This is a genomic window from Micromonospora sp. LOL_013, assembly GCF_048060315.1.
Lineage (GTDB): Bacteria > Actinomycetota > Actinomycetes > Mycobacteriales > Micromonosporaceae > Micromonospora_E.
Genome location: NZ_JBHMIQ010000035.1, coordinates 1 through 54351, shown reverse-complemented (window position 1 = coordinate 54351; position 54351 = coordinate 1). Strand labels below are relative to the sequence as shown.

At 71.5% G+C, this 54351-nt stretch carries 61 protein-coding genes, 2 pseudogenes and 1 riboswitch (1 of these 64 only partly in view); of the genes and pseudogenes, 39 read left to right on the top strand and 24 right to left on the bottom strand.

Annotated elements, in window-relative coordinates; translation table 11 throughout:
* Together ACFHWS_RS21935 and ACFHWS_RS21930 are read right to left on the bottom strand one after the other, a co-directional pair.
* Positions 1–158: the 5' portion of a metallophosphoesterase family protein gene (locus ACFHWS_RS21935; protein ID WP_416568928.1), read on the bottom strand. The gene continues 532 nt to the left of window position 1, outside the view; 158 of the gene's 690 nt are visible here — the first part of the coding sequence; it begins with the start codon at positions 156–158; its stop codon lies beyond the left edge, outside the window.
* A gap of 29 nt (positions 159–187) precedes the next feature.
* Positions 188–478, bottom strand: coding sequence for a hypothetical protein (locus ACFHWS_RS21930; RefSeq protein WP_416553559.1), 291 nt, complete (start codon positions 476–478; stop codon positions 188–190).
* A 272-nt stretch (positions 479–750) separates the two neighbouring features.
* Between ACFHWS_RS21930 and ACFHWS_RS21925 the strand changes: the two genes are divergently transcribed.
* Positions 751–1434: a dTMP kinase gene (locus tag ACFHWS_RS21925; RefSeq protein ID WP_416553561.1), complete on the top strand. Its 684-nt coding sequence runs from the start codon at positions 751–753 to the stop codon at positions 1432–1434.
* Between the two features lie 442 nt (positions 1435–1876).
* Positions 1877–2869, top strand: coding sequence for a sigma-70 family RNA polymerase sigma factor (locus tag ACFHWS_RS21920; RefSeq protein WP_416553775.1), 993 nt, complete (start codon positions 1877–1879; stop codon positions 2867–2869).
* A 120-nt stretch (positions 2870–2989) separates the two neighbouring features.
* Here the strand turns inward: ACFHWS_RS21920 and ACFHWS_RS21915 are convergent, their stop codons facing one another.
* Entirely contained in the window at positions 2990–3949 is a 960-nt protein-coding gene (locus tag ACFHWS_RS21915) for an NlpC/P60 family protein (protein ID WP_416553563.1), read from the bottom strand.
* A 10-nt stretch (positions 3950–3959) separates the two neighbouring features.
* A riboswitch (cyclic di-AMP (ydaO/yuaA leader) is annotated at positions 3960–4091 on the bottom strand.
* A 473-nt stretch (positions 4092–4564) separates the two neighbouring features.
* On the opposite strand from ACFHWS_RS21915, the gene ACFHWS_RS21910 reads away from it, so the two are divergent.
* Positions 4565–5101, top strand: a complete 537-nt coding sequence (locus ACFHWS_RS21910) for a DUF6232 family protein (protein WP_416553565.1) — start codon at positions 4565–4567, stop codon at positions 5099–5101.
* A 47-nt stretch (positions 5102–5148) separates the two neighbouring features.
* Here the strand turns inward: ACFHWS_RS21910 and ACFHWS_RS21905 are convergent, their stop codons facing one another.
* Entirely contained in the window at positions 5149–6030 is an 882-nt protein-coding gene (locus ACFHWS_RS21905) for a helix-turn-helix domain-containing protein (protein WP_416553567.1), read from the bottom strand.
* A 248-nt stretch (positions 6031–6278) separates the two neighbouring features.
* On the opposite strand from ACFHWS_RS21905, the gene ACFHWS_RS21900 reads away from it, so the two are divergent.
* Positions 6279–6494 carry a DUF397 domain-containing protein gene (locus tag ACFHWS_RS21900; RefSeq protein WP_416553569.1) on the top strand — a complete coding sequence of 72 codons (216 nt, stop codon included), beginning with the start codon at positions 6279–6281 and terminating at the stop codon, positions 6492–6494.
* Between the two features lie 126 nt (positions 6495–6620).
* On the opposite strand, the gene ACFHWS_RS21895 is transcribed toward ACFHWS_RS21900, so the two are convergent.
* On the bottom strand, positions 6621–6950 hold the full coding sequence (locus ACFHWS_RS21895) for a DUF3817 domain-containing protein (protein ID WP_416553571.1): 330 nt from the start codon (positions 6948–6950) through the stop codon (positions 6621–6623).
* A gap of 25 nt (positions 6951–6975) precedes the next feature.
* A complete protein-coding gene (locus ACFHWS_RS21890) occupies positions 6976–7410 on the bottom strand; it encodes a hypothetical protein (protein ID WP_416553573.1) in 435 nt (144 codons plus the stop codon).
* Between the two features lie 151 nt (positions 7411–7561).
* Here ACFHWS_RS21890 and ACFHWS_RS21885 point away from each other — a divergent pair, with 151 nt between their 5' ends.
* Together ACFHWS_RS21885 and ACFHWS_RS21880 are read left to right on the top strand one after the other, a co-directional pair.
* The gene (locus ACFHWS_RS21885) at positions 7562–7918 is read left to right on the top strand and encodes a DUF6158 family protein (protein WP_416568920.1); all 357 of its coding nucleotides are present in this window, start codon (positions 7562–7564) and stop codon (positions 7916–7918) included.
* 3 nt (positions 7919–7921) lie between these two features.
* On the top strand, positions 7922–8251 hold the full coding sequence (locus ACFHWS_RS21880) for a hypothetical protein (protein ID WP_416553577.1): 330 nt from the start codon (positions 7922–7924) through the stop codon (positions 8249–8251).
* A gap of 51 nt (positions 8252–8302) precedes the next feature.
* On the opposite strand, the gene ACFHWS_RS21875 is transcribed toward ACFHWS_RS21880, so the two are convergent.
* Positions 8303–8506 (bottom strand): hypothetical protein, encoded by a 204-nt coding sequence (locus ACFHWS_RS21875; RefSeq protein ID WP_123600344.1) that lies wholly within the window; start codon positions 8504–8506, stop codon positions 8303–8305.
* 6 nt (positions 8507–8512) lie between these two features.
* Positions 8513–8725, bottom strand: coding sequence for a hypothetical protein (locus ACFHWS_RS21870; RefSeq protein ID WP_278167595.1), 213 nt, complete (start codon positions 8723–8725; stop codon positions 8513–8515).
* 140 nt (positions 8726–8865) lie between these two features.
* Here ACFHWS_RS21870 and ACFHWS_RS21865 point away from each other — a divergent pair, with 140 nt between their 5' ends.
* Positions 8866–9156: a GlsB/YeaQ/YmgE family stress response membrane protein gene (locus tag ACFHWS_RS21865; RefSeq protein WP_123600346.1), complete on the top strand. Its 291-nt coding sequence runs from the start codon at positions 8866–8868 to the stop codon at positions 9154–9156.
* A gap of 106 nt (positions 9157–9262) precedes the next feature.
* Here ACFHWS_RS21865 and ACFHWS_RS21860 read toward each other — a convergent pair whose 3' ends face one another.
* On the bottom strand, positions 9263–10348 hold the full coding sequence (locus tag ACFHWS_RS21860; RefSeq protein ID WP_416568919.1) for a 3-deoxy-7-phosphoheptulonate synthase: 1086 nt from the start codon (positions 10346–10348) through the stop codon (positions 9263–9265).
* Positions 10349–10681: 333 nt separating this feature from the next.
* Between ACFHWS_RS21860 and ACFHWS_RS21855 the strand changes: the two are divergent.
* Positions 10682–11030 (top strand): annotated as a pseudogene (locus ACFHWS_RS21855) (translocation protein TolB); the annotation flags it as partial.
* Between the two features lie 38 nt (positions 11031–11068).
* Here the strand turns inward: ACFHWS_RS21855 and ACFHWS_RS21850 are convergent.
* Positions 11069–11332: a hypothetical protein gene (locus ACFHWS_RS21850; RefSeq protein WP_416553581.1), complete on the bottom strand. Its 264-nt coding sequence runs from the start codon at positions 11330–11332 to the stop codon at positions 11069–11071.
* Between the two features lie 65 nt (positions 11333–11397).
* Here ACFHWS_RS21850 and ACFHWS_RS21845 point away from each other — a divergent pair, with 65 nt between their 5' ends.
* The 5 genes from ACFHWS_RS21845 to ACFHWS_RS21825 all read left to right on the top strand — a co-directional run bounded on the left by ACFHWS_RS21845 (position 11398) and on the right by ACFHWS_RS21825 (position 16958).
* Complete coding sequence (locus tag ACFHWS_RS21845) at positions 11398–12690, top strand: M16 family metallopeptidase (protein WP_416553583.1); 1293 nt, start codon at positions 11398–11400, stop codon at positions 12688–12690.
* Positions 12687–14030 carry a M16 family metallopeptidase gene (locus ACFHWS_RS21840; RefSeq protein WP_416553585.1) on the top strand — a complete coding sequence of 448 codons (1344 nt, stop codon included), beginning with the start codon at positions 12687–12689 and terminating at the stop codon, positions 14028–14030. Before ACFHWS_RS21845 ends, ACFHWS_RS21840 begins: the two co-directional genes overlap by 4 nt.
* A gap of 718 nt (positions 14031–14748) precedes the next feature.
* On the top strand, positions 14749–15060 hold the full coding sequence (locus tag ACFHWS_RS21835; RefSeq protein WP_416553589.1) for a TraR/DksA family transcriptional regulator: 312 nt from the start codon (positions 14749–14751) through the stop codon (positions 15058–15060).
* Between the two features lie 120 nt (positions 15061–15180).
* Positions 15181–15807 (top strand): GNAT family N-acetyltransferase, encoded by a 627-nt coding sequence (locus ACFHWS_RS21830; RefSeq protein WP_416553591.1) that lies wholly within the window; start codon positions 15181–15183, stop codon positions 15805–15807.
* A gap of 125 nt (positions 15808–15932) precedes the next feature.
* A complete protein-coding gene (locus ACFHWS_RS21825) occupies positions 15933–16958 on the top strand; it encodes an aspartate-semialdehyde dehydrogenase (protein ID WP_416553593.1) in 1026 nt (341 codons plus the stop codon).
* 76 nt (positions 16959–17034) lie between these two features.
* On the opposite strand, the gene ACFHWS_RS21820 is transcribed toward ACFHWS_RS21825, so the two are convergent.
* Complete coding sequence (locus ACFHWS_RS21820; protein WP_416553595.1) at positions 17035–18171, bottom strand: PP2C family protein-serine/threonine phosphatase; 1137 nt, start codon at positions 18169–18171, stop codon at positions 17035–17037.
* Between the two features lie 161 nt (positions 18172–18332).
* Between ACFHWS_RS21820 and ACFHWS_RS21815 the strand changes: the two genes are divergently transcribed.
* Together ACFHWS_RS21815 and ACFHWS_RS21810 are read left to right on the top strand one after the other, a co-directional pair.
* Positions 18333–18749, top strand: a complete 417-nt coding sequence (locus ACFHWS_RS21815; RefSeq protein WP_416553597.1) for a CBS domain-containing protein — start codon at positions 18333–18335, stop codon at positions 18747–18749.
* 156 nt (positions 18750–18905) lie between these two features.
* Positions 18906–20213 carry an NAD(P)/FAD-dependent oxidoreductase gene (locus ACFHWS_RS21810; RefSeq protein WP_416553599.1) on the top strand — a complete coding sequence of 436 codons (1308 nt, stop codon included), beginning with the start codon at positions 18906–18908 and terminating at the stop codon, positions 20211–20213.
* A gap of 15 nt (positions 20214–20228) precedes the next feature.
* Here the strand turns inward: ACFHWS_RS21810 and ACFHWS_RS21805 are convergent, their stop codons facing one another.
* From ACFHWS_RS21805 to ACFHWS_RS21795, 3 genes are read right to left on the bottom strand one after another with little or no spacing between them, the layout of a single operon-like run.
* Positions 20229–20912: an ABC transporter permease gene (locus tag ACFHWS_RS21805; protein WP_416568918.1), complete on the bottom strand. Its 684-nt coding sequence runs from the start codon at positions 20910–20912 to the stop codon at positions 20229–20231.
* Entirely contained in the window at positions 20909–21733 is an 825-nt protein-coding gene (locus ACFHWS_RS21800; protein ID WP_416553603.1) for an ATP-binding cassette domain-containing protein, read from the bottom strand. Before ACFHWS_RS21800 ends, ACFHWS_RS21805 begins: the two co-directional genes overlap by 4 nt.
* Positions 21730–22068 carry a PadR family transcriptional regulator gene (locus ACFHWS_RS21795; protein ID WP_278167623.1) on the bottom strand — a complete coding sequence of 113 codons (339 nt, stop codon included), beginning with the start codon at positions 22066–22068 and terminating at the stop codon, positions 21730–21732. The genes ACFHWS_RS21800 and ACFHWS_RS21795 overlap by 4 nt, the downstream gene beginning before the upstream one ends.
* 51 nt (positions 22069–22119) lie before the next feature.
* On the opposite strand from ACFHWS_RS21795, the gene ACFHWS_RS21790 reads away from it, so the two are divergent.
* A complete protein-coding gene (locus tag ACFHWS_RS21790; RefSeq protein ID WP_416553605.1) occupies positions 22120–22827 on the top strand; it encodes an NADPH-dependent F420 reductase in 708 nt (235 codons plus the stop codon).
* A gap of 112 nt (positions 22828–22939) precedes the next feature.
* On the top strand, positions 22940–24409 hold the full coding sequence (gene ahcY / locus ACFHWS_RS21785) for an adenosylhomocysteinase (protein ID WP_416568917.1): 1470 nt from the start codon (positions 22940–22942) through the stop codon (positions 24407–24409).
* 13 nt (positions 24410–24422) lie between these two features.
* On the opposite strand, the gene ACFHWS_RS21780 is transcribed toward ahcY, so the two are convergent.
* Positions 24423–25874, bottom strand: coding sequence for a glycoside hydrolase family 3 N-terminal domain-containing protein (locus ACFHWS_RS21780; RefSeq protein WP_416553609.1), 1452 nt, complete (start codon positions 25872–25874; stop codon positions 24423–24425).
* Positions 25875–26053: 179 nt separating this feature from the next.
* Here ACFHWS_RS21780 and ACFHWS_RS21775 point away from each other — a divergent pair, with 179 nt between their 5' ends.
* The 4 genes from ACFHWS_RS21775 (at position 26054) to ACFHWS_RS21760 (ending at position 29493) form a co-directional block, all read left to right on the top strand.
* Positions 26054–27229, top strand: coding sequence for an ROK family transcriptional regulator (locus ACFHWS_RS21775; RefSeq protein WP_416568916.1), 1176 nt, complete (start codon positions 26054–26056; stop codon positions 27227–27229).
* A 73-nt stretch (positions 27230–27302) separates the two neighbouring features.
* Positions 27303–28112 carry an ABC transporter ATP-binding protein gene (locus ACFHWS_RS21770; RefSeq protein ID WP_416553613.1) on the top strand — a complete coding sequence of 270 codons (810 nt, stop codon included), beginning with the start codon at positions 27303–27305 and terminating at the stop codon, positions 28110–28112.
* 12 nt (positions 28113–28124) lie between these two features.
* On the top strand, positions 28125–29015 hold the full coding sequence (locus tag ACFHWS_RS21765; protein ID WP_416553615.1) for a ribokinase: 891 nt from the start codon (positions 28125–28127) through the stop codon (positions 29013–29015).
* A 70-nt stretch (positions 29016–29085) separates the two neighbouring features.
* Entirely contained in the window at positions 29086–29493 is a 408-nt protein-coding gene (locus ACFHWS_RS21760) for a YccF domain-containing protein (protein ID WP_278167634.1), read from the top strand.
* Between the two features lie 68 nt (positions 29494–29561).
* On the opposite strand, the gene ACFHWS_RS21755 is transcribed toward ACFHWS_RS21760, so the two are convergent.
* Together ACFHWS_RS21755 and map are read right to left on the bottom strand one after the other, a co-directional pair.
* Complete coding sequence (locus ACFHWS_RS21755) at positions 29562–29993, bottom strand: DNA-binding protein (protein WP_416568915.1); 432 nt, start codon at positions 29991–29993, stop codon at positions 29562–29564.
* Positions 29994–30072: 79 nt separating this feature from the next.
* Positions 30073–30846, bottom strand: a complete 774-nt coding sequence (gene map / locus ACFHWS_RS21750; protein ID WP_416553619.1) for a type I methionyl aminopeptidase — start codon at positions 30844–30846, stop codon at positions 30073–30075.
* Positions 30847–30923: 77 nt separating this feature from the next.
* On the opposite strand from map, the gene ACFHWS_RS21745 reads away from it, so the two are divergent.
* Entirely contained in the window at positions 30924–31190 is a 267-nt protein-coding gene (locus tag ACFHWS_RS21745) for a helix-turn-helix domain-containing protein (RefSeq protein WP_416553621.1), read from the top strand.
* Between the two features lie 14 nt (positions 31191–31204).
* Here ACFHWS_RS21745 and ACFHWS_RS21740 read toward each other — a convergent pair whose 3' ends face one another.
* Together ACFHWS_RS21740 and ACFHWS_RS21735 are read right to left on the bottom strand one after the other, a co-directional pair.
* Positions 31205–31972, bottom strand: coding sequence for a hypothetical protein (locus tag ACFHWS_RS21740; RefSeq protein WP_416553623.1), 768 nt, complete (start codon positions 31970–31972; stop codon positions 31205–31207).
* Between the two features lie 4 nt (positions 31973–31976).
* Entirely contained in the window at positions 31977–32576 is a 600-nt protein-coding gene (locus tag ACFHWS_RS21735) for a DUF6232 family protein (protein WP_416553625.1), read from the bottom strand.
* 94 nt (positions 32577–32670) lie between these two features.
* On the opposite strand from ACFHWS_RS21735, the gene ACFHWS_RS21730 reads away from it, so the two are divergent.
* From ACFHWS_RS21730 to ACFHWS_RS21715, 4 genes are all read left to right on the top strand, one after another.
* A complete protein-coding gene (locus ACFHWS_RS21730; RefSeq protein WP_416553627.1) occupies positions 32671–33444 on the top strand; it encodes an enoyl-CoA hydratase-related protein in 774 nt (257 codons plus the stop codon).
* A 144-nt stretch (positions 33445–33588) separates the two neighbouring features.
* The gene (locus tag ACFHWS_RS21725; protein ID WP_416568914.1) at positions 33589–35187 is read left to right on the top strand and encodes an acetolactate synthase; all 1599 of its coding nucleotides are present in this window, start codon (positions 33589–33591) and stop codon (positions 35185–35187) included.
* Positions 35188–35325: 138 nt separating this feature from the next.
* Positions 35326–36384, top strand: a complete 1059-nt coding sequence (locus ACFHWS_RS21720) for an ATP-binding cassette domain-containing protein (RefSeq protein WP_416553631.1) — start codon at positions 35326–35328, stop codon at positions 36382–36384.
* Entirely contained in the window at positions 36381–37196 is an 816-nt protein-coding gene (locus tag ACFHWS_RS21715; RefSeq protein WP_416553633.1) for an ABC transporter permease, read from the top strand. Before ACFHWS_RS21720 ends, ACFHWS_RS21715 begins: the two co-directional genes overlap by 4 nt.
* A gap of 39 nt (positions 37197–37235) precedes the next feature.
* Here the strand turns inward: ACFHWS_RS21715 and ACFHWS_RS21710 are convergent, their stop codons facing one another.
* The 3 genes from ACFHWS_RS21710 to ACFHWS_RS21700 are packed head-to-tail and all read right to left on the bottom strand — an operon-like array spanning position 37236 to position 38415.
* The gene (locus ACFHWS_RS21710; protein ID WP_123600376.1) at positions 37236–37661 is read right to left on the bottom strand and encodes a PLD nuclease N-terminal domain-containing protein; all 426 of its coding nucleotides are present in this window, start codon (positions 37659–37661) and stop codon (positions 37236–37238) included.
* 36 nt (positions 37662–37697) lie between these two features.
* The gene (locus ACFHWS_RS21705) at positions 37698–38033 is read right to left on the bottom strand and encodes a DUF202 domain-containing protein (protein WP_416553637.1); all 336 of its coding nucleotides are present in this window, start codon (positions 38031–38033) and stop codon (positions 37698–37700) included.
* Complete coding sequence (locus tag ACFHWS_RS21700; protein WP_416553639.1) at positions 38026–38415, bottom strand: YidH family protein; 390 nt, start codon at positions 38413–38415, stop codon at positions 38026–38028. Before ACFHWS_RS21700 ends, ACFHWS_RS21705 begins: the two co-directional genes overlap by 8 nt.
* 33 nt (positions 38416–38448) lie before the next feature.
* Between ACFHWS_RS21700 and ACFHWS_RS21695 the strand changes: the two genes are divergently transcribed.
* From ACFHWS_RS21695 to gatB, 12 genes are all read left to right on the top strand, one after another.
* Positions 38449–38853 carry a hypothetical protein gene (locus ACFHWS_RS21695; protein ID WP_278167647.1) on the top strand — a complete coding sequence of 135 codons (405 nt, stop codon included), beginning with the start codon at positions 38449–38451 and terminating at the stop codon, positions 38851–38853.
* A gap of 221 nt (positions 38854–39074) precedes the next feature.
* On the top strand, positions 39075–39854 hold the full coding sequence (locus tag ACFHWS_RS21690) for an electron transfer flavoprotein subunit beta/FixA family protein (RefSeq protein ID WP_416553641.1): 780 nt from the start codon (positions 39075–39077) through the stop codon (positions 39852–39854).
* Positions 39855–39868: 14 nt separating this feature from the next.
* Positions 39869–40831 carry an electron transfer flavoprotein subunit alpha/FixB family protein gene (locus tag ACFHWS_RS21685; RefSeq protein ID WP_416553643.1) on the top strand — a complete coding sequence of 321 codons (963 nt, stop codon included), beginning with the start codon at positions 39869–39871 and terminating at the stop codon, positions 40829–40831.
* A 104-nt stretch (positions 40832–40935) separates the two neighbouring features.
* Positions 40936–42132: a cysteine desulfurase family protein gene (locus tag ACFHWS_RS21680; RefSeq protein WP_416568913.1), complete on the top strand. Its 1197-nt coding sequence runs from the start codon at positions 40936–40938 to the stop codon at positions 42130–42132.
* A 62-nt stretch (positions 42133–42194) separates the two neighbouring features.
* Positions 42195–43268: a tRNA 2-thiouridine(34) synthase MnmA gene (mnmA, locus tag ACFHWS_RS21675; protein ID WP_416568912.1), complete on the top strand. Its 1074-nt coding sequence runs from the start codon at positions 42195–42197 to the stop codon at positions 43266–43268.
* Between the two features lie 59 nt (positions 43269–43327).
* Positions 43328–44365, top strand: a complete 1038-nt coding sequence (locus ACFHWS_RS21670) for a methionine synthase (RefSeq protein ID WP_416568927.1) — start codon at positions 43328–43330, stop codon at positions 44363–44365.
* Positions 44366–44454: 89 nt separating this feature from the next.
* Entirely contained in the window at positions 44455–44616 is a 162-nt protein-coding gene (locus tag ACFHWS_RS21665; RefSeq protein WP_416553649.1) for a hypothetical protein, read from the top strand.
* A 132-nt stretch (positions 44617–44748) separates the two neighbouring features.
* The gene (gene ligA, locus ACFHWS_RS21660) at positions 44749–46935 is read left to right on the top strand and encodes an NAD-dependent DNA ligase LigA (RefSeq protein ID WP_416568911.1); all 2187 of its coding nucleotides are present in this window, start codon (positions 44749–44751) and stop codon (positions 46933–46935) included.
* Between the two features lie 238 nt (positions 46936–47173).
* Complete coding sequence (locus tag ACFHWS_RS21655; protein WP_416553653.1) at positions 47174–49369, top strand: putative bifunctional diguanylate cyclase/phosphodiesterase; 2196 nt, start codon at positions 47174–47176, stop codon at positions 49367–49369.
* A gap of 81 nt (positions 49370–49450) precedes the next feature.
* On the top strand, positions 49451–49750 hold the full coding sequence (gatC, locus tag ACFHWS_RS21650; RefSeq protein ID WP_123600383.1) for an Asp-tRNA(Asn)/Glu-tRNA(Gln) amidotransferase subunit GatC: 300 nt from the start codon (positions 49451–49453) through the stop codon (positions 49748–49750).
* A gap of 3 nt (positions 49751–49753) precedes the next feature.
* Positions 49754–51232: an Asp-tRNA(Asn)/Glu-tRNA(Gln) amidotransferase subunit GatA gene (gene gatA, locus ACFHWS_RS21645; protein WP_416553655.1), complete on the top strand. Its 1479-nt coding sequence runs from the start codon at positions 49754–49756 to the stop codon at positions 51230–51232.
* Positions 51233–51274: 42 nt separating this feature from the next.
* Positions 51275–52780 (top strand): Asp-tRNA(Asn)/Glu-tRNA(Gln) amidotransferase subunit GatB, encoded by a 1506-nt coding sequence (gene gatB, locus ACFHWS_RS21640; protein WP_416553657.1) that lies wholly within the window; start codon positions 51275–51277, stop codon positions 52778–52780.
* 66 nt (positions 52781–52846) lie between these two features.
* On the opposite strand, the gene ACFHWS_RS21635 is transcribed toward gatB, so the two are convergent.
* The gene (locus tag ACFHWS_RS21635) at positions 52847–53041 is read right to left on the bottom strand and encodes a DUF397 domain-containing protein (RefSeq protein WP_416553659.1); all 195 of its coding nucleotides are present in this window, start codon (positions 53039–53041) and stop codon (positions 52847–52849) included.
* Positions 53032–53711: pseudogene (locus ACFHWS_RS21630) on the bottom strand (Scr1 family TA system antitoxin-like transcriptional regulator). The gene ACFHWS_RS21635 and the pseudogene ACFHWS_RS21630 overlap by 10 nt, the downstream one beginning before the upstream one ends.
* Positions 53712–53893: 182 nt before the next feature.
* On the opposite strand from ACFHWS_RS21630, the gene ACFHWS_RS21625 reads away from it, so the two are divergent.
* Positions 53894–54205 carry a hypothetical protein gene (locus tag ACFHWS_RS21625; protein WP_416568910.1) on the top strand — a complete coding sequence of 104 codons (312 nt, stop codon included), beginning with the start codon at positions 53894–53896 and terminating at the stop codon, positions 54203–54205.
* The last annotated feature ends 146 nt before the right edge of the window (positions 54206–54351 follow it).

Sequence of the window (54351 nt, the reverse complement as noted above, 5' to 3'; positions counted from 1 at the left end):
ACCACCGGGACCGCCAGACCGCCGAACTCGTCGGCCACGCACCGCGCCTCCGACTCCGTGCCGTGCCGGGTCAGGTCGCCGGCCAGCAGCAGGACGTCGGCCCGGTCACCGAGCTGCGCCAACGCTGGGCGGAACCGGCCCAGCACGTCCCTGTCCATGTGCACGTCTCCGACGGCCGCGACGCGGATCACGACAGCTCCTCCGCCTCGGTCGGCACGGTGGTGCGACTGACGACGATGTCGACGATCAGGCGTACGCCGGGGAAGCGCTCGGCCACCAGCCGGACGATCTCCGCCCGCCGGTGGGCGCTCTCGACCTCGCCGCACAGCACCAGGCTGTGGTCCCGGCGAGAGACGCCCACCCCCTGCTCGGCGGTGTCGGCGTGCTCGCTGAGCAGCCGCTGCACCGCCGCCTCGGTGTAGCCGTCGAGCCGGTCCGGCCCGGTCTGTCGCGTCGACTGCCCCGATATCCGGGTCATTGCCCCACCTCCTGGCTGTCGTCGGGTGCCCGTCGGTGGCATACCCGTTCCCGGCCGGTTCGTGCGTGCGGGCACGGCGCGTGACAGTGGGCGAGCGGGGTGACGACGTGCACGTGCTCGCTACCGTTGGGAAAGTGCTCGTCACAGTGACCCATGCGCCACCGTCACCATCAGAGTCACCGTCCCGGCCCGCGTCCCGCCCGCCGTCGCCCGTACAGTCCACGTCGTCAGCCGCGTCGCCATGCCCGCCACCGGACCCCGCAGGGAGCACAGTGGATGCCGATCCGGCCTGGTCGCCGCCGGCCGGGCTGCGACGGATCGCGTTGGTGGGCATCGACGGGGTCGGCAAGACCACTCAGGCACACCTGCTGGCCGAGGCGCTGACCGCCGCCGGCCGGCCCGCCCGGTACTGGCGCAACGCCGGCGGTCGACGCTGGCTCGACCGGTTGGCGGTCCGGATCGGCCGCCCGGACGCCCGACGGATGGTCGGCCGTGGCGGGCTGATGTTCCTCGAGGCGTTGCTGCGCTGGCTCGCGATCGCCCGGTCGGTGCTCGGCTCACGCCGGGCGATCGCGGTGATGGACCGGTACGCGGTCTGCCAGTACGCCAGCATCCGCACCCACGGCGCAGGCCACTGGGAGCGGCCCGCCCGGCTGGCCTACCGGGTGTTTCCCCAACCGGACGTGACGTTCCTACTCTTGCTGCCGCCCGCCGAAGCGGCCCGGCGGATCGACGCCCGGGGCACCGACCACGAGTCGCTGGAGTTCCTGGCGACCAGCGCGGCCGCATACGGGTCGCTGCCGGAGGCCGCCGGGTTCGTGGTCATCGACGCCCGGGGCACGGCCGCCCAGGTCGCCGCAGTGATCCGGCAGCGGCTGACCGAATGGCGGCCGGACGACGGCCGTCCAGCCGGCGCCTCGTGGCGGCCGGATCCAGACGATTCGCGTGCGTCGTGACCCGCAGGCCGGTGTCTGTCGGGTGGTGATGAACCGTGCACCCCGCTCGGGCCGTACTCCTGGCCAGGACCAACCGACCGGCGTTGGCCAGGACCAACCGACCGGGCGGGCAGTGACGAGGATCGCAGGAGGGGTAGTGACGGGAATCGCTGCGCCCCTGCCCGGTGTCGTGGTGTGCTGGGAGTCTGCCACGCCCCGCCGACCTGAGTGCATCGGGCAGTCGGCCGGCCCGACGCAGCGTGGCGATCGAGGAGCCTGGCAGGAAACGCCAATCCCGCTCACAGCAATTATTCAGGCAATCGTGTCAGCTTCGACTCACGAGACGGAATCCCTGACGCGTCTCATCTGTTGTGCAGGTGTCGGCGCCATACGGCGGGCCTGCCACATCAGGTTCGCCGGATCGGAGGCGGACGTGACGGGGGAGAGGCTGATGGAGATGCGCATCGCAGGTGACAGGGCACGACGTGGGGTTAACGAGGGGACCGTGAGCAACGTGGAGAAGACGATGGCTTTGCGGACCGACGAGGTCGCCGAGGAGCGGGACCTCGTTGGCGTCTACCTGCATGAGATCTCCCGCACGCCGCTGCTCGACGCGGCCCGGGAAGTCGACCTCTCCAAGGCGATCGAGGCCGGTCTGTACGCGGAGCACCTGCTGGAGCAGGGCGTGCCGCGGGCCGGGGTGAGCCGCGAGGAGCTGGAGCGGCTGGTCGTCGAGGGTGAACGGGCCAAGGACCTGTTCATCCGGGCCAACCTGCGTCTGGTGGTGTCGATCGCCCGCCGCTACGTCCGGTCCGGGATGCCGATGCTGGACCTGATCCAGGAGGGCAACACCGGTCTGGTCCGCGCGGTGGAGAAGTTCGACTACGAGCGTGGTTTCAAGTTCTCCACCTACGCGACCTGGTGGATTCGGCAGGCCATCAGCCGGGCGATCGCCCAGCAGGAGCGGACCGTACGGCTTCCGGTGCACCTGGTCGAGGACGTCAACCGGATGCGCAACGTGGCCCGCCAGTTGACCCGGGAGCTCGGTTCGGACCCGGAGCCGGAGCAGATCGCCGCCTCGCTCGGCGTGCCGGTCGAGCGGGTGCACGAGCTGGTGCGGTGGTCGCAGGACACGGTGTCGCTGGACACCCCGGTCGGCGACGACGGCGACACCAACCTGGGCGACCTGGTGGCCGACAGCGACGCACCGTCGCCGGAGGACATCGTGCTCACCGGTTTGGAGCGGCAGCGGATCGAGGGCCTGCTCAACCACCTGGACGACCGGTCCGCCGGCATCATGCGGGCCCGGTACGGCTTGGAGGACGGGCGGGAGCACTCGCTGACCGAGGTCGCTTCGCGCTTCTCACTGTCCCGGGAGCGCATCCGTCAGCTGGAGATCCAGGCGCTGGGCCGGCTGCGGGAGCTGGCCCGGGCGGAAGGGCTGCAGGCGGCCTGACGAATCGGCTGCAGGCGACCTGATCCGCCGATGAACTGACAACCCACCGACGAACTGCCGACGGCCCGGCATCCGCCTTGCGGATGCCGGGCCGTCGGCAGTGTCGCGCGAGCGACCGGGTCAGCGGACCCGGCCGTAGCCGTACGGCGGCATCATGTCCACGCTGGCCAGCTCGACGGTACGGCCGAAGGTGGGTGCGTGGATCACCTGGCCGCCGCCCACGTACAGGCCGACGTGGGCGAGACCGTTGTAGAACACCAGGTCACCGGGCTGCAGTGCGCCACGGTCGATCTTCGCGACCACGTCCCACTGCATCGCCGCGTTGTGCGGCAGGCTCTTGCCGGCGGTACGCCACGCGGCAAGCGTCAGGCCCGAGCAGTCGTAACCGTTCGGGCCGCTGGCAGCCCAGACGTACGGCTTGCCGATGGCTCCGTACGCGAACTCGACGACCGAGCCGGCGGCACCGGACACCGACGGGACGGTTCCGGTGTACGACGAGCCGGTCTCGCTCGCGGCACCGTAGGCCCGTTCCCGCTTGTCCATCAGCTCGTCGATGTCCGCTTCGATGCTCTTCTTGCGGTCGGCGAGCTCCTTGACCTGGGCGTCCTGCTTCTTCAGTGCCGCCTGCAGCTTCTCCTGCTCGGCCAGGTAGGTCAGTTGGGTGCTGGTGAACTCGCTGAGCCGCTGCTGCCGGTCCCGGGCCAGGTGGTCCAGGGTGCCGAGCCGGTGGATAAAGCTGCCGGAGGTGCCGTCGAGCAGGGCGCTCGCGGTGCTCAACCCGCCGGTCTTGTACGCGTTGACCGCGATCTGACCGACCTCGGTCTGCGCTGCCGCGAGTTCGGCCTGCAGCGGGCCGAGCTTGGCGTCGATCTCCTCGGCCGCCGCCCGGGTGGCCTTGGCCTCCTCCCTGAGCCGGTTGTACGACTCGACGACCTTGGCCAGCTCTTCGGATTCCTCGTCGATCTGCTGCGTGAGTTCGCTGACCGTCGGCTGGGCGGTCGCGGCGGTCGCCGGTACCACCAGGCCGAGGCTTACGCCGGCCAGCATCAGGGTGCGCAGCAGAATCCGCGCTGTTGACAAGAACGCAGAACCCTTCTTCCTCGCCGCCTACCGGGTTAGCTGACGGATTCGGGCGGGAAGTTCGCCCTACCGCGGTGAACCGCGGATTCACCCCAGTTGCCGATGGGTCCCCGGATCGCAACCGTGAGATCACTGTTTGTAACGTCAGATAATCTCAGGACGGCGATTCGGCGGCACTGGACCGGCGTCACCGCTTCCCGGCGACTGGTGACCGGACCAGCTGGTCCAACTTAGCCGCAAGGTTGCGACGCGGAAAGTGCTGCGATCGTGATCCGTGGCATGGAACTGGCCGGAGCCCGTTGACAGTTACTGGATGTGACGGTTGGCTGCTCTGGGCAACATTCCTGTTGTCTTCGCGTGACCGGTTGACTCCGGCGCGTCGTCATTGGACAGCGTCTGATCAATTGCGAATAATGCGTCATTAGTCGGTCTGTGCGGTTGTCGTCAGTAAGCTATCCGGATGAATAGCCGCAAAAGGTCTGATTCGCCATCCAGGACGCGGCCTGCCGTACGTCATTCTGCTAGGTGGCAGAATGACCACCTTCCATCGAGTAGCTAGCTGTTTGCACAATGGACCCGCAAGGTCAGCGCCGCACGAGCCCTTCGGAGGCAGCTATGCGTGCTACTCGCCAGACCCCACCCCGACGCGGTTCCCCGGTGCCCGCCCAGTCCGGCTCCAGTGTCGGACGGACCTTCTACCGGCAGCCCGGCATCTGCGTGACCGGTGAATGGTTCGTCGTGGCCGGCCGGCGTTTCGCCGTCCGCGACCTCACCGAACTCCGGACCGCGCGAGGCGCCCGCGACCGGCTCACCGGCCGGGTGATCGCGGTGACCGCCCTGACCCTGGCGGCGGTCGCGGTGACCGTCGGCTACACCCGCGGGTTGGACGAGGTCAGCGCGGGTGTCTACCTCGCCATGCTGGCGGCTGCGTTCGTGCCGGTGGCGGTCGCCTGGCTCGGCGACCGGTTGCGGCCGCGGGCGTACGAACTATGGGGCCGTCACCAGGGACTGCTGTTGCTGCTGTTCAGCACCGACGACGAACGCCAGTACGGCCAGGTGAGCCGGGCGTTGATGCGGGCTCGGGAGATCTCCCGGCTGGCCGGTCTGTCCGAGCCGGTCACCATCGAGCCGTGGGTGCCCGACCAGCGGTGAGCGGGCCCGGCCGCCGTCGCGGTCGTCGGCGGGCTGGTCGACGTCGATCAGCCCGCGTCCGGCCCGTCCAGCCGCCGGGCGAGGTCGTGCAGCATCGCCACCGAGTCGGCTGGCGACAGGGATTCCGCCCGTAGTCGGTCGAAGACATGCTGGTACGGCCGGACCTCGTCGGCCCGGTCGATGACCTCCTCGACCAGAGCGCTCTCCACGTACACCACGTCAGCGTCGGCCTGGTCGGCGAAGTGCAGGATGACGAACGGCCCGAGCACCGTGTTGCTTCCGGCGGCGAACGGCAGCACCCGGACCGTGACATGAGGCGCCGCTGACATCTTCGCCACATGCTGGAGCTGCTCGCGCAGCACCCGCGGGCCGCCGGTCATCCGGCGCAGCGCAGCCTCGTCGATGATCACCTCGATCTGCGGCGGATCGGCGCCGAAGAGCACCTCGTGCTGGCGGGCCAGCCGGATCTGCACCCGCCCTTCGATCTCGGCCGCCGGTACATGGTGCGGGCCGTCGGCCGGGATCACCGCGCGGGCGTACTCCTCGGTCTGCAGCAGGCCGGGGAAGCTGATTGGCTGAAAGTACCGCAGTGCCGACGCTTCCGCCTCCAGCCCGATGTAGGCCGCGTAGGCGGCCGGCACCCGATCCTTGTAGCCGCTCCACCAGGCGCGCCGTCGTGCCGCCCGGGCCAGCTCGACGAGCTCCTGCACCTGCTGCTGGTCGCGTACGCCGTACAGGTCCAGCAAAGCCTTGACGTCGTTGGTCGAGATGCTGACCGAACCCGACTCGATCCGGATCAGCTTCGACAGCGACCAGTCCATTTGAGCGGCGACGTAGTCCTGGGTCAGCGCGGCGGCATCGCGTGCCCGGCGTAGCGCCGCACGCAGCCGGCGACGCCCGATGGTCGGGCCCTGGTGTCGGGCAGGCATGGGAACGCTCCGGGGGGGGGTGCCTTGCAGAGTGCCACCTGGCTGGTTGCCACCCTGTTGCACGCTACACCGCCGCCGTCAGGTCTGCTAAGGACGGCCGGCCCTCCGCATGGTCCGAACGGCGGTTTCACCGGGTTTTCGCGGTGTCGCCCAGTCGCGTCGGCAAGATCGGGGACTGATACAGTCCGCCCGATTGCCTGCGTGCTCTGATGGCAAATTTACCGATTTATCCTTATTAAGGAGTCTAGGTGACTGTGATCAGCACTGCCGGTCCGGCGTGGCGTAAGAGCCGCCGCTGCGAGGCGACGACCTGCGTCGAGGTAGCCGAGATCGGCTCGGCGGTCGGGGTGCGCAACTCCACCGACCCCGGAGTGCACCTGGAATTCTCGGCAGCAGCCTGGTCGGCATTCGTCGCCGGGCTGTCCGGTGCGCCGACCAGCTCCGGCGGCCACACGATGGGTTGATCCGACGCCGCACGAGGCTCGGCTCCCCGGCCGCCGACAACGTCGGCCGTACGCCCCGGCCGGGTCGGCCCGACGACGGTGCCGGCCCGGCCGGGGCACCGTCAACCGGTCACCGCCCGCCCGGTCTCAGCCGGTGAACACCTTGTCCGGCTCGGTACGCGGTTGCTCGCTCGCCCAGCGGCTGACCACCCGCTCGGCGTAGAACGACACGAACGGCACCGTCCCGGCCAGCATGATCGCCAGGATCCGGCCGAGTGACCAGTTGGCCCGCCGGGCCAGGTCGAACGCGGCGACCAGATAGACCATGTAGAGGAACCCGTGCGCCGGCCCGACCGTCTCGACCACGATGGCCCGGTCGAACAGGTACTTCAACGGCATGCCGATCACCATCAGCAGGATCAGCACCACGCCGACCACGTACGCGATCAGCCGGTACCGGGTGAGTGCGCCTGACACTGTCGTCCGTCCCTTTCTCTTCCGGTCAGCCCGGGTAGTCGCCGGCCCTGGCGTGCGGATTCGCGTTCAGCCAGGCCAGGTAGTTGTTGTAGGCGGACAACTCCGGGTCGTCCGGGCCGGGGGCGGCGGTCACGCCAGGGGCAGACCGGACCCGTACCGGTCGGCCGAACGTCTCCTCCCGCGATGGTGCGTTCTTTGGTGTGCCGTTCCTCGGCGAGTCGTTGTCCGGTGTGTCGTTGTCCGGGCCAGGTACCGCCCGGTGGGCCTGCCGTATCTCACGGACCCAGATAAACACCACGAACGCCGCGAAAACCGGCCATTCCACCGCGTATGCCCAGCTCAGCGTGTTGCCGGCGGCGGCCCGGCTGATCTGCCACCAGCCGAGCGCGAGGAAGCCCACCACCAGCGCCACCGCCGCCAGGTGCCGCAGGATCCACACCGGGGTCCACAGCTGCCGCATGCAGGGAAGCGTACCGGCCGCCCGTCGGCTTCTCCGACGAGCCGTCGTAGTCAGATGCGTGGCCGCCCGGAAAACGCCGCCCGGTGTTTGCCGCCGACCGGCCGGGGAACCCTACGACGGTAATGCCTCGTCGACTCCCCGGAGGCTGGAGATGACGGATTCAGCGCGGTACGGCAGCTACTCCCCGGCGGCGGCCGGTCGGCCCTTCGAGCCCCGCCCGGACCATCCGCCCGGTGCCACCCCAACCTGGTCGGCGCCGCCCGGACCGGGAGCCGAGACGTGGGTCGACAGGGTCGACGACACCGGGATCGACCCGGTCGAGCTGGCCGACGACGAACTGCTCCGCGAGATCGGTAGCCTGCACCGGACCCGGCTGGGCACGCTGCGGCACGGCACCGACGCGGCGCTGGCCAACCATCTGCACCGCACCGCCGACCTGGAGACCGAGTACCTTACCCGGCACCCGGGCCGAGAGGTCGATGCCGCCCGGTTGCGGCACGGGGAGTAGGTCGTGCCCGCGTACGCCGAACGCGGTGTCTCCGCGCCCCCTGAGGTGGCGTTCGGCACCGCGACCGACCCCGACCGCAGGGCCGCCTGGTTGCCGGGGCCGCTGCGCCAGGTGCCGGCGGAACCAGTCCACGGCGACCACCTGCAGGCCCGGTGGGCGACGGCGGGCGGCCCGTGGACGGCTGTTGTGCAGGTGTACCCGGTGCAGGCGGGCGGTGCAATGCTCCGCCTGGAGCTGGACTCCGACCTGCCGCACGAACAACTGACTCGGCTCGCCGACGAGACGCTGACCAGCCTGGTCCGGGCGGTCACCGACAACCTCAACGCCGGTTGACGGTCAGCCCGCAACGCCGGCTGACCGTCAGCCCGCAACGCCGGTTGCTTGTCAGTCGGCGGTGAACCCGGGCTTCTCCATCCCGGACCAGCCGCGAGGCGTCTCCGGCTCACGGTCCCGGTCGGTCCCTTCGATGATGTCGTGGGAGACCGCCGTGTCGTCGTGCTCGCCGGCGAAGTCCGGGTCGTCCTCGGGTGGCTGGCCGTCCGGGGTCTGGCCGAGTGCGGCGGCCGGCCGGTTCTGGTGTTCGTCCATCGGTGATCAGGCACCTTCCGTAGATGAATGCAGGACCTCTTCCGCCTCGTCCTGGGCGTATTCGCCTTCCGGCAGAGCATTGATCCTGGTCAGCAGGTGAGCGGGCAGCTCGGCGGCGACCGCCCGGCGGGCGATCTCGGCCCGGCTCACCCGTTCCTTGCCGAGGTAGATGTCGTCGAGCAGTGCGTACAGCTCGGCACGGGACGTCTCATCGGTCACCTCCGCCTGCTACCCCGCCCGCGGCACGGCAAACGACGCCCCACGCACCGACCGGACCGCCGGGTTCATCCTGCCGACCGTCGGCGTTCCGCCCTCTCGGTCCGATCCGGGCACCTACGCTCGGGCCAGGAGGTGGACTCATGATCGGTACCATCTTGTGGGCGCTCGTCGCTGGCGCGATCATCGGCGCTCTGGGACGTCTGCTGCTACCCGGCCGGCAAAACATCTCTGTCTGGCTGACCATCGGCGTCGGAATTGCCGCCGCCCTGCTCGGCGGGGTGATTGCCGCCTGGCTGGGCATCGGCGAGACCGCCGGGATCGACTGGCTGCGACACGCGATCCAGGTCGCGCTGGCGGTGTTCTTCGTCTGGATCGCCGCGCGGGTGGCCGGCCACCGGCCGACCGACGCCCCGGGGCGCGCGACCCGGTGACCCGACGCCCCCGGTGCCCTGGCCACCCGCTGACTCCGCCCCGGGGCAGGCCGGTGCGCCGGCTGCGGCCTGGCTCCGCAGCCTGGCCGCAGCCGAGCGCGGCAGGCTACCGCTGCGCGGCGGCCAGCGCCGCCCGGCGGTCCCCGACCGCCGTCGCCAGCCGCCCAAGGACCTGAGCGGTCTGGTCCCAACCCAGGCAGGCGTCGGTGATTGACTGTCCGTGCACCAGTTCCCTGGTCGGGTCCAGATCCTGCCGGCCCGCCACCAGGAACGACTCCAGCATCACCCCGACGATGCCCCGTTGCCCGGCGCTGAGCTGCCCGGCGACGTCCTCGACGACCAGCGGCTGCCGGCGGTGGTCCTTGCCGCTGTTGCCGTGGCTGGCGTCGATGACCAGCCGCCGCGGCAGTCCGGCTGCCCGCAGCAGACCCAGTGCGGCGGCCACCGACTCGGCGTCGTAGTTGGGCTCACCGGCACCGCCGCGCAACACCAGATGGCAGTCGGCGTTGCCCCGGGTGTGCAGGATCGCCGGCGTCCCGGACATGTCGATGCCGGGGAAGACGTGCGGCACGGCAGCGGCCCGGATGGCGTCCACCGCGGTGGCGACGCTGCCGTCCGGGCGGTTCTTCATGCCGATCGGCATGGACAGCCCGGAGGACAGCTGTCGGTGCACCTGACTCTCGACGGTGCGGGCGCCGATCGCCCCCCAGGTTACCGCGTCGGCGATGTACTGCGGGGTGATCGGGTCGAGGAACTCGCAGCCCACCGGCAGCCCGGCCCGCAGCACCTCGAGCAGCAGCGAGCGGGCGATCCGCAGCCCGGAGTTGACGTCCCCGGATCCGTCCAGACCCGGGTCGTTGATCAGACCTTTCCAGCCGACCGTCGACCGCGGCTTCTCGAAGTACACCCGCATCACGATCAACAGGTCGTCGGCGTGCCGTTGCGCGGCATCGGCGAGCAGGTGCGCGTACTCAAGGGCGGCGGCCGGGTCGTGCACCGAACATGGGCCGACCACGACCAGCAGCCGGTCGTCCTGTCCGTCGAGCACGCCGGCGACGGCTCGTCGGCCGTCCAGCACCCGCGCGGTGAGCTGGTCGTCGAGGGGCAGCTCGTGGTGCAGCAGGGCCGGGGTGGTGAGCGGGACGACCCGGTCGATGCGCTGATCGGCGACGCGTCCGATGGAGATGCTCATGTGGTGTCTGTTCCTTCCGCCAGTCTCCCTGGGGAGCCGGCGCCCCCAGCCAAGCCGGCTGCTCGTTGGCATACGAAAGGGCAGGGGGCTCGATGCCCGCTGCCCTTGGCCGGCTCTGGTGGGGTGACGTCAGGTCAAGGCTGAGCCACCGGCACCAGGGCCGGCTGCCTAAACCATCGATACGTGCGCACCACGAGGCACACTGTACCGGATCAGCCGCTGAGCGCCACCCCGGCCGGGCCCCGGCAGTCGGGTGGAACCACCGGACTTCGGCCGGTTCTCACCGTCTGTCAACCACGACCGGCATCCGTGGCCGCCAGCAACACCTAGCGTCACGGCGGAGAAGGATGTCACTACGCCGACGGCGTCTGCTGGTACACCACCAGGGCGACAACCGGGTCTGGGCGTACGACGCGCTCGGCCAGCGAATCGATCTGGCCTACGACGACTCGCTGGTTTCGGCACCCCGCCACTGCCCGGCGTCGACAACATCGTCGGTACGCCGGGCGGCGACCTGTACGTCGCCGAGGACGGCGGCAACATGGAGATCTGCCTGATCACCCCGGACGATCGGATCGGGCCGTTCCCGCGGATCAGCGGCCAGTCGTCGGCGGAGATCTACGGTCCGGCGTTCTCCCCGGCCGGCGGTCGGCTGCACTTTTCGTCGCAGCGTGGCACCTGAACACTGACACCGACGACGACCCGTTCACCGGCCCACCATCACCGGGCGCCGCCACCACAGGTCAGGCGGCAGCCGACGGCGAAGCCGAGGCGGAGCGGATCGAATCGCGCGCCGGTCACCTGCTGCCGGAGGAGGAAGCGGCCGGCAGTGACGACCCGGTGCGTCAGGCCGCAGCCATCCTGGATGACTCCGACCGGCGCGAGCAGCCGCGTCCGCAGTCGGGCAGCATGCCGCGCGGCTGACCTCGATGGCGCCGGCCGACCTTTGCCGGCAACGGTCGAGCCATTGATGGCAACGGCCAACCCTCGACGGCACCCGGCCGGCCCGGTGCGGCCAGCCGGGGCCCCGATCGGATAACGTCGGGCGCATGTCGCCCAACGGGTACCCCTGGCCGATCGAGACCACCCGGCTGGACAACGGCCTGCGGGTCGTCGTCAGCCCCGACTCCAGCGCGCCGGTGGTCGCGGTCAATCTCTGGTACGACGTGGGCTCGCGTCACGAGCCCGCCGGCCGGACCGGATTCGCCCACCTCTTCGAGCACCTGATGTTCGAGGGGTCGGTCAACGTCGCCAAGACCGAGCACATGAAGTTGGTGCAGGGCGCGGGCGGCTCGCTCAACGCCACCACCAACCCGGACCGGACCAACTACTTCGAAACCGTCCCCGTCGAGCATCTGGCCCTCGCGCTGTGGCTGGAAGCCGACCGGATGGGCGGCCTGGTGCCGGCGCTGACCCAGGAGACGCTGGACAACCAGCGCGAGGTGGTCAAGAACGAGCGGCGGCAGCGCTACGACAACGTGCCGTACGGGGACGCCTGGCTACGGCTGCTGCCGCTGCTCTACCCGCCGGGGCACCCGTACCACCACGCCACGATCGGCTCGATGGACGACCTCAACGCCGCCGATCTGGCCACCTTCCAGGCGTTCCACGAGATGTACTACGCGCCGAACAACGCGGTGCTGACCGTGGTCGGCGACACCGACGCCGACGAGGTGTTCAGCCTGGCCGACAAGTACTTCGGTGGGATCGCCGCGCGGGTCGACATCCCGCCGGCACCGGACGGGCGTACGCCGACGCCACTGGCCGGCCCGGTGACCGAGACGGTCACCGCCGACGTACCGGCCGCCCGGCACTACCTGACCTACCGCACCTACCCGTTCGGAACCCCGGCGTACGACGTGGCGACCGTGCTCGGCACCGTGCTGGGCAGTGGCCGGGGCAGCCGGCTCTACCAACGGCTGGCCGACGGCGCCCGGATCGCGCAGCCCGACTACCTGGGTGCGTACGGCGTCGACCTGGCGCATGCGCCCGCACCGCTGATCATTACCGCGACCGCCCAGCCGACGGTGACCGCCGAGCGGCTCGCCGACGGCCTGACCGAGGTGCTCGACGAGGTGGCGCGCGACGGCGTCACCGCCGCGGAGGTCGACCGGGCCAAGGCGCTGCTCACCACGGGCTGGTGGCGTCAGGTCGCCAGCTTCGAGGGCCGGGCCGACACCCTCGGCCGCTACGCCACCCAGTTCGGTGACCCGGCCCGTGCCGGGGACCGGCTGCCGGGCTGGCAGGCGGTCACCACCGAGGCGGTCAACGACGAGGCCGCACGCCTGTTGCGGCCGGACAATCGGGTCCAGCTCAGCTATCTGCCGGAGGGCGACCAGTGACGATCATCGCGCAGCGGCCCGGACCGGGCGCCGCCCGGCCGTACCGTTTCCCGGACGTGATCCGGCGCAGCGTGGCCGGCGGCGAGATCGTCGCCGCCCACCTGCCCGGCCACCGGCTGGCGGTGGCGACCCTGCTGCTGGACGCCGGCGCCGGTCGGGAACCGGTCGGCCGGGAAGGGCTGGCCGGAGTGCTCGCCAAGGCTCTCGAAGAGGGCACCGAGACCCGGGACTCGGCCGCGTACGCCCTGGTCCTGGAGGGTCTCGGCACCGAGTTGTCCATCTCCGCCGACTGGGACTCGTTCCGGGTCGGCGTGCAGGTCAGCACCGACCGGCTCGGCGCGGCCGTCGAACTGCTCACCGAGGCGGTCCGCACCCCCCGCCTGGATCCGTCCGATGTTGAGCGGGTCCGCGACGACGAGGCGACCGCGCTGCGGATGTACTGGGCCAACCCGGGGCCGCGGGCCGAAGCCGCGTTGCGCGCCGACCTGTTCGGTGCCGACCAGCGGCACGGTCGGCCGATGGGCGGCGACCCCGACTCGGTGGCGGCGGTGACCGTGGCGGACGTCGTCGACTTCCACCGTGCGTGGTTCACCCGACCCGGCACCCTGCTGGTCGCCGGCGATCTGGACCTGATCGACCTGGACGCGCTCGGCGTGGCCGCCTTCGCCGGGGCGACCGGCTCGCCGTCACAGCCCGGACCGCCGCTGCCGGTCAGTTTGCGGGACCACCGGCGGATCATCCTGGTCGACCGGCCGGGCGCGGTGCAGTCCACGCTGCGGCTCGGCCATCCGGCCCCGCACCGGGCCCACCCCGACTACGTGCCGATGACCCTGGCCAGCACCGTCCTCGGTGGAGCCTTCACGTCGCGGCTCAACCACTTGATCCGCGAGGTACGCGGCTACACGTACGGCATCCGGTCGGACTTCGGGATGTCCCGCCGGTTCGGGCGCTTCGCGGTCAGCTCCAGTGTGCAGACCGGGGTCACCGCGCCCGCCCTGATCGACTCGGTCGGTGAGGTGTCCCGTACCCAGGCCGACGGGGTGACCGAGGAGGAGCTGGCGGTAGCCCGGTCCTGGCGGGCCGGCCAGCTCTCGGTCGAGCTGCAGACCCCGCCGGCGATCGCCAGCGCCCTGGCGACGCTGGTTGTGCACGGGCTGCCCGACGACTACCACGCCGGGCTGCGCGACGAGCTGCTGTCGGCGACGGTCGAGCAGGTCTCCGCCGCCGCCGCCACCCACCTGCGGGCCGAAGGGCTGACCCTGGTGGTGGAGGGCGACGCGGCCAAGATCCGCGACGAACTGACCGCCTCCGGCCTGGGGGAGCTGCACGACGCCGACTGATCCGCACCGGGCTCAGCGCCGTCGCAGCAGGCGCAGGGTGCGGAGCAGGTGTACGCCCGCGTACCAGGCCGACCCGAGGCCGCCCGGCAGCGCGATGACGTACGCCGCCCAGTAGCGGCCCTCAGCGGCAGGCCAGGAATGCGCTGACCGCGAGGCTGAGCCCGGCGAGGCTGCCGACCAGCATGGCGGGTGTGGTCCGCCAGAACGGTAGGCGTCGCTGCGGTTCGTGGTCGGCGAACTCCCGGGCGTACTCCTCGACTGGACCGAACCCGCTGTCCGGGGTCGCGCCCCGAGCCCACGCCGCGATCTAGAAGGATCTGGCCGGTATATCGACCACGATCCTCCTAGATCGCGTCCGTCAGGGCCGTCAGGTCCGCGCGACCAGTCTGGTGTGTCCGGTTGGGTGGTTTACGTGTTGGCTTTCCGGTCAGGGTGTCATATGGTTGCCGGATGATCACCCCTGCGCAGCGCGACGGAGCCGTGACTGTCACGGCTCCGATCGGCGTGCCGGGCGTCGTGCTGCCGGGCGTCGTGCTGCCGGGCGTCGGCGTGCCGGGCGTCGTGCTGCCGGGCGCCGACGTGCCCGGCGCCGCCGGCCGGCCGGGCCTGCCGCGCCCCACCGGCCGGGGTCCTCCGGACGGCCGTCGCACCACCACGACGACGGCCACCAGGGGCGAAGCGGATCAGCTTCGGCCCTTTTCTGTTGAGGGGAGACCCGATGAGCACCGAACTGCACGGCACCCGCGGCACCGAATGGATCGAACAGGTACGGGTGCAACTGGCCGACCAGTTGGACATGCACCGGGCCCAGCTGACCGAACTCACCGCCGACACCGGTGACCCAGGCGAAGCGCACACCCGGGCCGCGCTGGTCGTCGCCGCCCGGCGCGGCTACGACCAGACCGTCGAGGCGCTGAACCGGATCGCTGCAGGCCGCTACGGCCGCTGCGACAGGTGCGGCGGCGACATCCCCCGGGAACGGCTGGAGATCCTGCCGCACGCGCGGTACTGCGTACCCTGTACGCGCTGACCGCGATTTGCCCGCCTACCGACTCGCGGTCGGTAGGCGGGCAAATACATTCGAACCCGCGACGGTGTGTCGTCCGTTGTACCCGGGTGTCCGCAATGTGCCGCAGAGAGGCGAGCGCTGATGCCCCAGCTCCACACGTCGGTGATGATCCGCTACGCGACCTACACCGACACCCCGCAAGTGGCCAAGACACTGGTGGAGGCATTTCTGGATACCCCCGAGTCGTCCTGGCTGATCCCGGACCCGGTCGCCCGTCGCCGGGTATACCAGCGGTTCTGTCCGGCGCTGATCGACTACGGGCTGCGCCAGGGCAGTATCTACCTCACTGAGGATTACAGCGCGGTGGCGGTGTGGCGTCCGTGCAGCCTGATCCTGCCCAACCCGGTCGAGTACGAGCAGCTGCTCGACGACACCTGTGGTGAGTACGCGTACCGGTTCCGGTTGCTGGACAACGCCCTCGCCGAACGACACCCGGTGGGCGAGCACCACTACCTGGCGTACCTCGGGGTCGCCCCGGACCGGCAGGGCTACGGCCTGGGTACGGCGTTGCTGAACCACCGGCACGCCATCTTCGACACCGCCGGCAGCGCCGCCTACGTAGTGGCCAGCAGCCCCGGCGCCCGCGACCTGTATGCCCGGCTCGGCTACCGGCTCACCGCCGCGGCACCGTTCCACCTGCCCGACGGCGGACCGCTGCTCTGGCCGATGTGGCGGCAGCCGCAGCTGGCCCGCCGTTACCTGAACTGACCGTTCCTACCTGACCTGATCGCGTGAGGGTACGCCGACGGGCCGGAAGGTGACGCCGGACAACTCGGTTCCGTCCCGGCCCGGCCCGTCGGTAACCTTCGCAGCATGAGGATCGGGGTTGCGACATGAGGATCGGAATTGTCGGCGCGACCGGGCAGGTCGGTGGCGTCATGCGGCAGGTGCTGGAGCAGCGGGCGGTGCCCGTCGACGAGTTGCGGTTGTTCGCCTCGGCCCGCTCGGCCGGCCGGACTCTGCCGTGGCGCGGCGGCGAAGTCGTCGTGGAGGACGCCGCCACCGCCGACTACCGAGGGTTGGACATCGCGCTCTTCTCGGCTGGCAAGGCCACCTCGAAGGAGTTGGCGCCACGGGTCGCGGCGGCCGGTGCCGTGGTGATCGACAACTCGTCGGCCTGGCGGATGGATTCGGACGTACCGCTGGTGGTCGCCGAGGTCAACCCGCAGGCCGCCGCCGACCGCCCGAAGGGCATCATCGCCAATCCGAACTGCACCACGATGGCGGCGATGCCGGTGCTGCGCCCGCTGCACGACGAGGCCGGCCTGGTCAGCCTGGTCGTCTCGACCTACCAGGCGGTCTCCGGCGCCGGCCTGGCCGGTGTCGCCGAGCTGGACGAGCAGGTCCGCAAGGTCGCCGAGGGCGCGGCGGCGCTGACCTTCGACGGCGGCGCGGTGGAGTTCCCGGCGCCCCGGTCGTTCGCCGCACCTATCGCGTTCAACGTGCTACCGCTGGCCGGCTCGATCGTCGACGACGGCTCCGACGAGACCGACGAGGAACAGAAGCTGCGCAACGAGAGTCGCAAGATCCTCGGCATCCCCGAGCTGCCGGTGAGCGGGACCTGCGTTCGGGTGCCGGTGTTCACCGGCCACTCGCTGCAGATCAACGCCCGGTTCGCCCGGCGGATCGACCCGCGGCGGGCGGCCGAGCTGCTGGCCGACGCGCCCGGCGTGGCGCTGTCCGACGTCCCGACGCCGCTGCAGGCGGCCGGCCAGGACCCGACGTACGTCGGTCGGATCCGGGTCGACGAGACTGTCGAGCACGGCCTGGCACTGTTCTGTGCCAACGACAACCTGCGCAAGGGCGCCGCCCTCAACGCGGTGCAGATCGCCGAGCTGTTGATCACCGCGGCGGCCTGAGCCCGGCACCGCAACAGTCCGTGCCGCAACAGTCCGTGCCGCAACAGTCCGCACCGCACCGCCGGGCGGGTCGTCGTCAGTCAGCGGCGACCCGTTCGGCGAGCAGCATCGCGGCGTCGTCGCTGATCTGGCCGCCGGCGTGGCGCTGCAGCTCAGTGACGACGCGGTCCAGCGCCTCCCGCCGGTCCGGCAGTTCCAGGCACGCGGTCACCCGGTCCGGGGCGAGGAACTCACCGCGGCCGTTGCGGGCCTCCACCAACCCGTCGGTGTAGAGCAGCAGCCGGTCTCCGACCTGCCAGGGCCGGGTCACCCGGACCGGCTCCGGCGCGTCGCGGCGCAGCCCCAGCGGCGGGTGCCGGTCACCGGGCTCCAGGATCTCCAGCGTTCCGGCTGAGGTCCGCAGCGCCGGTGCCGGATGGCCACAGTTGATCACGGTCAGCGTGTCGTCGGTGAGCTGCACCAGGGCAGCGGTGACGAATTGCGCCGGCTGCCCGGTACCTATCCCGTCCCGGTACACCGCCTGGTCCAGATCGGCGGCGACGGCGGACAGTTCCGGCTGTACGAAGGCGGACTGTCGGAAGGCACCCATCACGGTGGCCGACATCTGGACCGCCTGCAGGCCTTTGCCGCACGCGTCCCCGATGATGATCCGGGTCCCGTACGGGCTGTCCACGACGGCGAACAGGTCACCGCCGACGTTGGCCGCCTCGGACGCGGACAGATATCGGGCGACCAGGGCGACGTCGCCCAGCTGCGGGGGCGGTGCGCGCAGCACCGCCCGCTGCGCGACCTCGGCGATCTCGGTCATCCGGCGTAGCCGGGCCTCCCGCAGGTTGCGAGACCGGGCCACGTAGATCGACACGATGCCGACCGCGAAGACGACACTGCTGCGCAGCAGATGGTCCAGGCTGCCGAACATGCCGCTGGGTAGCCCGGCGACCAACGCGACGACGCAGGCGACCGCGGTGACCAGCGCGGTCCGTCGGGTCTTCTCGACGGCGGCGGCGAGCAGCGGGGCCAGCGACAGGAACCCGAGAACGACCGCGTTTGTCTGGGTCAGCACGTCGATGACGGTGATGACCGCGATCAGCGCCAACGCCAGCGGCATCCCGCGCCAGCGTTCGGTGCGGTGCAGCAACGACCGGTCGGCCGGGTGCGGCACCCGCGAATCCGGCAAAGAAGGCTTACGCCAGCTGACCCGGCGTGCCCACACGACGTGCTCCCTACCCGGCCTGCCCGCCCGTGCACCTCGTGCCGGCGCGGCCGTTTCGACCTGCGAGCGTAGCCGATCCCACCGACCGGGGGAGGACGCTGGTTTTCCGCTCCCGACCCCGGGTACCCCGAGGACGGCGCCGACACCGAGAGGAGTGCGCGATGACGACCGTCGGAGAGTTCATGACGGCCCGGCCGTTCACCATGGACGCGAATGACATGTTGACGGCGGCGGCGCGGCAGATGCGGGATGCCGACATCGGCGACATCATCGTCACCAACGGGAGCGATATCCAAGGAATCGTGACCGACCGGGACATCACGGTCCGAGCGGTGGCATCCGAGATGGATCCGTCGATGACCCAGCTCAGCCAGATCATCACCGAGGACGTGGTGGTCGTGTCGCCGTACGACGACGCGGTCGCGGCCGCCGAGCTGATGCGGACCTACTCGGTACGGCGACTGCCGGTGGTCGACGACGGCCGGTTGGTCGGCGTCGTCTCCATGGGTGACCTTGCCGTCGAGTGGGAACCGGATTCGGTGCTGGCCGACATCAGCACCGACGACCCGAACAACTGACCACCGGACCGCCGCCGCGCCCACCGGGCCCGGTGAGCGGCACCGGAAACCCTCTGGTGGGTGTCCCCGACAGGTCTGCCCGGTCTCCTCGGCGCCCGGATCCGGCAGACAAGGGGACACCTGCTTGCGCTCTCACCCACCCGATCGGAGATCAGTATGAAGCGACCACGCATCGTCATCGCGGGTGCCGGCTTCGCCGGCTACCAGGCTGCCCGTACCCTGTCCCGGCTGGCCCGGGGGTCCGCCGAGATCGTCCTGATCAACCCGACCGACTACTTCCTGTACGTGCCGTTGCTGCCCGAGGTCGCCTCGGGCGTGCTGGAGCCGCGCCGGGTCACCGTCTCGCTGCCGGACACCCTGCCCGGCGTGCGGGTGGTGCTCGGCGAGATCGACCAGATCGACCTGCCGGACCGGCGGATTTGCTACGTCGACGGCGAGGGCGACCGGGCCGAGTTGAGCTACGACCGGTTGATCGTCTCCATCGGCAGCGTCAACAAGCTGCTGCCGATCCCCGGCGTCAACGAGCACGCGCACGGCTTCCGGACCCTGCCGGAGGCGCTCTACCTGCGCGACCACCTCACCCGGCAGATCGAACTCGCCGACTTCAGTGACGATCCGGCCGAGCGGGCCGCCCGGTGCACCTTCGTCGTGGTCGGTGCCGGATACACCGGTACGGAGGTCGCGGCGCACTGTGTGTCCGACACCGACCTGCTGATCCGCCGGCATCCCCGGCTCGCCGGCCAGCAGGTGCGCTGGCTGCTGCTCGACCTGGCCGACCGGGTGCTGCCCGAGCTGGACGAGCGGATGTCGGTCACCGCGCAGAAGGTCCTCGACGCGCGGGGCGTCGAGACCAGGTTCGGCACCTCGGTCCGCGAGGCGACCAGCGACGGGGTGCATCTGTCCGACGGGGAGTTCATCCCGACCCGGTCGCTGATCTGGTGCGTCGGGGTGCGACCCGACCCGGTGGTGGACGAATTGGGACTGACCACCCTGAAGGGCCGGCTGGTGGTCGACGAGTTCCTCGCCGTACCGCAGCATCCGGAGGTGTACGCGTGCGGTGACGCCGCCGCGGTGCCCGACCCGAACCGGCCGGGCGAGGTCACCCCGATGACCGCCCAGCACGCCGTCCGGCAGGGCAAGCTGGCCGCGCAGAACGTCGCCGCGTCGTACGGGCACGGCTCGTTCCGCCCGTACCGGCACAAGGACCTGGGGTTCGTGGTCGACCTCGGCGGTGCGCAGGCGGCGGCGAACCCGTTGCACGTGCCGATCTCCGGCCCGCTGGCCAAGGCGGTGACCCGGGGCTACCACCTGGCGTCGATCCCGGGCAACCGGATCCGGATAGCGGCCGACTGGACGTTGGAGTCGTTGCTGTCGCGGCAGGGTGTGCAGCTGGGTCTGGTACCGCCGGCGGCGGTGCCGCTGGACACCGCGTCGCCGGAGCTGGTGCACCCGGTCGGCCGCTGACCTGGTACGGAGCCGTCACCCGAACCGTAGGTGGGGTCGGCGGCGTAGCCGTACCCCGGTGGCGATCGCGACCAGGGCGACCATCGTGACCGCGACGACCGCGCCGTGCAGTAGCCCTCGGTCGAGGTAGCCGCTGTCGGTGTGGTCGATCGCGTAGGTGGCGATCTCCCGGCTGAACCAGAACGGCAGCGCCCGCGCGGCCGGGCTGGCCGGGTCCATCACCATCTGCAGCCCGACGATGGTCAGCAGGATCAGGGTGCCTTCCAGCTCGCGGGGCAGCACCGCGCTGATCGCCAGCCCGAACGGCACCGCCACGGCGACCATGACCAGCATGATCAGGCCGATCGCCCCGTGCCGTACACCGGGCTGGTCGAGCAGCACCAGCAGGAAGTACGGCACGGACAGCAGCACACCGACCGCCCACAGCGCCAGCAGACGGCCGGTCCACAACTGCGCTGGCCGGTAGCCGGTCAGCCGCAGCCGGGTCTCCAGATCACGGTTGGCGTTGCCGGCGAACAGCGCCGCCGTGCTCAGCGCCCAGCCGAGCCCGAGGCAGACGAACCGGATCGACTGCCCAGTGAAATCGCCCCGGCGGGCCAGGTAGAAGCAGAGCGGAAAGACCAGCAGGATCGCCAGTACGCCGCGTCGCCGGGACGTCTCGCGCAACGTCATCTCCGCCACGGTGAGCACCCGGCTCATCGACCGGCCTCCGTTCTGGTCAGGTCAAGCACCAGGTCGACCCGGTCGAGCTGGTTCAGCAGGTGGGTGACGACCACGACCGCCTTGCCGGCGTCGCGCCAGCGCCACACCTGGTGCCAAAAGTCCAGGTAGGTGCCGCGGTCGAAGCCCTGGTACGGCTCGTCGAGCAGCAGCAGGTCCGGGTCGCCGAGCCCGGCCAGTGCCAGGTTGAGCTTCTGCCGGGTGCCGCCGGACAGGTGCCGGGCCTGGACGGCGGCGGAGGCGTCCCAGTCGAGGACCGCGGCCTGCGCCCGTCCGGCGGTACGCGACTGTGTCCGGCTGAGCCGCCGGCCGGCACCGACCAGCGCGAAGTGCTCGTCCGGATGCAGGAAGTCGCCGGTGCCGCCGGACTGCGGGCAGTAGCCGAGGGTGCCGTACACCCGGACCCGGCCGCTGTCCGGGCTGGCCAGGCCGGCGCAGACCCGCAGCAGGGTGCTCTTGCCGCTGCCGTTGGCACCGACCACGGCGGCGATCTCGCCGGCCCGGACGGTGAGTCGCACCCGGTCCAGTACCGCGTGCCGGCGGTACCGCTTGGTGACGTCCTGCACGTCGAGCCGGACCGGGCCCGGGTGGACGCGGCGCGGGAGCTGAGCCGGCCCGCCGACGCTGCGCGCCACGTCGGTGGCGTAGTCGGCCGGGTTGCCGAAGACCGCCAATGGTGCTTCGCCGCTGTCATGCAGGTGGGCCGCGGCCTCCGCGACGACGTGCCCGGCCATCTCGCGGTCGATGCCGTGTCGGTGCAGCTCGCCGGTCAGGGCGGCGAGCCAGGTCTGCTGGTTCACGAGGTGGTCACCTCCTGCAGGATCGTGTCGACACCGGTGGCGAAGGACCGCCAGTCGGCGGTGGTTTGGCGCAGCCGCTGCGCACCGGACTCGGTCAGCCGGTAGTACTTGCGGGCCGGGCCGCTGGTGCCGGCCCGCCATCGGGCGTCGACCAGGCCGGTCCGTTGCAGCCGGAGCAGTACGGGGTAGAGGGTGCCGCCCTTGATCGGCCCGAGCCCGGCCGCCTGCAGCGACTGGGCCAGCTCGTAACCGTACGACTCGTGCCGGTGCAGCGCCGCGAGCACACAGAGGTCGAGCACCCCGCGCAGCCACTGGCCCCGCCGTTCCTGATCCACGGCCAGAAAGATAGCAGCGCCATCTAGATAGCGCCACAACTTATCCGGCTGTTGCGCACCGGGCTGTTTCCGTACCGGGCCGGCGGGTATCCGATCGACAGTGACGACCCGTCGGAGAGGGAGAGAATGATGGACATCGGCATCATCGGCGCCGGCAACGTCGGCTCGGCCCTGGCCCGGCGGCTGACCGAGGTCGGTCACCAGGTGACGATCTCCGCGTCCAGCCCGGATTCGCCGCGGCTGGCCGAGGCTACCGCCGGCACCGGGGTAGCCGCCGGTGACGCGGCCCAGGCGGCCGACGCCGAGCTGGTCGTACTGGCGGTGCCGTTCACCGATATCGGCGACACGCTCACCGGGCCGGTCGCCGACGCGCTGGCCGGCAGCACCATGATCGACGTGACCAACCCGCTCGGTCCGGACCACATGTCGCTGCGGATCGGCCATGACACCTCCGCCGCCGAGCAGGTCGCCGCGATGGTCCCGGCGGCCAACGTGGTGAAGGCGTTCAACACCGTGCTCGCCCCGAACCACGCCCGGCCGGTGCTCGGCGGCGTACGGCAGTCGGTGCCGGTCGCCGGCGACGACCTGGCCGCGAAGAAGACCGTCCAGGAACTCGGCACCCAGCTGGGCTTCGACACGGTCGACGCCGGCCCGCTGTCCAGCGCCCGCTACCTGGAGCCGGTCGCCGCGCTGCTCATCCAGGTCGCCTACGGCGGCGGTGCCGGTCCGACGGTCGGGTTCGCCCTCGCCCGCGACTGACGGCGGTCGAGCCCTTGGGTCGGAACACGTCATTCTGGCCGTATGGTGGACGGGTGTCGTGCGTGCCGTGTCCGGCAGGACGGACGCATCCGTTGAAACCCGAGGAGTTCTAGTGACCGTCACTCTGACCGCCGACAGCGCCGGATCGGTCAGCGACTTCAAGGTCGCCGACCTGTCTTTGGCGACCTTCGGTCGCAAGGAGATCGAGCTCGCCGAGCACGAGATGCCCGGGCTGATGGCACTGCGCCGTGAGTACGCCGCCCAGCAGCCGTTCAAGGGCCGCAAGATCGCCGGATCGCTGCACATGACCGTGCAGACGGCGGTGCTGATCGAGACGTTGACCGCGCTCGGCGCCGACGTGCGCTGGGTCTCCTGCAACATCTTCTCCACCCAGGACCAGGCCGCCGCGGCGGTCGTCGTCGGCCCGAACGGCACGGTCGACAACCCGCAGGGTGTCGCGGTGTACGCCTGGAAGGGCGAGACGCTCGACGAGTACTGGTGGTGCACCGAGCAGATGCTCACCTGGCCGGACGGCAGCGGGCCGGACTCGATCGTCGACGACGGCGGCGACGTTACCCTGCTGATCCACCTCGGCAAGCAGTTCGAGGAGGCCGGCGCGGTGCCCTCCACCTCGGAGACCGACTCGGTCGAGTACGGCATCATCCTGGAGACCCTGCGCCGTTCGCTGGCCGCGAACCCGACCAAGTACACCGAGATGGCCAAGCCGATCATCGGGGTCTCCGAGGAGACCACCACCGGCGTGAACCGCCTCTACGAGCTGGCCCGCGAGGGCAACCTGCTCTTCCCGGCGATCAACGTCAACGACTCGGTCACCAAGAGCAAGTTCGACAACAAGTACGGCATCCGCCACTCGCTGGTCGACGGGATCAACCGGGCCACCGACGTGATGATCGCCGGCAAGCTCGCGGTGATCTGCGGCTACGGCGACGTCGGCAAGGGCGCCGTGGAGTCGCTGCGCGGCCAGGGGGCCAGGATCGTGGTGACCGAGATCGACCCGATCTGCGCGCTGCAGGCGGCGATGGACGGCCTCGACGTGGTGACCCTGGACGACGTCGTCGACCGCGGCGACATCTTCATCACCACCACCGGCAACAAGGACATCATCCTGGCCGACCACATGGCGAGGATGAAGCACAACGCGATCGTCGGCAATGTCGGTCACTTCGACAACGAGATCGACATGGCCGGTCTGGCGAAGGTGCCCGGAATCGAGAAGATCAACGTCAAGCCGCAGGTCGACGAGTGGCGTTTCCCGGACGGCCACGCGGTGATCGTGCTCTCCGAGGGGCGGCTGCTCAACCTCGGCAACGCGACCGGCCACCCGAGCTTCGTGATGTCGACGTCCTTCTCCAACCAGGTCATCGCCCAGGTCGAGCTGTACGCCAAGATCGGCGAGTACGGCAAGCAGGTGTACGTGCTGCCCAAGCACCTTGACGAGAAGGTGGCCCGGCTGCACCTGGACGCGTTCGGCGCCAAGCTGACCGTGCTCACCAAGGCCCAGGCGGACTACATCGGCGTCGACGTGGCCGGCCCGTACAAGCCGGAGCACTACCGCTACTGATCCGACGGCGTACTCAGGCGGCCAGGCCGAGGGCCTCGGCGGCGGCTCGGCCGTTGGCGTGACTCGCACCGTACGTGGTGACGAAGGCACGCACCCCGGCCGGGCGCCAGGCCGACGGCCAGCCCATCTCCACTACCGCGACCGGGTGCCGGGCGGCCAGCCGTTCGATCAGGTCACCGGCACCGGGCACCCGGTGCAGGTGCCGGCCGACCAGCACCAACGGCCGGCCGTCGGCGGCCGTCGCGACCTGCTCGGCGGTCACCTCGGCCGGCGCCACCCGCAGCTGCCGGGCGGCGCCGAGGTGCGGTCCGAGGCCCCACGGCACCCGGCCCTCGGCGATCGTCGAGCCGGCGGTCAGCTGCACCACCAGTGCGTCGGCCAGCCCGTCGAGGGTGCCTTCCACCCGGACGGCGCGGCGGGCGGCGGCGTACCCCAGATCGGCCGGGCCGGCGGTTCCATCCGCCGCCGGCCGGACCACGGCGGCCAGCGCGGTCACCCGGTCGGCCGCCTGCTCGACCCGGCCGACCGGCAGCGTCCCGTCGCCGATCGCGGCGACGATGCCCGCCGCGATCCGTTCGACCAGTGCGTGGTCGACCCGGGCGCCGATGCAGAGCAGGTCGGCACCGGCGGCCAGGGCGGCGACCGCCGCCGGGACGATCCCACCGGCGGCCAGCGTGGCGCCGCGCATCTCCAACGCGTCGGTGACGATCACCCCGGTGAAGCCGTACTCGTCGCGGAGCAGGCCGGTCAGCGCGGCCCGGCTGAAGGTGGCCGGCGCGTCGCCGGTCAACGTCGGGACCCGGATGTGCGCGGTCATGATCGCCGGGGTGCCGGCTTCGACCACGGCGGCGAACGGCGGCAGGTCCCGCCGGCGCAGCACCGCCATCGGTACGTCGACAGTGGGCAGTTCGAGGTGCGAGTCGGTGACCGTTGCGCCGTGGCCGGGGAAGTGCTTGGCGCAGCCGGCGACCCCGGCGTCGGCCAGCCCGGCGACGGCCGCCGCCGCGTGCGTGGCGACCAGCGCCGGATCGGCCCCGAACGACCGGGTGCCGATGATCGGGTTGTCGTCGGAGGTGTTCACGTCGACGGTCGGTGCCAGATCGAGGTTCGCCCCGCAGGTGGCGAGCTCGTCGCCGATCGCCCGGTAGACCTGCCGGGTCAGTGCCGGGTCGTCGACCGCGCCGAGCGCCGCGTTGCCGGGGTACGGGCTGCCGGTGGCGTGCGCCAGCCGGGTGACGTCGCCGCCCTCCTCGTCGATGGCGACCAGCACGTCGTCCCGGGCGGCCCGCAGCGCGGCGGTGGCGGCCCGCAGCTGCTCGGGTCGGTCCACGTTGCCGCCGAACAGGGTGTGTCCGGCGAGCCCGTCGCCGACCAGGTCCACCGCCCACTGCGGGACGGTGGTGCCGGGGTAGGCGGCGAGCAGGGTGCGCAGCGCCAGTCGCCGCAGCGCCGGGTCGTTCGGCATGTTCTCCCCCTCCGTGGCGTCTCCGCGGTCCGAGTGGCGCACCGGGGAGGCGCTGTTCGTTGCCGGTGAGTGCCGGGTCGTCCGACCGCCGAGGGTGTCACCGGCGACTACGCTACGGCTACTTCCGTTGCGGATGCCAAGATAATAGTTAACTTTCCTAAATTCTAGAGGACGACCACATGGGTTCCCCGCGCCTGCCCGGCACGCCCCGGCTGCTGCGAGCGCTCAACGACCGGGCGGCGCTGGAGCTGCTCATCGCCCGCGGACCACTCACCCGGGCCCAGCTCGGCGAGCTGACCGGACTGTCCAAAGTGACAGCGTCGCAGCTGGTCGAGCGGCTGGAAGGACGCGGGCTGGTCACCCGGGTCGGCGAGCAGGCCGGTGGCCGGGGCCCCAACGCCCAGCTGTACGCCGTACAGCCGGCCAGCGCGCACGTCGTCGGAGTCGACGTCGGACCGGACCGGGTGGTGGCCGCCTGCGTCGACATCACCGGATCGGTGATCGGCCGGGTCGAGCAGTCCACCAGGGACACCGACGATCCGGTCGGTGTGGTGCACAACGCGGTCGTGCGGGCCGCCAGCAGCGCCGAGACCCAGCTGGCCAGCGTACGGCGGGTGGTGCTGGGCACCCCCGGCCTGGTCGATCCGGCCAACGGCGACATCACCTTCGCGTACAACCTGCCGCGCTGGCACCGCGGCCTGCTCGCCGCGCTGCGCGAGGACCTGGACACCACCGTCGTGTTCGAAAACGACGTCAACCTCGCCGCGGTCGCCGAGGCACACGCCGGTGCTGCCCGCGACGTGCCCGACTTCGTGCTGGTCTGGGCCGGCGTCGGGGTCGGCCTGGCGATCATGCTCGGCGGCCGGTTGCACCACGGCAGCACCGGCGCGGCCGGCGAGATCGGCTACCTGCCGGTGCCCGGCGCACCGATCCCGCGCGACGTCTCCCGCCGGGCCAAGCCGGCGTTCCAGCAGCTCGCCGGTGCCGACGCGGTCCGCGCGGTGGCCCGCGAACACGGGTTCCGGGCGGCCAGCGCGGGCGACGCGGTGCGGGCCGCGATCGCCGCCGGCACCCGGGGCGGGCCGTTGCTCGACGAGCTGGCCCGCCGGCTCGCGCTCGGCGTCGCCAGCAGCTGCGTGGTGCTCGACCCGCCGCTGGTCGTGCTGACCGGTGAGGTCGGCCAGGCCGGCGGCAGCGCCCTGGCCGAGCGGGTGCAGCACGAGGTCGCCGCGATCAGCCTGGTCGCGCCCCGGGTGGTGGTCACCGAGCTGACCGAGGAGCCGGTGCTGCAGGGCGCCCTGCGGACCGCCCTCGACGCGGCCCGCGACGAGGTCTTCGGATCCACCGTGGCCTGACCCCGGCGACACCCGTCGGGTGGTGCCGGCCACCCCGGCGCGGCCAGGTGGGGCGGCACCACCGGCGGCGTGATTGGATGGTCCGGTGCCTACCGTTGCTGACGACCTGGTGATCGAGCTCGACTCAGTGGGCGTGACCCGCTCCGGCACGGCCCTGCTGCAGGACATCACCCTGCGGGTGCAGCCCGACCAGCGGTGGGTGGTGCTCGGCCCGAACGGTGCCGGCAAGACCACCCTGCTCAGCCTCGCCGCCGGCCGGCTGCACCCGACGACCGGGACCGTCCGGGTCCTCGACGAGCAGCTGGGGCGCACCGACCTGGCGGAGCTGCGAACCCGGATCGGGCTGACCACCGCCTCCCTCGCCGAACGGATCCCCGGCACCGAGCGGGTGCTCGACGTGGTGCTGACCGCCGCATGGTCGGTGGTCGGCCGGTGGCGGGAGCGCTACGACGAGCTCGACGTGGGTCGGGCGCAGGAGCTGCTCGGCCAGTTCGGCGTGGCCGGGCTGGCGCAGCGCGAGTACGGGACCCTCTCCGAAGGTGAACGCAAGCGGGTGCAGATCGCCCGGGCGCTGATGACCGATCCGGAGCTGCTGCTGCTCGACGAGCCGGCGGCCGGGCTCGACCTCGGTGCCCGCGAGGAGCTGGTCGGCCGGCTCGGGGTCCTCGCCCAGGACCCGCATTCCCCGGCGTTGATGCTGGTCACCCACCACGTGGAGGAGATCCCGCCGGGCTTCACCCACGCCCTGCTGCTGCGCGGCGGCACCGTCGTCGCGGCCGGCGAGCTGGCCGCCACGATCACCGGCGAGCACCTGTCGGAGACGTTCGGCGTGCCGCTGGTCGTCGAGCGGGCGGGCCAGCGGTACACCGCCCGGGCCGCCTGAGCGGAGGACGTCGTGACAGCGCCGCGGATCGCGGTGGTGGGCAGCGCGAACATGGACCTGGTCGCGACCGCGCCGAGACTGCCGTCGCCGGGGGAGACCCTGCTCGGCACCGACTTCGTCACGGTGCCCGGCGGCAAGGGTGCCAACCAGGCGATCGCGGCGGCCCGCGCCGGTGGCGACTGCGTGTTCCTCGGCGCGGTCGGCTCGGACGCCTTCGGCGTCACCCTGACCGGCCGGATCGCCCGGTCCGGGGTGGACACGAGCCAGCTGCGGGTGGTGTACGGGTCGTCCGGCGTCGCGATCGTGATGGTCAACGCGGCCGGCGAGAACGCGATCGTCGTCACCCCGGGTGCCAACGCGGCATTCCGTGGGCTCACCGAGCCGGAGCTGGCGGCGGTGCGCGACGCCGACGTGCTGGTGGCGCAGTTGGAGATTCCGTTGGAGACGGTGCTGGCCGCCGCGGCGGCGGCCCACGAGGCGGGCACCCGGGTGATCCTCAACGCCGCCCCGGCCCGCGAGCTGCCGGCCGAACTGCTCGACGCGGTGGATCTGCTGGTGGTCAACGAGGCTGAGGCGCGGGCGATCGTCGGCGTCGGGCGGGAGGATCCGGCGGCGCTGCTGACGGTGGTCCGTCGGGCGGTGCTCACCCTGGGTGCCGAGGGTGCCTGGTTCGCCGACCGCGACGGTACGGTGCACCACGTGCCGGCTTTTCCGGTCGAGACGGTGGACTCCACCGCCGCCGGTGACGCGTTCACCGGCGCGCTCGCGGTCGCCTGGGGCGAGGGCCGGGACCTGGTGTCCGCGGTCCGGTGGGCGTCGGCGGCCGGCGCGGCCTGCGTACGCCGCCTGGGGGCCTCGGTGTCGTTGCCGCAGCGCGCCGAGATCGACGTCCTGGCCGGCTGATCGCGTCCTGGCCGGCTGGCTACCCGCGAAACGCCGGTGCCGGGTGGCGCGGGTGCGGGATCATCGAGACATGCGAGTCATTCTCAACCTGCTCTGGCTCATCTTCGGCGGCGGCATCGTGCTCGGCCTCGGGTACGCGGTGGCAGCGCTCGTCTGCTTCGTGCTGATCGTCACGATCCCGTTCGGGGTGGCGTCGCTGCGGTTGGCCTACTACTCCCTCTGGCCGTTCGGCCGGACGCTGGTCGCGAAGCCAGGGGCGGGGATCGGCTCCGGGCTGGCGAACATCCTCTGGGTGGTGCTGGCCGGCTGGTGGCTGGCGCTCACCCACATCGTGACCGGCGTGACGCTCTGTCTGACGATCATCGGCATCCCGTTCGGCATCGCCAACTTCAAGTTGGTGCCGGCGGCGTTCTGGCCGCTGGGCCGGGAGGTCGTCGACGTCGAGGATCTGCGTCGCCCGGGGCTGGTCCACGCCTGACCCGGCCGGCCAGCGAGTCCCTGCCCGGTGCCGGTCAGGTGATCGGCACCGGCGCTGGCCCACTCTGATCAGTCGGCTTCGCCGGCCGGACCGCTGCGTCCGGCGAGCCGTTCGTAGCGCTGCCGGGCGGCCTGCGCGGTGCCCAGGCCGAGCCCGAAGGCGATCGCCTGCCAGGTGAGTCCCCGGCTCCGGGCGGCCTCCAGCAGGCCCAGTTCGACGGCGTCGAGGTCGGCGCGGACCGGGGCGACCAGGGTCAGAGCCGCGATCAGGTCGCTGACGTCCAGCTCCGGCTCGTCCGGGTCGGCCTTGGCGCCGCCACTGGCCAGGCTGAGTGCCAGCCGTACCGCCTCGTACGGGTCGACCACCTGCGGGTGCAGATGGCGGTGCCGCCGCGCGGTGGTGTCGGCGTGCCGCTCAGCGATCCGGAGCAGGGCATCGTGCCGACGGTGCGCCCGCGACTGCGCCGCGTCGGGCGGGGCGAACAGGTCGTCAGTGGTCACAGTGTCGACTCAAGCACGCCAACGCACCGATGTCAACTCAACGTTTTCAACAGAACGTTTAGCAACCGTGTTGCTCCGGTCAGGGGGTCGGGCGGCCGGTCAGGATCCGGGGACCGGACGGGGTGATGGCGACCGTGTGTTCGGAGTGGGCGGTACGGGAGCCGTCGGCGGAGCGGATCGTCCAGCCGTCCTCGTCGTACCGGATCTTGTTGGTGGAGTGGCAGAACCAGGGTTCGATCGCGATGGTCAGGCCGGGGTCGAGCCGCATCCCACGGCCGGCACGGCCGGTGTTGGCGACGTGCGGGTCCTCGTGCATGGTGCGGCCGATGCCGTGACCGCCGAACTCGCCGTTGACGCTGTAGCCGTACGAACCGGCGACCTCGCCGATCGCGGCGCAGACGTCGCCGAGCCGGCCGCCGGGCTGGGCGGCGGCGATCGCCGCCGCGAGGGCGACCTCGGTTGCCTCGATCAGCCGCAGATCGGCCGGATCGGGGGTGCCGACGATGACGGAGACCGCGGAGTCGGCCACCCAGCCGTCGATACCGACCGCCATGTCGATGCTGAGCAGGTCACCGTCGCGCAGCACGTAGTCGTGCGGGAGGCCGTGCAGCACCGCGTCGTTGACCGACAGGCACAGCACGTTGCGGAACGGACCGCGGCCGAACGACGGGGCATAGTCCCAGTAGCAGGACTCGGCGCCGCGTTCGGCGATCCGCCGCCGGGCGTGGTGTTCGATGTCCATCAGGTTGACGCCGACCGCGGCGACACCGCTCAGCTCGGCGAGCAGCTCGCCGACGAACTGGCCGGTAATCGCCATCCGGTCGATCTCCTGGGCGGACTTGAGCTCGATCACGACAGACTCCCTCTCCCTCTGCGGTATTTTTATACCACGTCGGATCGAGGGCGCGCCGGAGGGCTATCCTGCTGGGCATGGTTCGCCAACCACTCACCGCCGAACAGATCGCCGCAGGCCAGCGACTCGGCGCCGCTCTGCGGGTCGCGCGGGCCGGCCGCAGCCTCGTCGAGGTGGCGCTGGCGGCCGGGATCTCCCCCGAGACGCTGCGCAAGATCGAAGCGGGCCGGCTTCCGGCGCCGGCGTTCGGCACCGTGGTGCGGCTCAGCCAGGCCCTCGACGTCCCCCTCGGTGACCTGGCCGACGTCTGGCTGGCCCAGATGCCCGTCCGCCAGGCGTCCTAGCGCTGTTCTGGCGTTCACTCGCCCGGTGGCAGGGCCTCGTCCTCGCCGAGCCGGTCCGCGCCCCGGCGGCGCAACATCCGCAGACCCGGGATGCCGGCCACCGCCAGTTTCAGGTCCCGGGTCACCTCCAGCAGGTCGTGGATGTCCGGCCCGACCCGGTCCAGGGTGGCCAGGATCGGCAGCACGTCGGCCTTGAGATGCTGGGTCAGCCGGGGCAGCTCGTCAACCAGCCGGACCGCCGCGTCCACCTCATCCTCGCTCAACTGCTCGACGAAGTGCCGGGCCATCGGGGCACCCCGGCGCAGCGCCGGCTCGTACTCGCCGATCAGCTCGACCGACCGGTCGGCGATCTCCTCGCTGCGCCCCACCAGGCGGCTGGCCCCCACCGCCACCCGGTCGGCGTCGGTGAGCAGCGTCTGCGCGGCAGCCGCCACCCGGGTCGCGGCCGCCACCGCGTCGGTCGCCGCCGTGGCGATCGTCTCCACCCGTAGCGTCGCCTCCTCCGCCTCCGCGACCACTCGCTCGCTGCGGTCGAGCAGCACCTCGACCCGGTCGACCACGGTGCCGACCCGTTGCACCAGAGCCTCGATCTCATCCAGTACGGCGAATGCGCGCGACGGCACGGCGGCGTACTCGGAGGTGAGCCGGCCCATCCGGGTCGCCACCTCACCGGCCTGGCCGGTGGCCCGTCCGGCCGCGCCGGTCACCGCACCGGCGACCTGCCCGACGGTAAATCTGGTCAGTGCGATGAGACTCGCCGGAGACGGCAGCGGGAGCGGCATCTCCCTATTGTGCGGCGCGCCGGCCACCACCGCTGGCGCGCCGGTCGGCGGAACCCGGCGTGGGCCGGGGCGGCGCCGGCCGGCCCGGTGTTGCCCGGCCCGGTATGGCTCGGGTCGGCGTGGCGCGGGCCGGGACAGGCGCTTGCGATGCCAGCGCGGCCTCGACCGCACGGCGTAGCGCGCGGTGGATGCGGCCCACCCGCAGCGCGTCCCGGTCGGACACCAGTAGCACCGGGGCGCCCCGTACCTCGACCCAGAGTTCGAGCAGGTGCGCCCCCCGGTCGTAGGAGTCGTCGAGCAGCCCGAGCAGCAGGTCCGCGATCGGGATGATGACCAGCCCGACCAGGATCGATCCACCGATCAGCGCGATGGTGACGGTCGGCGAGGCGTCGATGGTCAGTGCGGTGACCAGCCCGATGATCGCGGTCGCCACCGGGGCCAGGAAGGCGACGCCGACCATTCCCCGGCCGGCCAGGGCGCTCCACGAGCGGGCGCCCCGCCGCTGCCAGATCCGGTGCACCTGGGTGAGCGGATGTCGGTGCTGGTCCACCCGGATCTCGGTGGAGGTGATCCGTACGGATTTGTCATCGTAATAGGTGATCATCCGCCTGCCTCCCTCACGTTGTGGATCACGTTACCCACACTCCGGCGCGCCCCGTAGGCTGTCCCAGAACGCGACGTCGATGGGGAGGTTCGCCGTGTCGGAGTTGGTGCTGGTCGAGGTCGAGCAGGGGGTGGCCACCATCCGGCTGGCCCGGCCACCGATGAACGCACTGAACGCGGCGGTGCAGGAGCAGCTGCGCGACGCCGCACGTACCGTCGCCGACGACGAGCGGGTCCGGGCGGTCGTGGTCTACGGCGGAGAGAAGGTCTTCGCCGCCGGCGCCGACATAAAAGAGATGGCCGATATGTCGTACGTAGACATGGCTGCCCGCGCGGCGCAGCTGTCCAGCGCCTTCGACGCGGTCGCCCGGATCCCGAAACCGGTGGTCGCCGCGATCACCGGCTACGCCCTCGGCGGCGGCTGCGAGCTGGCCCTGGCCTGCGACTGGCGGGTGGTCGCCGAGGACGCCAAGCTCGGCCAGCCGGAGATCAAGCTGGGGGTCATCCCCGGTGCCGGCGGCACCCAGCGGCTGGCCCGGCTGGTCGGCCCGGCCCGCGCCAAAGACATCATCCTGACCGGACGGATGGTCGACGCCGCCGAGGCCGGGCGGATCGGCCTGGCCGACCGCGTCGTCCCGGCCGACCAGGTGTACGCGGCGGCACTCGACATGGTGCGGCCGTTCGTCACCGGACCGGCCCAGGCGGTCAAGGCGGCCAAGTTGGCCATCGACGGGGGCCTGGAGATGGACCTCGCCTCCGGCCTGGCCTGGGAGAGTCAACTGTTCGCCGGTCTGTTCGCCACCGACGACCGCACCGAGGGGATGGCGGCGTTCGTCGCCAAGCGCAAGCCCGACTTCACCGGTCGCTAGCCCGTACCGGCTTTCGGCCGGCCCCTGAACCGGCTCGGTGTCGGCGGTGCCGGACACGCTTGGGTGCCGGGCGAAGTGACTGGGCGGTAACCTGCTCGGGGGCGCGCCGGCCGGGCGGGCCCGGGGCGACGGGAGGCAGCGGCGATGGCGGAGCGGATCGAGGGGCACGGCGGGACGTTGGCGCTGGCCGCCGCGCAGGCGTACGGCGTACGTGAGCTGTTCACCCTCTCCGGCGGCCACATCTTTCCGCTCTACGACGCCGCGCACGCCGCCGACTTCCCGATCTACGACGTACGGCACGAGCAGACCGCCGTCTTCGCCGCCGAGGCGGTAGCGAAACTGCAGCGTCGTCCCGGGCTGGCCGCACTCACCGCCGGTCCCGGCGTCACCAACGGCATCTCCGGTCTGACCAGCGCCTTCTTCAACGCCGCGCCGGTGCTGGTGCTCGGCGGCCGGGCACCCGCGTTCCGCTGGGGGTCGGGCAGCCTGCAGGAGATCGACCACGTACCGCTGGTCGCCCCGGTCACCAAGCACGCCGCCACGGTCGCCGCGACCGACGACGTACCAGCTGCGGTCGGTGCCGCGCTGTCCGCCGCGCTCACCCCGCACCGCGGCCCGGCCTTCCTCGACCTGCCGCTGGAGGTCGTCTTCTCGACCGCCGAGGTGACCACGCCGACCGCCGACGCGGTGCCGGTGGTCGAGCCGGACCCGGACGAGGTCGCCCGCGCGGCCCGGCTGATCGCCGCCGCCGACCGTCCGGTGATCGTCGCCGGTTCCGACGTGTACGCCGGGGACGCCGTCGCCGCGTTGCGGGAAGCCGCCGAGGCGCTGCAGGTGCCGGTCTTCACCAACGGCATGGGGCGTGGATCGCTGCCGCCGGGGCACCCGCTGGCCTTCGCGAAGGCGCGGCGGGTCGCGTTCGGTCGGGCCGACGTGGTGGTCGTGGTCGGCACCCCGCTGGACTTCCGGCTCAGTTTCGGTGACTTCGGCGCCGCCCAGGTGGTGCACGTCGTCGACGCGCCGAGCCAGCGGGCGACCCACGTGCAGCCGGCCGTTTCGCCCGCCGGTGACCTGCGGCTGATCCTGTCCGCGTTCGCCGACCACAGCGGCGACCGGGCCGACCACACCGGCTGGCTGGCCGACCTGCGCGCCGCCGAGGAGCAGGCCCGGGCACGGGACGCGGCCGAGCTCGCCGCCGAGTCCGACCCGATCCGCCCGTCGCGGATCTACGGCGAGCTGCGGGCGGTGCTCGACCCGGACGCCGTCACCATCGGCGACGGCGGTGACTTCGTCTCGTACGCCGGCCGTTACCTGGAGCCGTCGGTGCCCGGCAGTTGGCTCGACCCTGGCCCGTACGGCTGCCTCGGCACCGGCATGGGCTACGCGATGGGCGCCCGACTCACCTACCCGGACCGGCAGGTCTGCCTGCTGATGGGCGACGGCGCGGCCGGCTTCTCGCTGATGGACGTCGAGTCGCTGGCCCGGCAGAAGCTGCCGGTGGTGATCGTGGTCGGCAACAACGGCATCTGGGGGTTGGAGAAGCACCCGATGCGCGCCATGTACGGCTACGACGTCGCCGCCGATCTGCAGCCAGGGCTGCGCTACGACGAGATCGTCGGGGTGCTGGGCGGCGCGGGGGAGATGGTCACCAAGGCCGGCGACATCGGTCCGGCGCTGCGCCGGGCCTTCGACGCCGGGGTGCCGTACCTGGTCAATGTGTTGACCGACCCGGACGACGCCTAACCGCGCTCGTCGAACCTGGCCTGAGCGCTGGTCGGGCCTGGCCTGACGGATCGCCGACCCGATCTGGTCGGCAAATGCTTGGCGGAATGTCGGTCCTGTCGTTCATTGTGGGTCTGCAGACAAACGACAGGAGTGAGGATGTCGCACGCGATCTGGGCCGAGGGCCTGGTCAAGCGATTCGGCGCGACGACCGCGTTGGCCGGGGTGGATCTCGCGGTCCGTACCGGCACCGTGTTCGGGCTGCTCGGGCCGAACGGGGCCGGCAAGACCACCGTGGTCCGGGTGCTCGCCACCCTGTTGCGGCCGGACGCCGGGCACGCCCGGGTGCAGGGCTTCGACGTGGTCGGCCAGGCACACCAGGTCCGCCGGTTGATCGGCCTGACCGGGCAGTACGCCTCGGTCGACGAGACGCTGACCGGCGTGGAAAACCTGATCATGATTGGTCGGTTGCTGGGGTCGTCGCGGCGTGACGCGCGCGCCCGCGCCCGGCAACTGCTGGCCGAGTTCCAGCTCACCGATGCCGCTGATCGCGCGGCGAAGACCTACTCGGGCGGTATGCGCCGCCGGCTCGATCTGGCCGCCAGCCTGGTGGGACGGCCTCAGGTGCTGTTCCTCGACGAACCGACCACCGGGCTGGACCCGCGCAGCCGCAACGAGCTGTGGGAGCTGGTCCGTGGGCTGGTCACCGGTGGTGTGACGGTGCTGCTCACCACCCAGTACCTGGAGGAGGCCGACCAGTTGGCCGACGAGTTGGCCGTGGTCGACCACGGGCGGGTGATCGCCGGCGGTACGCCGGAGGAGCTGAAGGCCAAGACCGGTGCCCAGGTCCTCGCGGTGCGCCCGACCGATCCGAAACAGTTGCCGACGGTGCTGACTACGCTGCGGGACCTGTCCGGCAACGAGCCGTCGTTGGCCCAGACCACGGTGACGGTGAGCACCGCCGATGCGGACCTGCTGCCGGCGGTGGTCCGCCGGCTCGACGAGTCCGGGGTGAAGGTCGGTGAGCTGGCGTTGCGCAGCTCCAGCCTGGATGAGGTCTTCCTGTCGCTCACCGGCCACCGGGCCGATCCGGGCTCCGGCGGTTCTGCGGCCGGTACCGGTTCTGCGGCCGGTACCGGCGAGCGGCCGACGCCGGCGACCGGGCCGGCCGGTACGGGAGCACAGCCGACCGCCGCCACCATGGAGGGAATCCGTTGACCGCCACCACCGTCACCACGCCCGAACTGCCCGGGCGGCACCAGTGGGTCAGTCCGGTGGCCGGGCTGCGGCATACCGGCACCCTGGCCTGGCGGAGCCTGGTGCAGATCAAGCACAACCCATTGGAACTGCTTGATCTCAGCGTCCAACCGCTGATGTTCCTGCTGCTGTTCACCTATGTGTTCGGCGGTGCGATCGCCGGCACGCCGGGGGACTATCTGACCTTCGCGTTGCCGGGAATCATCGTGCAGAACGCCCTTTTCGCGACGATGACCACGGGATTCGGGCTGAACACCGACCTCACCAAGGGGGTGTTCGACCGGTTGCGTTCGTTACCGATCGCCCGGTGGGCGCCGCTGGCCGGGCGAATTCTGGCCGACACCGTCAAGCAGGCCTGGTCGGTGCTGCTGCTGCTAGGTGTCGGGATGATCCTCGGCTACCGGGTCGACGGTGGTCCGGTCGGCCTGCTCGGTGCGTTCGCGCTGATTCTGGCCTTCACACTGGCCGCGTCGTGGATCTCGGTGCTGGTCGGGGTGATGGTCAGCGAGCCGGAGAAGGTGCAGATCTTCGGCTTCATGGTGATCTTTCCGCTGACCTTCACCAGTAACGCATTCGTGCCGACCGAGACCATGCCGGGCTGGCTTCAGGCCTGGGTCGAGGTCAACCCGGTGACGATCCTCGCCGACGGCCTGCGTGGCCTGCTCAGTGGCGTGCCCGCCGCCGGCCCGGTCGGCTACTCGCTGCTCTGGGCAGCCGGCATCGCGGCGGTGTTCGCGCCGCTGGCACTCGCCCGGTTCAAGCGTCGGGTCTGACCTGACCGTCCTCCGGGCGGGCCGCTCGGGTCGCCCGAGTCAGGCACCTGACTCGGGCCGGCGGTCCTCCCGGGGGTCTGCGGCGTCCCGGCGGCGCAGATCGTCCTCCCGGCGGCGCAGATCCTCCTCCCACCGTTCGAAGAGCTCGCGATCCTGCTTCGACTTCTCGGCGTCGAGCGCGCGCAGGAACTCGGGATCGTCGTCGGGGGCCGCCGGGCGGTTGCGCGGTGGCGGGGTGCCGGTCGGTCGGGGGACGCCGCCGAGCGGTGACGGGCTGCCGAAGCCGGGCCGGCGGCTGAGGAACCAGGCAGCCGGCCCGAGGAGGGGGATGACGATGATGACCGGCACCCAGAGCAGGCGCGGCAGGGCACGGACGTCACCTTTCTCCGCTGAGAGGCAGCTGATCAGCGCCACCGCCATGAGCACGACGTGGAGCATGAAGAGCAGGATGAACACGCGGGCCATCCCGCAATGATGCCCCGCCCGGCGGGCTCAGCCTAGTCACCTGAGGATCAGGATCATGCCGAGCACCGCGTAACCGGCGGTGACCAGCCCCAGCAGGGGCACCTCGGCGCTGATCTGTCCGGCTACCGGACGTCGTGGGCCGCTGGCGTGCCGGTAGGCGTAGCCGATCAGCCCGGCCCAACCGACCACCGCGAACAGCCCGAGCAGCATGGCGACTCCGCCCCGCTCGACGGCCAGCCGCATGGTCAGCGCCACCACCAGGGTGAGAGCCAGAGCCGACCGCCGCCAGGCCAGCCGGGTCCGTTCGGGCTGTAGCCCCGGATCGCGGGTCGGCGGGCCGTGCTCGTCGGCCGGCGGGTCTGGATCAGCCACTGGCCGCCTCGACCAGTACGACGATAGTCAACGCGGTGGCACCGACACCGACACAGATAGCGAGGAACGCCGGAAAGCGGGACGCCGGTAGGTCGGTGCCCAGTCGCATGGCCCGCTCGGTGCGGGCCCAGTGGTCGACCGCCCGCAGCGCGACGGCCCCGCCGAGCAGCAGCAGGGTCACCGCCAGCCCTTCCCGCAGATGGACCACGGACAGCTCAGGCAGGAACTGCGCGATGGCCAGCCCGCCGGCGACCAACGCCAGGGCGGTCCGGATCCAGGCGAGGAAGGTACGCTCGTTCGCCAGCGAGAACCGGTAGTCGGGCGCGGTGCCGATCCGGCGCAGCTCCTGGGGATCGAACCACCGGCGCAGCGCACTCCACACGTGGATCATTATCGCCGGCTAGACTTCTTGTCTGTGGCCGAGCTGACCGATGACGAGCGCAGCACGCTGAAGACCGGCGCTTTCGGCGCCGTCTACCTGGTGTCGGCTGCGGACCCGGGGCTGGTGTCGATGGTCCGGGAGAGCTTCGCCGCCTCGGACGTGTTCGCCGGGACATCGGGTCTGGTGAACGACGTGCTGACCAGCGGCGAGTTGCCCAAGTTGGCACGGGACACCCCGGAGGCGGTGGAGCAGCTGGTGCTGCCGGCGCTGCGGCAGTCGGTGGCGGTACTCACCGCGAAGGCCCCGCACGATCTGGAGCACTACCGGTCGGCGGTGACCGAGGCGGTCGACCGGGTGGCGCGGGCCGCGTCCGGGGTCGACCCGGCGGAGACGGCGATGATTTCCAAGATCAGGCAGGCGCTGGCCACTCCCTCCTGACCGATCCGTCCTCCTGGCCGATCCGTCACCTCTGCTGACCAGGGCGGCCGTTTGGTCCGGCCGGCCCGTCGGCGGGGCCGTTTGGCCCTTGGCTACTTGCGGGTAACATAGTGGGTGGGGCATTCCACAGCGATGCTCGGTTGACCGATCGTTAAGGAAAGCGGCAGGCTGCGCCGAGAGTGGTAGAGCAGCACCACCTACAGGAGGGGTGTCGAAGCGCGATGAACATCGTCGTACTCGTCAAGCAGGTGCCCGATTCCGGCGCGGAACGCGCCCTGCGCGGCGACGACAACACCGTCGACCGCGGGTCGGCCAACAACGTGATCAATGAGATGGACGAGTACGCGATCGAGGAGGCGCTGCGGCTGCGGGAGGCCAACGGCGGTGAGGTGACGATCCTCACCATGGGCCCGGACCGCGCGGCCGAGTCGATTCGCAAGGCGCTGTCGATGGGGCCGGACAAGGCGGTGCACGTCGTCGACGACGCCCTGCACGGCTCCTGCGCGGTCGCCACCTCCAAGGTTCTCGCCGCAGCGCTCGGCACCCTCGGGGCGGATCTGATCCTCTGCGGCGCCGAGTCCACCGACGGGCGGGTGCAGGTGATGCCACACATGCTCGCCGAACGGCTCGGCATCGCCGCCCTGACCGGCGCCCGCAAGCTGACCGTCGACGGCGGCACGCTCACCGTCGAACGGCAGAACGAAGAGGGCTACGAGGTGGTCAGCGCCGCAACCCCGGCGGTGGTCTCGGTGTGGGACACCATCAACGAGCCGCGCTACCCCTCGTTCAAGGGGATCATGGCGGCGAAGAAGAAGCCGGTGCAGAGCCTGTCCCTGGCCGATCTGGGTGTCGCCGCCAGCGAGGTCGGCTTCGACGGGGCGACCAGTGAGGTCGTCGAGCACCACAAGCGCCCGCCACGGTCGGCGGGGCAGAAGGTCGTCGACGACGGCGAGGCCGGCGTACAGCTGGTCGAGTTCCTGGCGTCCGAGAAGTTCGTGTGAGCGGGGAGGTTGACATGGCTGAGGTTCTCGTTGTCGTCGAGGCCACCGGTGAGTTCGGCGTCAAGAAGGTCACCCTGGAGTTGCTGACCCTGGCCCGCAAGCTGGGCGGCGAGGTGTCCGCGGTGGTGCTCGGCGGGCCCGGCGCGGCCGCCGCGATGACCGACAAGCTCGGTGAGTACGGCGCCAGCAAGGTGTACGCCGCCGAGGGCGAGGAGATCGACGGCTACCTCGTCGCTCCGAAGGTGACCGTGCTGGCCGAGCTGATCGGCCGGGTACAGCCCGGCGCGGTGCTGCTCGCCTCCTCCCAGGAGGGCAAGGAAATCGCCGGGCGGCTCGCCGTACGGCTGGACAACGGCCTGCTGACCGACGTGGTCGACCTGGCCGCCGACGGCACCGCGACCCAGATCGCGTTCGCCGGCGCCACCATCGTCACCTCCCGGGTCACCCGGGGCCTGCCGCTGGTGACGCTGCGGCCCAACTCGGTGGCGCCCGAGCCGGCCCCGGCCACCCCGCAGGTGGAGCAGCTGCAGGTGCAGGTCACCGACTCCGACAAGCTGGCCAGGGTGGTCGAGCGGGTCGCCGAGCAGTCCGGCTCCCGACCGGAGCTCACCGAGGCTTCGGTGGTCGTCTCCGGCGGGCGCGGTGTCGGCAGCGGCGACAACTTCAAACTGGTCGAGGAGCTCGCCGACCTGCTCGGTGGCGCGGTGGGCGCCTCCCGGGCCGCGGTCGACTCCGGGTTCTACCCGCACCAGTTCCAGGTGGGGCAGACCGGCAAGACCGTCTCCCCGCAGCTGTACGTGGCGCTGGGTATCTCCGGGGCGATCCAGCACCGGGCCGGCATGCAGACCGCGAAGACCATTGTGGCGGTCAACAAGGACGGCGAGGCGCCGATCTTCGAGCTCGCCGACTTCGGTGTGGTTGGTGACCTGAACAAGGTGGTCCCGCAGGCAGCCGAGGAGATCCGCAAGCGCAAGTGAGGTGACCGTCTCGCAGTGCGTCGTGGTCACCGCCGTACCGACCTGGCCGGTCGGGTCCAGCCGCCTATCCGCCGGACCCGACCCGGCGGATAGGCTTGCTGGTGATGGCTTATCTCGACCACGCTGCGACCACGCCGATGCTCGACGAGGCGGTGGAGACCTACGTCGCCATCGCCCGTCGGGTCGGTAACGCGTCGTCACTGCACGCCGCCGGACGGGCGGCCCGGCGTACAGTCGAGGAGGCACGGGAGCGGGTCGCTGCCGCCCTCGGCGCCCGGCCGTCCGAGGTGATCTTCACCGCTGGCGGTACGGAGAGCGACAACCTCGCGGTCAAGGGGATCTTCTGGGCACGTTCGGCGGCGGCTCCTGCCCGGCGGCGGATCCTGGCCAGCACCGTCGAGCACCACGCCGTGCTCGACGCCGTGCAGTGGCTCGCCGAGCACGGGCAGGCCCAGGTGACCTGGCTGCCGGTGGACGCCACCGGTCGGGTCGACGCCGCCACCGCACAGGCCGAGCTGGACGCCGTCGCCGACGAGCTGGCCCTGGTCACCGTCATGTGGGCGAACAACGAGGTCGGCACCGTGCAACCGGTCGCCGCCGTCGCGGCGATGGCCGCGCGGGCCGGCGTACCGCTGCACACCGACGCGGTACAGGCGGTCGGCCAGGTCCCGGTCGACTTCGCCGCCAGTGGCGCCGCCGCGCTGACCGTCAGCGGTCACAAGCTCGGCGGCCCGGCCGGCGTGGGTGCCCTGCTGCTCGGCCGGGACGTCGCCTGCACCCCGCTGCTGCACGGTGGTGGCCAGGAGCGCGACGTCCGCTCCGGCACGCTCGACACCGCCGGGATCGCCGCGTTCGCGGTCGCCGTCGAGGTGGCGGTGAAACGCCAGGCCGAGCACGCGGCGCGGGTCGGCGCGCTCCGCGACGACCTGGTCCGACGGGTACGCCAGGCGGTACCGGATGTGATCTACAACGGGGACCCGACCGACCGGCTTCCCGGCAACGCGCACTTTTCGTTCCCCGGCTGCGAAGGCGACGCGCTGTTGCTGCTACTCGATGCCCAGGGCATCGCCTGCTCGACCGGCTCGGCCTGTTCGGCCGGGGTGGCGCAGCCGTCGCATGTGCTGCTGGCGATGGCCGACGACGACGAGCGGGCCCGCTCGTCGCTGCGGTTCAGCCTGGGCCACGACTCCACCGGGGCCGAGGTCGACGCGCTGGTGGCGGCCCTGCCCGGTGCGGTCGAGCGGGCCCGTCGGGCCGGCGCGGTCCGCGGCACGAAGCCGGTGCCGCCCGCCGCCGGCTGACCCGGCACCGCTGCGGTACTACCCTCGAGCGTGCGGCGACGATCAGGCAGGAGATGGGTACGGTGCGAGTACTGGCGGCGATGTCCGGCGGGGTCGATTCGGCGGTGGCGGCCGCCCGGGCAGTGGCCGCCGGACACGACGTGACCGGTGTGCACCTCGCGCTGTCGCGCAATCCGCAGACGTACCGTACCGGGGCCCGTGGCTGCTGCACCGTCGAGGACGCCCGGGACGCCCGGCGGGCCGCCGACGTGATCGGCATTCCGTTCTACGTCTGGGACATGGCCGAGCAGTTCCACAGTGACGTGGTGGACGACTTCGTCGCCGAGTACGCCGCCGGGCGTACCCCGAATCCGTGCCTGCGCTGCAACGAGAAGATCAAGTTCGCGGCGGTGCTGGACCGGGCGGTGGCGTTGGGGTTCGACGCGGTGGTCACCGGCCATCACGCCCGGCTCGGCCCCGACGGTCTGCTGCGGCGCAGCGTCGACCTGGCCAAGGACCAGTCGTACGTGCTCGCCGTGCTCAACCGGGCCCAGCTGGACCGGGCGATGTTCCCGCTCGGCGACTCGACCAAGGCGCAGGTCCGGGCCGAGGCGGCGCGGCGCGGGCTGGCGGTGGCCGACAAGCCCGACTCACACGACATCTGCTTCATCGCCGACGGCGACACCCGCGGCTTCCTCGCCGACCGGCTCGGCAACGTCCCGGGCGACGTGGTCGACGCGACGACCGGCGCGGTCGTCGGCCGCCACGACGGGGCGTACGCGTTCACCGTCGGCCAGCGGCGTGGCCTGGGCATCGGGGTGCCCGCGCCGGACGGTCGACCCCGCTACGTGCTGTCGATCACCCCGACGAGCAATACGGTGACCGTCGGCCCGGCCGAGGCGCTGGACGTCGACACGGTGACCGGTGTCCGCCCGGTGTGGATCGGCGGGGACCAGCCGACCGGCCCGGTCGAGGCGATGCTCCAGGTGCGCGCGCACGGCTCGACCACCCCGGCGGTGGTCGAGCTGACCGACGCCGGCATGTACGCCCAGCTGCACCGGCCGGTCCGGGGGGTGGCCGCCGGCCAGGCGATGGTCGCCTACCGACCCGAACCGGCCGGCGACGTGGTGCTCGGCTCGGCGACCATCGCCGGCTGACCGGTAGAGTCGGCGGACGTGACCGACGCGAGTGACCTGCCGTGACCCACGCGAGTGACCTGCCGGGACCGGAGCCGGCCGCAGCGGCGGCGGCGGACACACCGTGGCCCTGGCCGCCGGGTGCCGCCAGTGGGATCGGATCGCTGCCCGGCACCGACGTCGCCGAAGCGCAACGGATCGTCCTCGGTGAACTGCCGGGCCTGCCGCACCTGCCCGAGCTACCGGCCCGTGGGCCGGGCGCGGAGATGATCGGGCGCGGTGCCACCTTCCTGGTGGACCTGCCGGTCGAGCTGTACGCCGGTCGCTGGCGGGTCGCCGCCCGACCCGGCCGGGACCTGCGCCGCGCACTCGACCTGCGGGAACGGGACCTCGACCAGTTGACCGAGCAGGCCGACGGCTACACCGGGCCGGTCAAACTGCAGGCCGCCGGGGTGTGGACGTTGGCCGCCGCTCTCGAAGTCGGCCTCGGCGGGCGGCTGGTCCGCGACCACGGTGCCGTACGTGACCTCGCCGCCTCGCTCACCGAGGGCCTGCGGGAGCACGTCGCGGAGGTGTCCCGCCGGGTGCCGGCTGCACGGCTGCTGCTCCAACTCGACGAACCCTCGCTGCCCGCCGTGCTGGCCGGGACGCTGCGCACCGACAGCGGTCTGCGCACCTACCGGGCGGTCGCCGCCGGCACCGTCCGGGACCTGCTCGCCGAGGTGATCTCCGGCGTCGGTGTGCCGGTGGTGGTGCACTGCTGCGCCCCCGGTGTACCGGTGGGTCTGCTGCAGGCAGCCGGAGCCGTCGCGATCGCCGCCGACCTGGAGCTGCTCACCGACCTGGACTCGGTCGGTGCGGCGATCGACACCGGGATGGGGCTGTTCGCCGGGGTGGTGCCGGCGACCGGGGAAGCGTCCGGCGCGGCGGCACCGACCTCGGCGCGGGCGGCGGGACAGGTCCGTACCCTCTGGTCGAAGCTGGGGTTCCCGGCGGAGCAGGCCGCCGCCCAGGTGGTGGTGACCCCGGCGTGCGGGCTGGCCGGGGCGACCGTGCCGTACGCCCGGGCCGCGCTCGCCGCCTGCCGCGACGCCGGCCGGCGGCTGTCCGAGGGCTGACCCGGCAGGCGGCCGGCGGTGGAGTGCGGTGGGGTCTCGGCCGTGGAACACTCCCGCCCGGGGTGTGCCTACGGTTACCGTTGGTGGCGATGAGCTACCACGGTGACAGCGACGGTGACCCGGCCGCCGGTCAGCGCGGCTGGTGGCGGATGTACCGCGGACTGATCATCGCCGTGCTGGTGGTGGTCTTCGTGCTGTGCTTCCTGTGGTGCGCCGGGGTGGCCGTGTTCAACCTCGTCCAGGGCGAGTGACCGGGCCGGTTCGCGAGTGACCGCGGTCGGGCCGCCACACGGGTGACCGCGGTCGGACCGCCGGCCGGTATCCGCGAATGTCGGTGCCGACCGATACGGTGCGCAGGTAGATCCGAACACGGAGGTCAGCCGGTGTCCGAGGAAGTCGTTCCGCAGCAGGTCAGCGCCGCCGGGCAGGCGCAGGCCGGTGAGGAGCCCGACGCGGCCGCCCGGGAGCGGCACGCCACGCTCGCCGAGGAGATCGATCGCCACCAGTTCCGCTACCACGTCCTCGACGCGCCGGAGATTTCTGACGGGCAGTACGACCTGCTGATCCGGGAGCTGAACCAGCTGGAGGAGCGGCACCCGTCGCTGCGTACGCCGGATTCGCCCAGCCAGCGGGTGGGCTACGCATACGCCACCCAGTTCGCCCCGGTGAACCACGCCGAGCGGATGATGAGCCTGGACAACGCCTTCGACGACGATGAGCTCACGGCCTGGGCCGACCGGGTCGAGCGCGACGCCGGTGGCCCGGTCAACTACCTGTGCGAGCTGAAGGTCGACGGCCTCGCGGTCAACCTCACCTACGAGCGGGGCGTGCTGACCCGGGCGGCGACCCGGGGCGACGGTCGGGTTGGCGAGGACATCACCCCGAACGTGCGGACCATCCGGCAGATCCCGGAGCGGTTGGCTGGTGAGGCACCCGAGCTGCTGGAGGTGCGTGGCGAGATCTACTTCCCGGTGGCCGCGTTCGACGAGCTCAACGCCAGCCTGGTCGCCCAGGAGAAGGCGCCGTTCGCGAACCCGCGTAACGCCGCCGCCGGCTCGCTGCGGCAGAAGGATCCCCGAATCACCGCTGGACGCGGGCTGCGCATGGTGGTGCACGGCCTGGGGGCGCGCAAAGGCTTCGAGCCGGTACGCCAGTCCGACGCGTACCGGCAGCTGGCCGACTGGGGGCTGCCGATCAGCCAACGCTGGCAGGTGGTCGGCGACCGCGACGGGGTGCGTGACTTCATCGCCCACTTCGCCTCGCACCGCCATGAGGTGGAGCACGAGATCGACGGCGTGGTGGTCAAGATCGACGAGGTGTCGGTCCAGCGCCGTCTCGGCTCCACCAGTCGCGCTCCGCGTTGGGCGATCGCCTACAAGTACCCGCCGGAGGAGGTCAACACCCGGCTGCTCGACGTCAAGGTCAACGTCGGACGGACCGGGCGGGTCACCCCGTACGCGGTGCTCGACCCGGTCAAGGTGGCCGGTTCGACGGTCGGCTTCGCCACCCTGCACAACGCCGGAGAGGTGGCCCGCAAAGGGGTACTGATCGGCGACATGGTGGTCCTGCGGAAAGCGGGCGACGTCATTCCCGAAGTGGTCAGCCCGGTCGTCGATCTGCGGACCGGCGCCGAGCGCGAGTTCGTGATGCCGACCGAGTGCCCGGAGTGTGGCACCGAGCTGCGCTACGAAAAAGAAGGTGACGCCGATATCCGGTGTCCGAATCTTGACTGCCCGGCGCAGTTGACCCGCAAGCTGGAGTACATCGCCGGTCGCAGTGTTCTCGACATCGAGGCGCTGGGGGAGCGGTCGGCGATCGCCCTGGTCGATTCCGGTGCCGTGCAGAGCATCGGCGACCTATTCGATCTTGATGCGGACCGCTTGTCCGGAGTCGAGTTCTTCTGCAACCAGAGCGGGGAGCTGACCGAGAACGCGAAGAAGCTGCTGGCCAACCTTGCCGAGGCCAAACAACGGCCGCTGTGGCGGATCATCGTCGCGTTCTCCATCCGGCACGTCGGCCCGGTCGCCGCCCAGGCGCTGGCCCGCGAGTTCCGTTCGATCGACGCGATCGCCGCCGCTAGCCAGGAGCAACTGGTCGACGTCGACGGGGTCGGCCCGGTGATCGCCGCAGCCGCCGCCGACTGGTTCGCCGCCCCACACGCTCAGGAGGTGGTCCAGCGCTGGCGTGTGGCGGGCGTGCGGATGGTCGAGGAAGCCGGTGACGACCAGGCGCCGCGTCCGTTGGTCGGCGTCACCGTCGTGATCACCGGTTCGCTCGCCGGGTACTCCCGTGACGAGGCGGCCGAGGCGGTGCAGTCCCGAGGCGGTAAAGTCAGCGGCTCGGTGTCGAAGAAGACCGGGTTCGTGGTGGTCGGCGACAGCCCGGGATCGAAGTACGACAAGGCCGTATCACTGCGTGTCCCGGTGCTCGACGAGGCAGGCTTCGGGGTTCTCCTCGAGGAAGGGACGGACGCGGCCCGAGCGGTCGCCGTCAACGAACCGGACCAGCCGGCCGAGTCCGCCCAGCCTGCCGATCCGGCCGGTACGGCCGAGCCCGCCGCCGCCAGCTAGCGGCGCTCCGGCGCCGGCCGGCCCGGACCATCGCCGGAGCTCCGACAATTGGCGGATGCCATTTCTCGACGGCCGGGAATCCCGCGGCGGGCATTCGCCGACCGCGTCTCAAATCAGTCACGACCGCGCTTCACCCCTGACCCGCCGGCCGTCCATCCTTAAGGTGTAGGACGTCGGTGGGACGCCCGGCTCGTGCTGAGTCGGCGAAGCGGGCCACGGGAGCGCGACGGGAGGGCAGATGGAGGCCGCGGCACTGCGGAACTCCGTTCCTCCGGAACGCGCGCCTGGTTTCTTCGGCTTCGTTGGCGGCGTGACCGCTGCGGCGCTCGCCGTCTGCGCCGTACCGTTGCTGAACCTGCCCGCCCAGATTTCCGACCTGCCGGCGGCATTCTGGCTGATGGCCCTGCTCGCGGTGGTCGGCGACGCCCGACCGTTCACCCCACCGGGTCGGCGGCGCCGATCCGAGGTCTTCCCGTCGGTCTGTTTCACCTTCGCCATCCTGCTCGCCTGGGGCCTCGGCCCGGCGGTCGCGGTGCAGGCCGTCGCGGTTGCGGTCTTCGCCTGGCGGGCCCGGCACGTGCCGTGGCGGGCCCTGTTCAACAGCTCGCAGTACGCGCTGGCGCTCGCCGCCGCAGCGGCGGTGGCCGGACTGGCCGGGCCGGGCACCTTCGCCGGCGCCGCGGAGCTGGCCTGGAGCGACGTCGCGGTGGCGGTCGGCGCGGCGGCCGCTTGGTCGGCGGTCAACTACAGCACGGTCACCCTGGCGATCCGGCTGCGCTTCGGCGGCCGGTGGTGGCGGTCGGCCCGCCGTGGCATCGGCTTCGAGCTGTCCTCCACGGGGTCGCTGCTGCTGCTCGGGCCGGTGCTGGTGGTCGCCGCGCAGGTCGACCCGGCGCTGATCCCGCTGGTGCTGGTGCCGCTGTACGCGGTCTACCGGATGGCTGCGTTGGCCAGCGAGCAGGAACGGTCGGCCCGGCTGGACCCGTTGACCGGGCTGGCCAACCGCAAGGCACTGATCGGCGAGATCGCCGACCAGGTGCCGGCACACGCCAACGCGCTCCGCCGCGGTGCGCCGGATGCCCGGATGGCGCTGCTGCTGCTCGACCTGGACCGGTTCAAGCGGGTCAACGACGCGCTGGGGCACCTGGTCGGCGACCGGCTGCTGGTCGAGGTGGGGTTGCGGCTGGCCATGGTGGTCCGACCGCAGGACCTGGTGGTCCGGCTCGGCGGTGACGAGTTCGCCATTCTGGCCACCCGACTCACCGGGGCGGACGAGGCCCGGGACATCGCCGAACAAGTGGTGACCGCGCTCGCTGAGCCGGTCGCCCTGGACGGGCTGCCGCTGGACGTCGGCGGATCGGTGGGCATCGCCCTCTACCCCGAGCACGGTGGGGACTTCGCCACCCTGCTGCAGCACGCCGACGTCGCCATGTACGACGCCAAGGACACCGGTGACGGCACCGCCGTCTACACGGCCGAGTCGGACCACAACACGCCGGAACGGCTCAGTCTCCTCGCCGACCTGCGTCGGGTGCTCGACGTCAACGGCGCGCACGCGGCCGACCCCGGTCGGGAGGTCGACGACGTCGGCGAGATCACCATGTACTACCAGCCGCAGGTGGAGATTGCGACCGGCGAGGTGGTCGGGGTGGAGGCGCTGCTGCGCTGGCGGCATCCGCGCCGGGGCATGGTCGACCCGGAAGAGCTGATCAAGGTTGCCGAGCAGAGCGCCGTGATGCGCCTGCTCACCCGTCGGGTCGTCGATGACGTCGTCGAGCAGATCGCCAAGTGGGCCGCCGCCGGGATCACCATGCGGGCAGCCGTCAACGTCAGCGTCCGCGACCTGCACACCGGCGAGATCGCCGATCAGATCTCCGACCGGCTCGCCCGCTACAACCTGTCACCCGAGCAACTTCAGCTGGAAATCACCGAGGGGGCGTTGATGGCCGACCCCCGGCGGGTGCTGGCCACCATCTCCCGGCTGGACGCCATCGGGGTGGCGATCGCCCTGGACGACTTCGGCACCGGCTACTCGTCCATGCAGCACCTGCGCCGGCTCCCGCTGTCCGAAGTCAAGATCGACCGTTCGTTCGTCCTCGGCATGGCCGCCGACACCGACGACGCGGCCATCGTCCGTTCGGTGATCGAGCTGGCCCGGGCGCTCGGGCTGCGGGTGGTCGCCGAAGGCGTCGAGGACGACGCCTCCTGGCGGCGGTTGCACGCGCTCGGCTGCCACGTCGCCCAGGGCTGGTTCTACGCCCGGCCGATGCCCGCCGACGAACTGGTCAGCTGGCTGGCCCGGTACCGTCCACTGGTCCCCGGCCCACGTGGCGTTCCGCCCGGCCTGCTGGATGACTCGGCAGACCCGCCGTCAGACCGGCGGCCAGACCCGCCCGGCCCGCCCGATGACTCGGCCGGCCCACCGGAGAAATAGACTCGTCGGGTCCGGCCCGCTGAGCCACGCTGAGCGAGAATCCCGGGCCAACCGTTCGATCACCGTACGAAGGGGGCGCAGATGGCCGCCATCTCCCGCGAGGAGGTCGCGCACCTGGCGCGACTGTCGCGGCTGGCCGTGACCGAGGACGAACTGGCGACGTTCGCCGGCCAGCTCGACGTCATCCTGCAGTCCGTCGCCCGGATCGGCGAGGTCGCCGCCGACGACATCCCGCCCACCTCGCACTCGGTGCCGCTGACCAACGTGTTGCGCGACGACGTCGTCGTCCCCGGTCTGGACCGCGACGCCGCGCTCGCCGCCGCCCCGGACGCCGAGGACGGCCGGTTCCGGGTGCCGCGCATCCTGGACGAGGAGGTCTGAACCATGTCCGAACTCACCGGGATGACCGCCGCGCAGCTGGCCGGGCTGATCGCCGGCGGCGACACCAGCGCCGTCGAGGTGACCCGCGCCCACCTGGACCGGATCGCCGGCGTCGACGAGCGGGTGCACGCGTACCTGCACGTCGACGCCGACGGTGCGCTCGCCGCCGCGCAGGCCGTCGACACCGCCCGCGCCGCCGGGCAGCCGCTCGGCCCGCTGGCCGGGGTACCGATCGCGGTCAAGGACGTCGTCACCACCAAGGGCGTACCGACCACCGCCGGGTCAAAGATCCTCGACGGCTGGCGGCCACCGTACGATGCGACGATCGTCGCCCGGCTGCGCGCTGCCGGCATGCCGATCCTCGGTAAGACCAACATGGACGAGTTTGCGATGGGCTCGTCGACCGAGTACTCGGCGTACGGGCCGACGTACAACCCGTGGGACCTGACCCGAATCCCCGGCGGATCCGGCGGCGGCAGCGCGGCCGCGGTCGCCGGTTGCGAAGCTCCACTGGCGATCGGCACCGACACCGGCGGCTCGATCCGCCAGCCGGGCGCGGTCACCGGCACCGTCGGCGTCAAGCCGACCTACGGCGGCACCTCCCGGTACGGGCTGATCGCCTTCTCCTCCTCGCTGGACACCCCCGGACCGTGCGCCCGGACGGTGCTCGACGCGGCGCTGCTGCACGAGGCGATCGCCGGCCACGACCCGCGCGACTCCACCTCGATCCCGGCCGCCGTGCCGCCGGTGGTCGAAGCGGCCCGCGCCGGAGCCGCCGGTGATCTGACCGGGGTCCGGCTCGGCCTGGTCACCCAGTTCGCCTCCGGCGAAGGCGCCGAGCCGGGCGTACTGGCCGCCTTCCGTGACGCCGTCGACGCGCTGACCAAGCTCGGGGCCGAGGTCGTCGAGGTCTCCTGCCCGCACTTCGACTACGCGCTGCCGGCGTACTACCTGATCGCGCCGAGTGAATGCTCGTCCAACCTGGCCCGCTACGACGGCGTCCGGTACGGGCTGCGCAGCGGCGACGACGGCAACCGGTCCCTGGAAGAGGTCATGTCGCTGACCCGCGACCAGGGCTTCGGTCAGGAGGTAAAGCGGCGCATCATGCTCGGCACGTACGCGCTGTCCAGCGGCTACTACGACGCCTACTACGGGCAGGCGCAGAAGGTCCGTACCCTGATCACCCGCGACTTCACCGCCGCGTTCGAGCAGGTCGACGTGCTGATCTCGCCGACCACGCCGTTCGTGGCGTTCCCGCTCGGGGCGCGCACCGCCGACCCGTACCAGATGTATCTGGCCGACCTGTTCACCATCCCGACCAACCTGTACGGCGGCCCGGCCATCTCGGTGCCGTGCGGGCTGGCCGACGGGCTGCCGGTCGGGTTGCAGGTGATGGCACCCACGATGGCCGACGACCGGATGTACCGGGTCGCGGCGGCCCTGGAGTCGGCGGTCGGCACCCTCACCCCGCCGGAGCTCTGAGCGGCGACGTGCTGACCTGCGATCGAGAGTTGGAGCTGTGAGATGAGCACGACCGCGTTGCCCACGTACGAGGATGTCGTCGCCCGCTACGAGCCGGTGATCGGCCTGGAGACGCACGTCGAGCTGGGCACCAACACCAAGATGTTCTGCGGCTGCCCGACCGGGTTCGGCGCCGAGCCGAACACCCAGGTCTGCCCGGTCTGCCTCGGGCTGCCCGGCTCGCTGCCGGTAGCGAACAAGGCGGCGATCGAGGCGACGATCCGCATCGGGCTGGCACTCAACTGCTCGATCGCCGACTGGTGCCGGTTCGCCCGGAAGAACTACTTCTACCCGGACATGCCGAAGAACTACCAGATCAGCCAGTACGACGAGCCGCTGTGCGTGGACGGCTGGCTCGACGTCGAGGTCGACGGCGAGATGGTGCGGATCGGCATCGAGCGGGTGCACCTGGAGGAGGACACCGGCAAGACGCTGCACGTCGGCGGCGCGACCGGGCGCATTCACGGTGCGACCGAGTCGCTGGTCGACTACAACCGGGCCGGCATCCCGCTGGTGGAGATCGTCACCAAGCCGATCCCCGGCACGGGGGACCGGGCACCGCAGGTGGCCCGCGCGTACGTCACCGAGCTGCGGGACGTGATCCGTTCGCTGGGCGTGTCCGACGTACGGATGGAGCAGGGCTCGCTGCGCTGCGACGTCAACACCTCGCTGACCCCGGTCGGGCAGACCGAGTGGGGCACCCGCACCGAGACCAAGAACGTCAACTCGCTGCGGTCGGTGGAGCGGGCGGTACGCGCGGAGATGCTGCGCCAGGCGTCGGTGCTCGACGCCGGTGGCCGGATCGTGCAGGAGACCCGGCACTTCCACGAGGACAGCGGCGACACCACGTCGGGCCGGTCCAAGGAGACCGCCACCGACTACCGCTACTTCCCGGAGCCTGACCTGGTGCCGCTCGCCCCGGACGCCGCCTGGGTGGCCGAGCTGAAGGCGGCCCTGCCGGAGCTGCCCCGGGTGCACCGCAAGCGGCTGCAGGAGCAGTGGGGGCTGACCGACCACGACATGCAGTCGGTGGTCAACGCCGGCGCGGTCGAGCTGATCGAGCAGACCGTGGCGGCCGGCACCACCCCGGCCGGTGCCCGCAAGTGGTGGCTGGGTGAGCTGGCCCGCCGGGCCAACGAGTCCGGTGTGGAGCTGACCGCGCTGGGGGTCACCCCGGCGCACGTGGCCGAGCTGCAGGGGCTGGTCGACGCCGGCAAGCTCAACGACAAGCTGGCCCGTACCGTCCTGGAGGCGGTGGCCGCCGGGGAGGGCACGCCGACCGAGGTGATGACCGCGCGCGGCCTGGAGGTGGTCTCCGACACCGGTGCGTTGACCGTCGCCGTCGACGAGGCGATCGCCGCCAACCCGGACATCGCGGCGAAGGTCCGCGACGGCAAGGTGGCGGCGGCCGGGGCGCTGGTCGGCGCGGTGATGAAGACGACCCGGGGCCAGGCTGACGCGCGTACCGTCCGGGAGCTGATCCTGTCCCGCCTCGGCGCACAGGGCTGAGGCGGGCGCGCGGCCAACCACAGCGGACGAGCCGCGTCGGGCACTGCCCGACGCGGCTCGCGTCATTTACCGCTGGTGGTGGCTGACGAATGTCTGCCAGGCTGCGGGGGAGAAGGTGAGGGTGCCGCCGGTGCGGTTCTTGCTGTCGCGGACCAGGACCCGGCCGGGCAGGTTGTCGGCGACTTCGACGCAGTTGCCGCCGGTGCCGTTGCTGCGGCTGCTGGTCCGCCAGGCCGGTCGAGGATCGGTCGTCATGCCCATCTGTCGGCTGCCTCCTGCATCAACGCCACGGACTGCTCGCTGGGCAGAGCGTACTCCCGCAGCGACTCCCAGGCATGCTCCAGTCTGGTCAGATCGGCCTCCAACTCGATGGTCTGGCCCTCCAACGGCCCGTCGACGAAGCCGGCCGCCCGGCCGTCCAGGCTGGCCAGAGTGAACGGGCCGTTCAGCCCCGGGTCAGCACCGCCTCGTCGATCACCCCGACGAAGCGGCACGGCCGCTCGGCCCGGTGCAGGATCTCCTGCCGGCCGAGCCGGTCGCCGACGGTGGTGTCGACGTCGTCGATCGCCACCCCGGCATGGGTGAGGATGACGCGGGCGTACGCCTCGGTCTGCAGCAGGCCGGGCACCAGCAGCGGCTCGTAGCAGCGCAGCATGATCGCCTCCCGTTCGTGCTCCAGCCACGGGCGCAGCCAGACCGGGGCCCGCTCGGTGCGCAGCAGCAGCTCCCAGAGGGTCGAGTAGTCGCAGTTGAAGACCCGGTCGATGGTGGCCAGGTAGTCGAGCCGGATCGGCCGGGCACCGCGCTCGACCGCGCTGACGTGCTGGGCCGACCAGTGCAGGGCGGCGCCCCACTGCTCCTGGGTGAGCCCGGCCAACTCGCGGCGGCGGCGGAGCTCCGCTATCAGATATGCGCTCGCTGCTCCAGACATTCGTTTCCTCCAGCTCTCTACAGAATCGCTTTGCGGTGGGCAGGGGTTGCCCCGTGACGGATGTTGTTGCTACGAGGACAAAGCCCACCTTCCATAGGGGAGGCGAGGAAGTCCAGGGTGGAGGAGTGGGAAATTCGAGAAGGCGTCCATTGTCGTCCCGGTGGGGGACGCGTGGTGCAAGAATGGATGACAAAGATCAATTGCGCCGGCACGGCGTACTCGGCTGGATGTCGGTGCCGACCGGCAGCGCCGTGCCCGGCTACGTCAACCACCCGGTGATCGCCCGCGCCCGCCACCTGGCCGCGATGCACCTGCCCGACCCGGTGACCGGGTGTCCGCGCTGCGGCACGATCACCTGTCCGGGGCTGCGGCTCGCGGTGGCCTACCTGGACCGATACGACCGAGATGCCGCCCGGACCATCCGCCGGCTGCTCGCCTCGGTCGGCATCTGGCTCACTGCCGACCCGGCGACCGGGGCAGGTGGCGATGACTGAGTCGACAAGATCGCCGCTGGTGCAGCCGTGGGACGTCATCGAAATCGGCGCGAGCGACTATTTGAATGGTGACGGACCCCTGCGACCAGGGCTATTGCAAAGTCGGGTGACCCCTGGTCACGGCAGGGTTTCCCGTGGTTACGGCG

Bases quoted from the DNA above. Each gene is read 5' to 3' on its own strand.
- ACFHWS_RS21685 (WP_416553643.1), top strand. From the start codon at position 39,869: ATGGCTGAGGTTCTCGTTGTCGTCGAGGCCACCGGTGAGTTCGGCGTC.
- ACFHWS_RS21725 (WP_416568914.1), top strand. From the start codon at position 33,589: ATGGCGGAGCGGATCGAGGGGCACGGCGGGACGTTGGCGCTGGCCGCC.
- ACFHWS_RS21665 (WP_416553649.1), top strand. From the start codon at position 44,455: ATGAGCTACCACGGTGACAGCGACGGTGACCCGGCCGCCGGTCAGCGC.
- ACFHWS_RS21815 (WP_416553597.1), top strand. From the start codon at position 18,333: ATGACGACCGTCGGAGAGTTCATGACGGCCCGGCCGTTCACCATGGAC.
- gatC (WP_123600383.1), top strand. From the start codon at position 49,451: ATGGCCGCCATCTCCCGCGAGGAGGTCGCGCACCTGGCGCGACTGTCG.
- ACFHWS_RS21905 (WP_416553567.1), bottom strand. From the start codon at position 6,030: ATGCCTGCCCGACACCAGGGCCCGACCATCGGGCGTCGCCGGCTGCGT.
- ACFHWS_RS21875 (WP_123600344.1), bottom strand. From the start codon at position 8,506: ATGGACGAACACCAGAACCGGCCGGCCGCCGCACTCGGCCAGACCCCG.
- ACFHWS_RS21780 (WP_416553609.1), bottom strand. From the start codon at position 25,874: ATGCCGAACGACCCGGCGCTGCGGCGACTGGCGCTGCGCACCCTGCTC.
- ACFHWS_RS21710 (WP_123600376.1), bottom strand. From the start codon at position 37,661: ATGGCCCGCGTGTTCATCCTGCTCTTCATGCTCCACGTCGTGCTCATG.
- ACFHWS_RS21690 (WP_416553641.1), top strand. From the start codon at position 39,075: ATGAACATCGTCGTACTCGTCAAGCAGGTGCCCGATTCCGGCGCGGAA.
- ACFHWS_RS21830 (WP_416553591.1), top strand. From the start codon at position 15,181: ATGCCCCAGCTCCACACGTCGGTGATGATCCGCTACGCGACCTACACC.
- ACFHWS_RS21910 (WP_416553565.1), top strand. From the start codon at position 4,565: ATGCGTGCTACTCGCCAGACCCCACCCCGACGCGGTTCCCCGGTGCCC.
- ACFHWS_RS21860 (WP_416568919.1), bottom strand. From the start codon at position 10,348: ATGAGCATCTCCATCGGACGCGTCGCCGATCAGCGCATCGACCGGGTC.
- ACFHWS_RS21865 (WP_123600346.1), top strand. From the start codon at position 8,866: ATGATCGGTACCATCTTGTGGGCGCTCGTCGCTGGCGCGATCATCGGC.
- gatA (WP_416553655.1), top strand. From the start codon at position 49,754: ATGTCCGAACTCACCGGGATGACCGCCGCGCAGCTGGCCGGGCTGATC.
- ACFHWS_RS21655 (WP_416553653.1), top strand. From the start codon at position 47,174: ATGGAGGCCGCGGCACTGCGGAACTCCGTTCCTCCGGAACGCGCGCCT.
- ACFHWS_RS21740 (WP_416553623.1), bottom strand. From the start codon at position 31,972: ATGCCGCTCCCGCTGCCGTCTCCGGCGAGTCTCATCGCACTGACCAGA.
- ACFHWS_RS21775 (WP_416568916.1), top strand. From the start codon at position 26,054: ATGGGTTCCCCGCGCCTGCCCGGCACGCCCCGGCTGCTGCGAGCGCTC.
- ACFHWS_RS21805 (WP_416568918.1), bottom strand. From the start codon at position 20,912: ATGAGCCGGGTGCTCACCGTGGCGGAGATGACGTTGCGCGAGACGTCC.
- ACFHWS_RS21745 (WP_416553621.1), top strand. From the start codon at position 30,924: ATGGTTCGCCAACCACTCACCGCCGAACAGATCGCCGCAGGCCAGCGA.
- ACFHWS_RS21890 (WP_416553573.1), bottom strand. From the start codon at position 7,410: ATGCGGCAGCTGTGGACCCCGGTGTGGATCCTGCGGCACCTGGCGGCG.
- ACFHWS_RS21735 (WP_416553625.1), bottom strand. From the start codon at position 32,576: ATGATCACCTATTACGATGACAAATCCGTACGGATCACCTCCACCGAG.
- ACFHWS_RS21760 (WP_278167634.1), top strand. From the start codon at position 29,086: ATGCGAGTCATTCTCAACCTGCTCTGGCTCATCTTCGGCGGCGGCATC.
- ACFHWS_RS21845 (WP_416553583.1), top strand. From the start codon at position 11,398: ATGTCGCCCAACGGGTACCCCTGGCCGATCGAGACCACCCGGCTGGAC.
- ACFHWS_RS21930 (WP_416553559.1), bottom strand. From the start codon at position 478: ATGACCCGGATATCGGGGCAGTCGACGCGACAGACCGGGCCGGACCGG.
- ACFHWS_RS21825 (WP_416553593.1), top strand. From the start codon at position 15,933: ATGAGGATCGGAATTGTCGGCGCGACCGGGCAGGTCGGTGGCGTCATG.
- ACFHWS_RS21885 (WP_416568920.1), top strand. From the start codon at position 7,562: ATGACGGATTCAGCGCGGTACGGCAGCTACTCCCCGGCGGCGGCCGGT.
- gatB (WP_416553657.1), top strand. From the start codon at position 51,275: ATGAGCACGACCGCGTTGCCCACGTACGAGGATGTCGTCGCCCGCTAC.
- ACFHWS_RS21810 (WP_416553599.1), top strand. From the start codon at position 18,906: ATGAAGCGACCACGCATCGTCATCGCGGGTGCCGGCTTCGCCGGCTAC.
- ACFHWS_RS21625 (WP_416568910.1), top strand. From the start codon at position 53,894: ATGGATGACAAAGATCAATTGCGCCGGCACGGCGTACTCGGCTGGATG.
- ACFHWS_RS21720 (WP_416553631.1), top strand. From the start codon at position 35,326: ATGTCGCACGCGATCTGGGCCGAGGGCCTGGTCAAGCGATTCGGCGCG.
- ACFHWS_RS21635 (WP_416553659.1), bottom strand. From the start codon at position 53,041: ATGGGCATGACGACCGATCCTCGACCGGCCTGGCGGACCAGCAGCCGC.
- ACFHWS_RS21835 (WP_416553589.1), top strand. From the start codon at position 14,749: ATGAGCACCGAACTGCACGGCACCCGCGGCACCGAATGGATCGAACAG.
- ACFHWS_RS21680 (WP_416568913.1), top strand. From the start codon at position 40,936: ATGGCTTATCTCGACCACGCTGCGACCACGCCGATGCTCGACGAGGCG.